Consider the following 57,671-nt stretch of genomic DNA (forward strand, 5'->3'; position numbering starts at 1 on the left):
AATTAGTTTGAAACAACAATATAACCAAAAAAAATCATATTTTTTAAAAAATGTGTGATCACTATAAAATTTTTACTTATAAATTTCACAAAAAATCATCAGTCTAAAATCTACAAACTTATAGTTAAGTTTTACTAGGTAAGCAATTTTCTAACGCGAAAAATTTTATATAAAGATATTTAAAAAATAATGTTAAACAATAATAAAATTTATGATTATCTATAAGCAGTGGCGGACAGAGAGGGATTTGAACCCTCGAGCCCCGATTAAGAGCTGCACCCTTAGCAGGGGTGTGGTTTCAGCCACTCACCCATCTGTCCATAAAAAGAAATCGCATTATAATTGAAGACCGCTGATATCTTGCTTAAATTTGCATTTCACAATTATAGCCCTCAGATAGAGAATCTAAAAATAAAAATTTATAAATTTAGTCCTTCCAAAGCCATCATTTTAGTTTGGCTTTGTCTGGGTGTGGCGTATTTACATAGTAGCAAACCATACGGTAAACATAGAGGATACACCTATCGCTGCCGCGTCCGAGCGCTTTTGTGCGCTCAAACATCTCGTTCGGATCGCGCCCTTTAACGAAGCAACGTCTGTGTAGCCAAGTCCCAACAGATCGGCCTCTATCGCTTCACCAACATAGAGGATTTTCTTAAAATCACTCAAATTTAGTTCCTCACTTCGCTTTGATGTCATCTTCACGCAACATTTTGTAAAAAAGCTTAGTTAAAAACCACTTCACACAAGTTCAAATTTTAAATTTGCTCCAAAATTCGTTCACAAATTTCTCTTGGATTTACATTCTCATAAATCGGCCTACCAACAACGATAAAATCACTACCCTCTTGCTTTGCGCTCACTAAGTTTGCTACTCTTTTTTGATCTCCAGCGCTCTCGCCAAAAGGCCTAACACCAGGGCAAAGAGTGATAAATTTCTCATTTGTTACATCTTTGATGAGCTTGCTTTCAAAAACAGAACAGACCATTCCATCAAGCCCTGCTTCAAAACTCATCTGGCTAAATTTTCTAACAGCTCTTGCGATCGTATCGTTATAAACAGCGTCAAACTCGCTCTCACTAAAGCTAGTAAGTGCCGATACTGCGAGCACTAAAGGACGGCTCCCAAGACCAGCTAGCCTATCCATAACTGTTTTCATCGCACGTTCACCAGCGCTAGCATGCACATTTATCATATCTACGCCGATTTTTGAGACGACTTCAGCCGCATCAGCCATCGTGTTTGGGATATCATAGAGCTTTAGATCGAGGAAAATTTTAAAATTTCCAAGCTCTTTTAGCTCTTCTATAAACTTTGCCCCATCCCTAAGATAGCTTCTAAGCCCCACTTTTAGCCAAAGATCAAGCCCTTTTAGCTCTCTAGCAAGAGCTAAATTCTCTTCACGACTAGCCATATCAAGCGCAACACAGAGCCTCACAGATCAGCCTTTAGCTTATCAAGTACACCGTTTATAAATTTTGGTGCCTGATCACTTCCAAGCTCTTTCGCAAGCTCGATCGCTTCGTTTATGATGACAGCCTTATCAGTTTGGCTAAATTTCATCTCATAGAGCCCAAGTCTAAGGATGGCTAGTTCAGTCGCACCAACCTTACTAAAATCGCCGTCTTTTAGATATGGCTTTAAAATTTCATCTAGTTTTTCTTTATTTGCGAGCACCTCTTTAAAAGTCTGCTGCGCCTCACTTTTTCGCTCGTTTCTTATCTTTTTCTCTTCCAGAAATTCCTCTTCAAATGCAGCAGTTACCGGATTTATCTCATTTGAGTAGAGCAGCGAAACGACGGCCTGCCTAACCTGATGACGAGTCGCCATTTTACGCCTCCAAATTTTTATATAAGCTTAGCATCTCGATCACGCCCGTCATCGCTTCAAAGCCCTTATTTCCGGCCTTTGAGCCAGCTCGCTCGATGGCTTGTTCGATGCTATCGACCGTTAGCACGCCAAAGGTCACCGGCTTGCCGTATTTTAGCGTGACGCTTGCGATGCCCTTGGTGGTCTCGGCGCTCACGTAGTCAAAGTGAGGCGTAGAGCCGCGGATCACCGCCCCCACGCAGCAAACGGCGTCAAATTTACCGCTGGCTAGTGCCTTTTCTAGCGCCATCGGTATCTCAAACGCACCCGGCACCAAAATGAGGCTCAAATTCGCCTCGTCCCCGCCGTGACGCAAAAACGCATCCCTCGCGCCCTCGACCAGTCTATCGGTGATGATGTGGTTAAATCTCGCGCCCACTATAGCGACTTTCTCGCCGCCTTTTAGAGCCAAATTTCCTTCGATTATTTTCATGATTTCTCCTTTTATATTATCTTTAACATTACCGCGCTTAGCGTTATTAGCGATAGATAAAACGCCTTTTGCGCACTCATTTTTTCGCCGTTAAAAATCACTCCGACGCCCACGGCTCCAACCGCTCCGATACCCGTCCAAATCGCGTACGCTACCGACATCGCCATCGCCTGCATCGCATAGCTCAAAAGCCAGAGCGAAAGGGCGAAATTTGCGGTTAAAATCAAAAAATTCGCCGCTTTTTTCACGCCGAAGCTTTTTTGAAATTTAGTTAGAAAAAACACGCCCGAAACCTCGCAGCACCCGGCCACCAAAAGAGCTAAAACGTGCATCAAGATTTTAGCCTTTTTAACCCCAGCACGCCCGCGATCAGCGTCGCTATGAAAAATAGCCGCAAGGGATCTGGCATCTGGCCGCTTGAGCCGTATTCGCTAACGCTTTCGGCGACCACTATAAAAAACGCTCCAAATCCCACAAATACGGTATATGCGACGCTAACGGGGATATATTTTAAAGCCTTTATAAACGACACGAAGCTAACGCAGACTAACGCGGCAGTAAGCGCGAATTCTACGGCATTTTGGGCGTGTTTTAGCCCGTACGCCCAGCCGCACTCGGCGACCGCGCCGCCTAGCACCCACAAAAAGCCCTTAGTTTGCATCGCCTATGGCGTCTTTTATCTTAAAAATTTGAGCGATATTTGCGTCTAGCTCGTCCAAATTTAGCATATTCGGCCCGTCGCAGAGCGCCTCGCAAGGATTTACGTGCGTCTCGTAGAAAAATCCGTCCACGCCGGCAGCCGCCGCAGCTCGCGCTAGATACGGCACGAATCTCGCGTCCCCGCCGCTTTTTTCGCCAAGAGCGCTTGGCATCTGCACGCTGTGAGTAGCGTCGAAAATCACCGGCGCAAACTCCCTCATCAGCACCAAATTTCGCATATCTACGACTAAATTCCCGTAGCCAAAGGTGCTGCCTCGCTCCGTTAGCCACACGCCGTTTTGTTTAGCAACCTCGTATCCGTCGCCCTTTATACCCCTTGTTTCTAACACTTTTTTCACCGAGTGCTTCATAGCAGAGGCGGCTAAAAACTGCCCTTTTTTGATATTTACGACCGCTTTTGTCTTAGCCGCGGCCACGAGCAAATCGGTTTGGCGGCACAAAAACGCCGGGATTTGCAGCACGTCGGCCACTTCGCCTACTGGTGCAGCCTGATAGCTCTCGTGGATATCGGTTAAAATTTTAAAACCGAATTCCTTTTTGACCTTGGCTAAAATTTCGCAACCCTTCTCCAGCCCTGGCCCGCGAAACGAGCTTATACTCGTGCGATTTGCCTTGTCAAAGCTTGATTTGAAATAAAAATCTATCCGCTTATCTTCGTTAAATTTAACCAGCCTTTTTGCCACGTCAAAAACGAGCTGCTCGCTTTCGATGACGCAAGGCCCTGCTATTAGTATCATTTTTTCTCCTTTATTTTTCTCTAAATTTTCTAATCCAATCTATCAAAAGCGGTCTATCGTCGTTTGTTACCCCTTCATACCAATCATTACAAAGTTTATAATATACACCATTTATGAATACAGGATCCACATAATATCTCCTCGCATCATATTCATTGTTCGCTATTACAAGCGCAGGATAATTTAATCCAAGAGTATCCTTACTATACTTTTCGTTTTGAAGCCAGCTTATCTCGTTAGCATCTACCTTACCGCTTTCCAAAATTTCCCTCATAATTATTCGTGCTATTTGTCCGACTTTTAGCTCTGCGTATTCATCTTGATTATTTTTGATATTAACATAGTCTTTAGAACGTTGATAGCTATATATGCCTACTTTCAGCTTTTGTTTTTCTGTGTTTTCCATATCTTTTAGGCTTTTTTTGTCAAACAAGGATAGCATCTGGTAAGAACGCATAAAAAGCTCCGCCGTATCGGCCACATTACCACTTACCTCCAAAATAGGTTCTAAAACTAAATTTGAAAAATCGCTATTTGCTATTATTCTAAAGTCAAATTCAAATCCCATCTCTTGCATTATGTTGTTTATATCAACAAAACAAGGGCACAAGGCATCTAAAATTTGTCTATTTATTTTAGGGGATGCAAAGATAATTTCTGCTTTTTTAACACCAAAATATCCATAAACACACATGGCGGTTCTAAGACATTTTTTTACTACTCTAGCTACCGTCTCATCAAGACCGCCGTAGTTTAGTCCAGACTCATGAAAAGCAACATCAACTGCATAAATTTTACTAACTCCATCACTCATACAAACACCTAGTGCATCACACTCTGCTTGTTGCAAAAGTTGTTTTAATGAGGTATTTTGTTTATAAATTTTATATCCATATTTGCTAGAAAAAAGCTCATCTGTTTTTGACATTATATTTTCTAACTCGTCTGAAAATTTTATCTCCCATTTTGGAGAAATTTTCCAGTTAGTTTGCACTATTTGGCACTCTTTAACATGGCGAAGCCAAGAATAAAATAAAGATTCTCCAATTTCTATTTTCATAGTATCGCCTTATTTTTCTTTCACAACTAAAATTCCACTCACTATTACTAGCAAGATACCTAAAAGTGCCGTTTGATTTGGCAATACATCGCCCATAAAATAGCCAATGATAAGTGTAAAAATAACGTCTGCGTAGCTAACCGCAGCGATCACTCCAGCCTTTTTACCAACCGCAAACGCCTTTGTCATGTACGACTGAAAAAAATATCCACTAAGTCCCATTAGCAAGATAAAAACAACGTTATACCAGTTTGGCATGCTAAATTTTGAAAACAAAAAATCAAGTGGCTCGTAGGTGAAAAATTCTGCCAAACCCATGCAAATAAGTGGCAAAAACGAGCCCCAAAGCATAAAACTTAACACTATAACATTTGTACCGTAGCTCTTGTTTAGCTCCTTAACACTCGTGTATGCGATCGCCGCACCAAGGCCACTCCAAACACCGATAATATCAGTCTTGCTTATGCCTAAATTTGGCTGGATAACAAGCAAAATTCCACCAAATCCCAAAAATACAGCAAACCAGCCAAGTGAGCTTAGACGCTCTTTAAAAATAAAGGCTGCGAGGATAGCTGTAAAGATTGGATTTGTCTTTTGAAATGTAAAAGCTGTGGCCAAATTTACATGAGCGACATTGTAAAAAAAAGCAAAAAGTGCGACCGTACCCACAAAACCGCGAAACATCAGTAAAAAAAAGTGTCCACCAGCTTGCTTAAATGGAAATCTATAAATGGCATAAATAACGATGAAAAGGCCTATTAAATTTCTAAAAAATACAACTTCGATAGATGGCATATCTTTGCTAAGATACTTTGCAAATGCGCCAGTAACGGCAAACATAAAGCAAGCAAAGAGCATATAAAAAATGCCAAGATGCGAAATATAAAACCTTTTTAACATCACAAGACCTTTAAATTTAAAGTAGCCATTTTAATGAAAAGTGGCTTAAATTTTGGTTGATTTTTTCTTTTATTTTGGCGCTTTTAAGCAAATTTTTATACTTTATATAAGTCAAAAATTTGTATAATCAGCCATCACGAAAAGGACAAAATTTGCAAAAAGTAATATTAGTAGGCAAGCCAAATGTCGGCAAAAGCTCACTTTTTAACCGCTTAGCTGGTCGTCGTATCGCCATAACAAGCGATGTTAGCGGCACGACAAGAGATACGAACAAAGCTAAGATCGAGGTTGAGGGCAAAGAGTGCATTTTAATCGATAGTGGTGGCCTTGATGATAGCAGCGAGCTTTTTAAAAATGTAAAAGCAAAGACCTTGGCAGAGGCTAGAAATTCAGACGTCATCTTATACATGGTCGATGGCAAAATGATGCCAGATGACGAGGATAGAGCCATTTTTTATGAGCTTAGCAAGCTAAATTTACCAATCGCACTCATTATCAATAAAATAGACAGCAAAAAAGATGAGCAAAGAGAGTGGGAATTTGTAAGCTTTGGCGCAAAAAACTCATTTGGAATTTCTGTAAGCCACAACACAGGCATAGATGAACTTAGCATGTGGCTAGCAAAGCATATAGAAGACAAAGTACAGATAAAGGCCGATACAAGCGAAGATTTTGATGATTTTTTAGAAAACTATAACGACGAGGGCGAGCTAAGCGACGAGATAGACTATGAAAGCAAAAACATCAGAGTTGGCATCATAGGCCGCGTAAATGTCGGTAAAAGCTCACTTTTAAATGCCCTTGTAAAAGAGAGTCGCGCCGTCGTTAGCGATGTGGCAGGCACTACGATCGATCCGGTCAATGAAATTTACGAGCATGATGGCAGGGTTTTTGAGTTTGTCGATACTGCTGGTATCAGAAAGCGTGGCAAGATCGAGGGCATCGAGAGATATGCGCTAAATAGAACTGAGAAAATTTTAGAAGAGACAGACGTGGCGCTACTTGTGCTTGATAGCTCTGAGCCACTAACCGAGCTTGATGAGCGCATCGCTGGCATCGCCTCGAAATTTGAGCTTGGGGTCATCATCGTGCTAAACAAATGGGACAAAAGTAGCGAAGAATTTGACGAGCTTTGCAAAGAGATAAAAGATAGGTTTAAATTTCTAGCATATGCGCCGATCATTAGTGTTTCGGCTTTGGGCGGCAAAAGAGTGCATAAAATTTATCCACTCATCATTGAAATTTACAAAAACTACACCCAAAAAATCCAAACTTCAAAGCTAAACGAAGTGATTGGCGAAGCGACCAAGGCGCACCCACTGCCACGAGATAAAGGCAGGGTTGTGAAAATTTACTACGCAGTGCAGTTTAAGACAGCACCTATCATGATAGCGCTTATAATGAACCGTCCAAAGTGCCTGCACTTTAGCTACAAACGCTATTTAACAAACAAGCTTAGAGAGAGCTTTAACCTAACTGGCGTGCCTATCGTGCTAATCCCTAAAAAACGTGGAGAGAGCGATGAAAACAAAGAATAACAATATCGTTTTGATAGGGTTTATGGGCGTTGGCAAGGGCACGACTGCAAGGGCACTAAGCAAGGCACTAAGGACGATGAACCTTGACTGCGACGACTTACTAGAGAGCTCACAAAATATGAAGATAAAAGCTATCTTTGAAGAGTACGGAGAGGAGCATTTTAGGCAGCTTGAAAAAGATCTTGCCAAATTTCTAGCAACAAATGTCAAAAATGCGATCATCTCAACTGGTGGTGGCTTTGCCAAGGTTAAAAATTTAAAGAAAATTGGCACCGTGATCTATCTAAAAGCTAGTTTTGACGCGATCATGCAAAGGCTAAAAAATAGCAAAAATAGCGAGAAAAAACTTGCCAAACGTCCACTTTTAAGTGATCTAAAAAGAGCTGAGGCACTTCATCTGGAGCGAGAGGAGCTTTATGAGAAAAAGGCTGATTACATCGTCGAAGTCGAGGGTAAAACTCCAAAGCAAATCGTAAAAGAGATAAGGATGCTTTTAAAAATTTAGTTGTAAAGTGGCGTGAATGCTGCTTGCAACGATAAATTTTAAGATCAGGCTGGATGGCTGTCTCGCGTGGTGTTAAAATTTGAAATGTTTGAGCTAAATTTAACGTTTTGTAGTTATAAATTTTGGCAAACTGTTTGAGGAAAATTTAAATATTGCACAGTCAAATTTTAATTAAGACTAGACTTTAGCCTGCCAAGCTAAATTTTAAGATTAGACTAGATAAAAATATCTGTCCTGATGTTAAAATTTAAAAAAGTATTTTAGCGAAGTATCGTGAGATGATTTTTTGCTTCTCTTTGTTCGCAACGCTAAAGCGACGAGAGTTGTGTAGAAATTTTAAGCCGAGGCTAGACACATAGTCTGCCAAAAGCTTAAAATTTCAAATCTCTATCAAAAGCGCTCACGAGAAAAAGCCAAAATTTGAAAGGATAAGATGAGAGTATTAACCGGCCTCCAACCCTCCGGCAAACTACACCTTGGCAATTACTTTGCCTCGATAAAACAGATGGTTGATATGCAAGAAAAAAACGAGATGTTTATGTTTATAGCAAACTACCACGCGATGACAAGCCTTAGCGAGGCCAAAGCCCTAAAACAAAACACTTTTGAGGCTGCATGTGCGTTTTTGGCACTTGGGATCGATCCAAATAAAAGCATATTTTGGGTGCAAAGTGATGTTAAAGACGTGCTTGAGCTTTACTGGGTACTAAGTCAGCACACGCCTATGGGGCTTCTTGAGCGCGCACATAGTTACAAAGATAAAGTCGCAAAAGGTCTTAGTTCGCACCACGGACTCTTTAGCTATCCAGTTTTGATGGCAGCTGACATTTTGCTTTATAATGCGCAGGTCGTGCCTGTAGGCAAGGATCAGATCCAGCACGTAGAAATCGCTCGTGATATCGCGATAAAATTTAACAACGAGCATGGAGAAATTTTTACACTGCCTGAGGCAAAGATCGATGAAAATGTAGCCACCGTACCCGGCACAAACGGTGAAAAGATGAGCAAAAGCTATGGCAATACAATCGACATCTTTGCCGATGCCAAAACGCTTAAAAAGCAAATTTCTAGCATTGTGACAGACGGCACGCCACTTGAAGAGCCAAAACAGTGGCAAAACTGCAACGTCTATAATATCGCCAAACTTTTTTTGGACGAGAGTGGACAAAAAGAGCTTCAAGCTAGATATGAGCGTGGTGGCGAGGGTCATGGGCACTTTAAAGCTTATCTAAATGAGCTTATTTGGGACTATTTTAAAGATGCGAGAGAGAAATTTGAGCATTATCAAAATAATCCTGGCGAAGTGTCTGGAATTTTAGAAATAGGAGCCAAAAAGGCAAGTAATGTTGCTCAAACAACAATAAAAAAAGTTCGTGAAGTAGTCGGAATTTATTAATAAAGGAAAAATATGCAAAATTTATATCCATACGCACAAATAGTTCATCTTTTTTGTGCAATCATCTTTGTTGGTTACCTCTTTTTTGATGTAATCATTTTTAAGGCAGCTTGTAAAAAAATGCCACCTGAGCTTGCTCAAAAGGCAAAACAGGCTATCGGTTCAGTTGCTATTAAGATAATGCCACTTTGTATCTTGCTTTTGGTATTAACTGGAGGCATGATGATGAGTAACTGGGTCGGATCAAAGGCTGGAGGCTACTTTGAGACAAATTTACAAATCATTTTTATGATCAAATTTTTCTTAGCGATGCTAATCGTGGCTGCGGTTATAACAAATTTGAGCTGCAAATTTATATTTAAACGCCCTAGCCCACTTGGTAACATCCACCCATTTGCGCTAACAGCGGCAGTTTTTATCGTACTTTTTGCAAAAGTTATGTTTATGGTTTAAGGATACGGAATGATAAATTTAAAACTACTCGAGACAAATTACGATGAATTTGTAAAAAAACTTGAGGGAAAAAATGTAAAAGCTGGGCTACTTGACGAGCTTTTACAAACTTTTAACGAGCTAAAACAAAAGCGCAAAGCACTTGAAAATTTCCAAGCTATTCAAAACGCAAAGAGTAAAGAGCTTGGCATAAAGGCAAGAGCAGGTGAAGACGTAAGTGAGCTTAAAAATGAGCTAAATTTAAACAAAGCTGCACTTGCTGATGCTGATGATATCGTTAAACAATATGAAGAAAAGCTTGAGCAAATTTCATTTAATGTGCCAAATATCACCGATGATGACGTACCATTTGGTAAGGACGAGGACGATAATGTCTGCATAAAAACGGTGCTTGAGCCAACTAAATTTAGCTTTACACCAAAAGAGCACTGGGAGTTAGGTGAAAGCCTTGGTTGGCTTGACTTTGAAAGGGGCGTAAAGCTCTCAGGATCTCGTTTTACAGTGCTTCGCGGCATGGGAGCAAGGCTTAGTAGAGCGCTTGTTAATTACATGATCGACTTTAACAGCTCACGTGGCTTTGAGCTTGTAAATATCCCTTATCTAGTAAGCTCAAACACGCTTTTTGGCACTGGTCAGCTGCCTAAATTTGAAGAGGACCTTTACAAAGTGCGCGACGAGGATCTCTACCTCATCCCAACTAGCGAAGTGCCTGTGACAAATTTATACAACGACACGATCATAGAAGCCGAGCAGCTACCTATAAAGATGACTTGCTACTCAGCATGCTTCCGCCAAGAGGCAGGATCAGCAGGACGTGACACCAGAGGTATGATCCGCCAGCACCAGTTTGAAAAGGTCGAGCTGGTAAGCATCACAAGACCTGATCAAAGCGAAGACGTGCTAAATGAAATGGTATCGTGCGCAAGCGATCTACTAACTAGCCTTGGGCTTCCTCACCGCCATATGCTTCTTTGCAGTGGCGACCTTGGCTTTAGCGCGGCAAAGACGATAGACCTTGAGGTTTGGTTGCCAGGTCAAGGTAAATATAGAGAGATTAGCTCTATTTCCAATACTCGTGATTTTCAAGCAAGGCGTGCAAAAATTCGCTTTAAAGATGGTAAGAAAAATATGCTTGTAAATACGCTAAATGGCTCAAGTCTAGCTGTGGGTAGGACTCTTATTGCCATCATGGAAAACTACCAAAAAACAGATGGCACTATCGAAATTCCAGAAGTTCTTAAAAGGTATATGTAGTGGCTGAAGAAGAGGTTGTAGTTTTAAAACCACCTGGCGAGCAAGCAGAGCAAGAAGCGCCTGAAGAGGCAAAAGCCGAGGCACCTGAAGAGATCGTTTCACTTGAGAGTATCGCAAGTGAGGGTGTGCTGCAAGACGAGAGCATCCCAGAGCCAATCCCTGTAAAAAAGAGCAATAAAAAGCTCTTTATAATAGCAGGTGTGGTCACTCTAGTGTTTATCATCTTGATAGTGGTTTTGCTAGTTATCTTGCTAAAGAAAGACAAAAAAGAGAACATAGATGCTGCAAGTATCGTAAAAAATATAGAAAACAACTACCAAACGCAAAATTTTGGCGCTTCAAAGATCGATGAAATGATAAATAAAGCCAATCAGCTTTATGAGCGTGGCAATAAATTTGAGGCTCTAAAAATTTATGAAAACATAGCTGTTTATAACCAGTCTCTCTCAAACTACAACCTTGGCGTTTCGCAGATGAAACAAGAAAGATGTGATGAGGCGATTGTATCTTTTAATAAAGCAATAACCGATAGAGAAAACACAGCAGTTAGCGCCATAAACGCTGCTGTTTGCTCGCTCGAGCTAAATAATACTAAAAATTTTAACTACTACATAGGACTTGCTGATTCATTTTTGCAGTATGAAAACAACTCGCCACTTTATAGCTATTACTACGCGCTTATAAACTATTATAAAGGCAACTATTACGAGGCGCTTCAAGCGCTTTCTCATCCAAATACTGCGGATTATAAAAATGAATATGCGTATTTAAGTGCAAAGATTTTATCACTTCTTGGAGATGATGAAAGAGCAATAGCCAAACTTGAGAGCCAAAAGGCATTTAAGGCCGACTTCACGCTAGCACAGCTCTATGCAAGACTTGGCAAATACGACAAGGCAAGGGATTATCTAACAAAAGCTTCTAAAAATACGCCAAATATCGATCTTATCAAGATGACTGAGGCGCTAATTGATCTAAAAACTGCTGACTACGGCGACGCGGCTGCATTTATCAAAGATGTTTACGACTACAATGCTTCTTTGCCAAGCAAAATTTACAAGATAAAAACGATACTAAAGCCTGATCTTTTTGATGTCAGCCTAGCTCAGGCACACTTTAGCGATGATATGTTTTTTGATAGAACAAGGCGCTATGAGACCCTTTTTTACTTCGCACCTTACAAGGTCTTTGATGCAAAACAGAGTATCGAGCAGATAAGAAAAGGTGGTGTTAGCGTCTTTTTAGATGACACCTCAGCGGCAAATGACTACCTTAGCCAAAGTGCGGCTGCTTCAAAAGTAAATGCAAAACTTAGCGAAGCTATCGCAAAAGCGCTAAGCTACCGCTTAAAAGAAGCAAATAAAGAGTTTGAAGAGCTAGCCAGCACTTATCCAAATCACTCTATCTTGCAATACAATCTCGCCTTAAGCTACGCTCAGCTTGGAAATTTTAGCCTTGCAGCAAAGCACTTCATAGCAAGCTATCATCAAGATGTAAATAACCATCTTGCAGGCATTTTTGGGGCGATTTGTCTAGATATAAATAGAAATTTAAACCCAAAACTCATTGAAGAGATCGGCGAAAATTTAGAAAACGATAAGAGCTTAAAGCCTGTAAATTTATATGCCTCACTTCTAAGTCTGGTTAGCGGTAACCAAAGTGCGATGATAAGATGGCTTGAAGAACCAAAAGAGCAGACAATGCTAAATTTAGCCTTTGATATCATCATCGCAAAAGTAACAAACAATGACGAACTAATGGCAAAGAAAGCTGATGAGCTACTAAAAATTTTGCCAAATGATATTATTGCAAATATCTTAAATTTCATCTCGAAAAACAAAGAGCAAAATGTCAAAGAGTATGCAAAAGCGATACAAATTCACTTTAATGGCAAGCAGCTTGATTCAAACGCTTTCTATCACGGTGCTGATATCATCAAAAAGCAATACATCAAGCTACTTCAAATTTCAGGCTTACTTACAAGAGAGCGTGATAAGTTAAGAGCCGAGCTAAAAAATGCTCCAAAGAATATAAATTTAATCCAAACTCTAGCCTATGTCGATATCTTTACAAACGACTTTGATGAGAGCTATAAACTTTATAATCAAGCAATCGATGAGTTTAAAGTAAATGACGCTAGCACATTGTTTTTAGCATCTGTGGCTGCAACAGGAGCTGGAAAAGTATCAAACGCGATCGCACTTTTAGAGCTAACAAAACTAAATGATGCTAGTGCTATCGAAAATAGAATAGCTCTGGGTCTAATGTATCAGCAGATAGACAACATAAAAGCAGCTCTTATACAATACAGCAAAATAGGAAATATTGAGTATGAAAGCGAATTTTACGACTTTGAGATAGATAATGAGTGATAAAAACTAGGTCTTTATGAGCCTAGTTTTAACTATTTTAAATACTAAGCAATATCTAAAATTTCAAGATTTATTTGATCTAAGACTTCACTAAATTTATAGATCATATCGCCGCATTTATACTCAATACTCTTGCTGCTCTTTTTATTTTTTTGAGATAAAATTTTCTCCATCATACTGGGAAGCTCTTTTTGTAAAAGTAGTTTATAAGACATCCCCATTCCATGCGTTATGGACTTTATAAATTTGCCATCAACCTCACTCTCATCTTTTACCATATGAAGCGTAGCGTCAAATTTTAGCTTCTTAAGAGCCTCGTAAAGCTCGATTTTATCCTTTGCTGGAGCTATTTCTTTATCGAAAATACAGTGATAGCTCACGTAAATTGGCTTTTTATAGCTGCTTTGAACATTTAAATGATCTAAATTTAGGATGTTTCTTATCTCTTCTCTTGCGTCAATAAAATAGTATGGTGATTTTTCATTAAGTGTCCAGTAGGTCTTATCAAAAAAATAAATATATAAATTTTGATACAAAATGCCAGTACCAAAACAAAAGTAGTTAGTAAAATCTATCTCTTTACCAAAGCCAATAAGACGCCACAAAAATATGGCATAAGAGCTATTATCTATCACGGCATCAACTAGCCATGGAGCGATCTTAGCACACATATGTGCCAGATATCCACCATGTGAGCTGCCTACCATTATCACTGGCAGATGTTCAAATTTGGCATTATTTATATATTTTTTTGTGTAAAGCACAGCATTTAGCACATCCATTGCTTGCATAACGCCAAAATTTTGATATTCATTTTTTGTTGGCACCATCGTAATGCTAGCATTTAGTCTAAAATCAGCCGGCAAAATACCTCTCTCTTTTCGAATAGTAATCTCTTTGCTAAGAAATTTAAGTAGCAAATCAACCTTCTCGTGGCAGTCGATACTTTTTAGATCAATTGGTAAATTTATACCTATGCTTGATAGTTCTCTTGTTGAGATTTCGCGATCTATATCATCAAGTCCAAATTTCGCTCCAAGCTGTGGGCGGTTGCCTATGCAGTGATAATCCACACTAATACATGCAACATCATAAGTCTCTGCCATAGTCCGAATAAGATTAGCTCTATATCCAAGGTCAGAGTCTTCTCCAAGCCCAGGGATAATCACCAAAAGAGCTTTTGCATCCTTGGCATCGTCATAACAGGAATAAAAGGAGAGAGGAGAGCTTCTTTTTATACCAAGTTCAATATCATCACAAGATGAAATTTCATAGCTTCCATCAACTAGCATTTAAATCCTTTTAAATTTACTAATTTCTCCTATTTTTGCGAGACGTTATAAAAAAAGCTAACGATCTGTTTTGCTAGGCGTTCTTTAAAAAAAGGCCAAATGTAGCTTGGCGAATAGACATTGCCAGCTTGCATAAGTGAGATATTTGTCGCCTTTTCGCCACCATTTTTTGGACGCACTAGCACGCTTACTTGCATGTGATAAGTATAGCTATTTGTACTAAAGTCATCATCATCGTAATAGCCAAATGGGAAAAACATCGAGTAGCCAAAGCCAAAGCTTGGTCTGCCAAAGCCATATCCCATTCCCATTGAAAATCTCGGATCTCTTTTTATTATCCTAGAAAAGCTTTGCACATCGCCAAGAATGATGAAGTCGGCATTTTTGATATTTGGCTCGTTTCTAAAACCAGCCTTTATAAATTCGCTTAAAATTTCAGCATTTACATCTTGCCCGGTCGCACTATTTTTAAAATTTACATAGACGCTTCTGTTTGATTCATTAAGCGTAAAAAAGATCGGATCACTCGTTTTGACCGAGATATTTGGAGTGCTGTTAGCACATCCAACAAAAAATACCGCTAAGACAAACAAAAAGAAATTTTTCATATTCACTCCTACAAGAGCGATCTTATAGCACTTTCAAGTACACTTTTTGGTGTAAGACCGATAAATTTTGATCGCATCTTACCATCTTTATCAAAAAAATAGATAACTGGCACGCCCATGACACCACCAACTGCCTTGCTAAAGTAATCAACTGAAACCTTGTCGCTCGTAGTTTTAAAGGTGATATTGTGCTCTTTTAAAAGCTCAATATCTTTATCAAAACCCTTGCTAGGTCCTAAAACACCAATGAATTGAACCTCTTTACCATACTCTTTTTCAAGCGTATTTAGATCAGGTATAGCAGCCTTGCACACTCCGCAGTCCGTACCAAAGAAAAATAGCATATATGGCTTATCGCCTATCTTTAGCCTCTTTTCCGTTGGAAAAAACTGCGTATCAATGCCGCTTGAGTCATTTAGCGTGATATGATGCTTTTCATACTGCTTGACGCAGCCCATAACTAGGGCTGAGACTAGACATAAAAATAAAATTTTATATCTCATTTGGCACCTTTGGATTTTCAATAGTGCGAATTTTCTCTAGCTTGCCATGTCTTAGATAGACGATCTTATCGCCATACTCGCCAAGATCAGGGTTGTGAGTGACTAGAAGTATCGTCTTGCCCTCTTTTCTTAGCTTGCAAAATAGATCAAGTATAACTCTTTCATTTGCTTCATCAAGGTTACCAGTTGGCTCATCTGCTATTAAAATTTCAGGATCATTTATGAGTGATCGAGCGATACAAAGGCGTTGTTGCTCGCCACCACTTAGCTGACTTGGTCTGTGCGTTAGCCTGTGAGAAAGACCAACTGCCTCAAGTGCCTTTTTAGCGTCCTCTTCATCAACTGAGCTGTGATAGTACTGAGCGATCATCACATTTTCAAGTGCGCTAAGATATGGCACTAAGTGAAACTGCTGAAAAATAAGACCGATCTTTTCACGTCTAAATTTAAGTGTATCATCAGCATTTAGATTACTCGCATCATCGCCACCAAGCATATAAGTGCCACTACTTGGAGTATCCATTAGTGAAAGGATATTTACAAGCGTACTCTTACCACTACCACTTGGCCCCATTACACTGACCCACTCACCTTTTTTAACCTCAAAATTTATATCATCAAGTGCTTTAACATCGCCAAAAATTTTACAAATATTTTTTAATTCTAGTGCATTTTGCATATCATTCTCCTCTTAATGTATCTGCCATTTTATTATTAAGTGCCCGTTTGATCGGATAAAATGCTGCGATCGCTGCAAATAAAAGCGATATTATCACAGCTACTGGGATGCTTAAAATTCTAAAATCAATACTAGAATCAAATATCGCATAACCTAAAATTTGAGCTAGTAAATATCCTAAAAATGCACCAACTAATGCTGAGATGAGCGCTGTCACAAATGTCTCAAAGCCAAATAGCTTTAATACATCTTTTTTGCTTGCACCTATGGCTCTTAGAAGTGCGATCTCCTTTGAGCGAGAGAGCAAGATAGCACTAAGCGTTGTGTTTACGCACATTGAAGTAATGAGCAAAATAACAAGGCTAACAAGTGCCATTAATAGCTTTATTTTCTCCAAAATATAGCCCTCAGACTTTGAGACCTTTGCCACTGGTTTTGCAGCTATTTCATCATTGCTTATAGTCTTTGCAAGCGATGTTATCTCGTCAAAGTTACCAAGCACAACAGCTTCAGCATAGTTTATTTTGCCAGCTTTATTTGAAATTTTTTGAGCCAAAGATAGTGATGTGATCAAAAGGGCATCCTCTTTATCGCCACTTGCGACTACGCCTTTTATCTTTACATTTATGCTCTCATTTGAGCCAATGGCACGAATTTCTATATCATCGCCTGCTTTAAAGCCAGCCTGACGAGCAAGATCGACGCCTATTAGCACGTTTTTATCGTCAAAATCAACATTTATCATAGTTCCATCTCTAACATCCAAAAACGGCTTAACCTTTTTTAGATTGCTAAATTTTGTCCCCATGACGATGGCATTTGTCGGGCCGATATTTGCCTGAGCAAAGAGATAACCGCTCTCACCAAGAAGCTTATCTTTTGGCACTTTAGCGATCATTTCATTGTAAGTTTTTTCACTCATATCATCGCTTGTAGCCATATCTTTTGGAGCAAAGATCATATTTGCACCATAAGTTTTTAGCTCACGTGAGACTTTAGAGTCGATGTCTAGATAGACATTAACAAACGCAGCACACACGCATGCTCCAAGCAAGATAGAGATCACGATGACCATGACTCTTGATGAGCCATTTTTTAAACTTTTATAAATTGTATTGTAAAAGAATTTGCTATTTGCGGTCATATAGCACCTCCGCAGGTAGTAAATTTATGACGTTTCTCATTGGCATTAGCGAGCCAATGACTGAGATAAGTAGGGCAAATGCCACGCTAATTGGTAGTACGATCCAAGCTATGCCTATGCCGTGAGAGAAGATAATGTAAGACATCACGTAGCTTAGAGCGTAACCCAAAAATGCTCCAGTGATGCCCGCAAAAAAGGCTACCACAAGGCTCTCACTAGCAAAAAGGGCGTAAATTTCAAAGTTACTTGCGCCTATGGCTTTTAAAAGGCCGATCTCTTTTTTACGGCGGTAAATTTCACTTGTCATTAGCGACGTTATGCCGATGGCTGAAACCACAAGAGCGATGATACTAACGATGCCCATTAGGCTTTGGATTTTCTTTACGATGTTACTCTCTGCATCGCTTACTTGAAGGCTTGCCTTTGCACTAACATTTGGTAAATTTTCTTCTATCTGAAATGCGATCGAACCAGCGTAAGCTGAGCAGTACCATTTATCGTACTCTGCGCTATCAAGATTGTCTAAATTTCTTCTTGCTTTTAGCGATAGGTCATTTTCTGGGATCGTCATGGCTGAGACTTCAGCTTTTGTATATGATCCAGCGTGACCTGATAGATCGCCAGCAAGCTTTAGTGAGCCAACTAGCTTATGCGTCTCGTCACTAGCTCCTTTTAAAATTCCAACTATTTTAACCTCTCTTACGCCATTTTTGCCGATCAATCCTAGTTTGTCGCCAACTTTTAAATTTTTAGCCTTAGAAAGTTCTTCACCAACTAAAATTTCATCCATACTTTCATCTTTTGGCCAAACACCTTCAACGCCCCAAAATCCATACAAGCTCTTAACGCCTGTACTAAATTCTGGCTCATCTTTTAGACCGATGTTTTTATCAAAATAGGTTCCTTCAAAGGCAAATTCAATTCCTTTTTCATCTTTAACTTTTGCCTCTAAAAACGGCGCAAAAGCAACGATGTTATTTCTCCAAAAGATCTCTTTTATCTTGTAGATATCAGCCTCTGGGAGTAAATTTTGTGATTTTAGTGGGGTGAAATTTTTACCCTCGATCTCGATGCTTAGGCTCTCACCGCGTGGCAAAACGACGATATTTGAGCCATACCCTCTAAGCTCGCTTGCCACTTGATCGCCGATTTTTAGCGTGATATTTAGCATGCAAGCTATCAAAAGAGCAGCTAGCAAGATGGTGATAAAGGCCATCGTCTTTTGCACCTTGGAGCCCGTGATCGAGCTTTTTATCATTCTTAGTTGCATATTTTTCATTTTAACGTTCCATTTGTTTCTACATATTTTTCTGGATTTGCTTCAAATTTCGCTTGAGTTTCGTTATTTTCAAAGAAATATGTGCGTCCATAATATAAATATGATCTTGACTCAAGGTTGCTCACCTTTTTGCGACTAACTGGGTCAAGCACCATTTTTTCGACAACCTTACTAAAGAAATTTGCTCCATCTGTAATAGTTTTATAATCAACTATAATATTTTTGCCATCAAAGATAAATGGCATTGGTATCGGATTGCAACCACCCTCTTTGCCAACTGATGGCAAGAAAATTCTAACATTACAAGAGATACAAATAAGGTCATTTCCTCTTTTTATATAGCCCATATCGCCACATATCATGCATGAATCAAAGACGATGACAGGCGATACACGGTCGCTAAAGCGGTTTAACAAGAAAAATCTTATCTGTTTGCCCTCATCTGTTATATAAGCAAATCTGTGAAGTTCATTATCTTTTAGCATATCAACATCAAATATAAATTTATCTCCCACTGGCTCAACCAAGACTGGCTCTGAAATTTCAGGTGGACGAGATGCGTAAAGATCATAATAGAGCGAAAATCCAAGTGCTATCAAAATACTACAAAATGCAAATTTTGCATTATCAGAAATATTTTCTCTAATGGCTTTTGTAAAGCGGTATTTGATAGAACCAAATTTATTTTTATCAATACTTTTTGGCATAAAGAAAAGTGCGGTGATGCATAAAAGTAAGATCACAAAGATATAAAAATAAGTACCAAATTCTGATACATAAATACCTTTTGCACTGACAGATAGAATCTGAGAGTTTAACTCACTACTTATTTTTAAAGCCCCAGCACGCAAAAGCTCAAGTGCTGTCTGAGAGCTCCTATCGATTAGCAAGAAAACTAAAGTGATAAGGGCTAAAATTTTAGCTATTAATGAAGAAATGCTAGATTTTAAATTCGAAATAAAAAAGAATAAAAATACGAGCAAAATCATTGCAAATATCATTAGAAAGAAGCTAATGACCGAAAGCGTATCTAGTAGCTCACCACCAAATAGCGGGAATAACACACTGCTTGAACTATAGCCAAAGCCAAAGCCGATGCCTAAAATAAAAAACGTTACAATTTTTGCTATCTTAAGCTCAAGAAATATCCATAAAATGCTAATTAGTAGAAAAACTAGCGTCACTGAATCGATGAAAATTTTAAACTGATCATCTATAAGTGCGTGACGAACGACTTTAAAAATAAATACGCCAGCTACGACTCCAAAAAGTGACGGTAAAAAGAGTGTTTTTAAACTTTTATCCTTGTTATTTAAGGCAGCAAAAAGCGTAAATCCAAGGAGGACTAAAAAGACCTGATAGAAATAAATTGACATAACCAAACCCTATGAGAATTTTTAAAAGGGGCGAGAACGCCCCTGGTGATTATTTAACAGGACCACCTGTCCATTGAAATTTATAAGTTGTTGTGAAAGGCTCAAACCATTTACCAACACCAGTCTCTTTGTCAGCATGACGACCAAAGCCTTGTTTTTCTGGATTGTCGATGTGGAATTTAAGCTCATAGTTACCAACACCTGTATCCATTTTTATGTTAGCACCGTAGTGTGGGCCATCGCTTGCAACCATAGGCATAAATGTACCTTTTTTAGTTTTACCATTATCAAGGTTTTTTAGCTCATAGTTGATTTTTAGATATGGGATCCACTCGCCTTCGCCAAAGCCGTTTTTATTGCCTTTTACAGCGTGGATATCAGCTTCTAAGTGAAGGTCAGCTAGACTTGGAGCTAGATCAACGCCTTTTGGCTCCATGTCGATTGGTTCTAGATAAACAGCAGCTATCTCCATTCCATTAGCCTCTACAGGCTCACCAATTGGATGCTCTCCAGCAAGTGCAAAACCAGCTGCTAAACTAAGTGCTAGAGCTGAACTAAGAATTTTATTCATCTTTTCTCCTTTAGATAAAATTAATCTTTATTTTGTTTTGATTTCATGATAACGATGCCTATAACTAGGGCAAGCACCATAATGATTTGAGGTACTAAGCTCTCGTAATATGGCTGAAGTCCTAGCCAATCTCTCATCCAGTCAGGGAAGCTAAGTCCTTTTATGATAGTTGGGATGAAAATTTTGCCCTCAACTAGCTCGCCAACGCCCTTGCCAACAAAGACGATCGACATATAAAAGATGATCGCTGATGTAAATATAAAAAATGGTTTAATAGGAATTTTAACAGCGAAAATTTTAAATAAGAAATAGACTATCAAAAGAACGATAAGACCTACGACAAAGCCAGCTGCGATCATTGAGTAGCCAGCTGAGTCTTTTGCGTCAAAGATAAGTGCTTGATAAAATAGCACTGTCTCAGCGCCCTCTCTAAATACCGCTAAAAATACAGTCCACCACAGCGCTGTACTTGAGCCACTTGAGATAGACTCAGATACATGTGATTTGATGTAGTCGTTCCATTTTTTAGCGCCAGCATTTGAAAGAAGCCAGAAACCAACATAAAATAGAAGTCCCACTGCAACAAGCATTGTGATGCCTTCCATAAGCTCTCTTTTTTGACCTGCTGCCTCGCCAAAGATGACGTTCATGATCCACGCCATAACAAAACTTAAGATGACAGCCACGCCAACTGAGCTATATACGACCTTACCCATAGCTTTTGCATTGCCAGTTTTTACAAGGTATGCAACGACGGCTGCAACGATGATAAGAGCTTCAAAGCCCTCTCTTAAAATTATAGTTAGCGCCCAGATAAATAGCGTCCAAGGTGAGCTTGAACCATTAGTTTTCTCAAGTGCGGCTGCTAGCTGAGATGACATCTTACTTGCGCTTTCTTGAAGAGTTTTTTCATCTGCACTTGATTTCATAAGGGCTACGAGGTTGCCAAATGTAGCTTCGATAGCTGTTTTTAAATTTACATCTATCGCACCTACTTTGTTCTCCATACCGCTACCTTCAAACTCATCAAAGTAGATGTCTTGGATATCGCCCATAGCTTTAGCGCTATTGCCACTTTTGTAAAGTGCGATGGCTGCTTGAATTTTGTCATTTATGTTTTTAACAGTTTGAGTGTAATCTGTGCCGCTATCTTCGCTACTATCGCTAGATGCTGCGCTACTCATATCAACTTTTGCTAGTTTTGCAGTATCTGCTGGGAGTTTTGAGACAGCGTCATAAGCTAGCTTTTTGATCTCTTCTAGCTTTACTTTAAAGTCATCTTTTGTTATGCCATTTGTGATGCCACTGATCGCTTCGCCCATCTTTCTTTGGATGTCAGCATCTATGCTTTTGCCATTTTCTATATATTGGCGAACAGCTATTTCAAGTTGAGTGTTTCTATAATCATTAAATTTAGCATCTTGGATAGAATTTTTAGCATCATCTTGTTTATCGCCCTCGTAGCTTGCTATGGCTTTATCTAGATCGGCTGATAAATTTTCAAACGCCACCTTCCACTCAGGGATAAATTTAGAAGTGTCATAGCCACTTGCAGCAGCTTGTGCTGGGGTATCTGAATACTCACCAACAAGCTTATGTCCATTTAAAATAACTGGTAAAACTTCAGCGATTTCGCTATTTATCTGATCTATTCTTTTTTGCACATCATCTGGTGCTTCGCCAGCTTTTATCGCCTTTCTGATCTCACCAAACTGCTTCTCCATAGAGTAAGCTTTTTTCTGACCTAAATTTATTCTGATGCCAGCTTCGACATCTTCAAATAAACCAAAATAAGCGTTTTGAGTATCGCTAACTGCTTGCTCGACGTTGCCAGCTCTGTACTCTGTTATTACTTTTTGTAATGACTCTTTTATCTGAGCTGCGACTTGTGTGTAGTCATCATTTTTTGCCATTAGCCAAACTGGCAACAACACAATAAGCATAAATTTAAAAAATTTACTCATTAATTAAACCACCTGTAAAATATATTTTGTTCGAATATTATCAATCTTTTACTTTGATTAAAATAAAAACGATTATCATAAAATAGTCCAAATTGAAATAACAAATAATTTTTAGAAATTTATCTAACGTGAATTTAAAAATTTGTATTAAAAATGTAAGAATAGCTTTATAAAAAGAGTAATAAATTAAATTCTAAAATTGCAAAGATGGTTTAATTTTAGATGAAATATAAAAATTTAAAGGAGAGCAAAGTGCCCTCCTCTGAATATTAGACATTTAGTCCTGTATTTCTTAGCATAACGCGTTTGCGGTATACATTTGACACATCGGCTGCGTCGCCAACTAAAAGCGCGTTTGTAGAGCAGATAGCCGCACACATAGGCACTTTACCCTCAGCCATTCTGTTTTGACCATAAAGCTCTCTCTCCTCGTGTGAGTTAGTTGGCTCTGGACCGCCTGCACACATAGTACATTTATCCATTACGCCTTTTACGCCAAATGCCCCGTCTTTAGGGAACTGTGGCGCACCAAATGGGCAAGCATATAAGCAGTATCCACAGCCTATGCACTTGTTTTTATCGTGAAGCACGATGCCATCAGCTCTAATGTAGAAGCAATCAACTGGACAAACTTGCTCGCAAGGTGCGTCGGTGCAGTGCTGGCATGCGATAGTAGTTGATACCTCTTTACCTTCGATACCATCGTGAAGCGTAATGACTTTTCTTCTATAAATTCCTACTGGAAGCTCGTGAGCAGAAGAGCAAGCGACTTGACATCCATAGCAGCTGATACATCTATTAGTATCTACAAAAAATTTCATTCTTGCCATTTTTCTCTCCTTACTCTTTACCTAAGGCGTCTCTCTCGCCATACTCGTGATAAAACGATGTTTTAAAGGCATTCTCCTCAGCTTTTTCTATGCGGCAAAGACCTGCGTTAAATTCTGAAATTTGAGTAACAGGGTCAAATCCGTAGTTTGTAACTGTGTTAAAGCTCTCGCCGATAACATAAGGCTTAGTGCCCTCTGGGTAGCGAGCTGAGAGATCAACACCTTGCATAACGCCAGCGAAGTTGTAAGGCATACAAATTCTATCTGGAGTGACCATATAGCTGTGGTAGCATCTTACTTTGATCTTCGTGCCTTGCGGGCTGTGGATCCACATCATATCGCGATCTTTTATGCCGTATTTTAAAGCAAGCTCAGGGTGAACGTTAGCAAACATCTCAGGCGTGATAGCTGAGAGGTATTTACTAGTTCTCTCTATCATTCCCGCACCACTTAAATTTACGACGCGTTGCGTACTAAATACGATAGGGAACTCTTTTGACCAGTCTTTTGCTTGTTGCTCTGACTTAAATCTAGTAGAAACACGGAAATTTCTAGCTTGATCATCAAATGTCGGATACTTTTGGACAAGATCCCAGCGTGGTGAGTGGATAGGCTCTCTATGTTTTGGGATAGGATCAAGGAATTCCCAAACGATAGCTCTAGCCCTTGCGTTACCATACGGCACGACGCCTTTTTCACGGCATTTTTCTAATATGATACCGCTGTAGTCCATGCTCCAGCTAGGTCCTATCTTAGCCTTCTCCTCTTCTGTTAGAGTGATGCCTAGGACTTTTTCTATATTATCTTTTGTGATTTGTGGGTAGCCACCTTTTATAGCTGAGCCAACTAAAGTTGCCTCTTCGCTAGCTAGCTGACTAACGCCGTTATGCTCTAGTCCAAAGCGGTTTCTAAAGCCAGAGCCACCCTCTGCATAAGGCTTACTCATATCATAAAGTATCGGTGTGCCAGGGTGTTTTTCATCCCATGCTGGCCATGGCTTGCCGTAGTACTCGCCTTTTACTTCGCCGCCAAGACCTATTAGCGTATCTGGGTCAAATTTATCCCAGTTTGCTTGGTGACGTCTAAACATCTCAGCAGTTCTGCCGCCATAACCGATAGAATTTCCAACCCTTGCTATCTCATTTGTCGCATCATCTGGCCATACAAAGTCATCTTTTACTTGTTTTAGCTCTCTATCTACGACAGCCATCTTCATGCCTTTTACGTATTCATCATAAAAGCCAAATTTCTTAGCAAATGCAAACATAACTTCGTGATCGCCCTTGCTCTCATAAAGCGGATCAACGACTTTTGTTCTCCACTGACCTGAGCGGTTTGTAGCGTTTAAGTGACCTTCGTTTTCAAAGGCAGTTGCCACTGGCAAGATATAGACGCCATCTTTTCTATCTGAAAGGATAGAAATTTCATTTACAAATGGCTCAGCAACTACGATCATATCTAGTTTTGAAGCTGCTTCTTGAATTTTAGCTAGGTGTGCCATAGATGTTAGACCAGTTCCCTGAACCCAAAGAACTCTTAATGCGCCACTGCTAAAGGTATTTTCTTCTTTTAAGACGCCTTGCCACCATTTTGAAAGTGACCAGCCTTTTTCATTTCTCCAGTTTCTATCCTCTGGATTTTTAGGATCGTGGTAATAATACTCTTCAAAAACAGTGTTTTTAACTGGTGTGCCGCCTTGTTTTGGCTCTTTAGTTGAGACTGCAAAGCGTTTGATAAACTCATCATAATCAACACCCCAGCCTTGGCAGTAATATTTCCAAGCTGCATCGGTTAGTCCGTAGTACATTGGCAAGCTATCTGAGAGGTTACACATATCGGTTGAACCTTGAACGTTGTCGTGACCACGGATGATGTTACAGCCGCCGCCTGGTTTGCCCATGTTGCCTAGGATTAGTTGAAGGATAGGTAAAATTCTCGTATTTGAGCTACCAACTGAGTGCTGAGTGATGCCAAGTGCCCAGATCACAGTGCCTGGTTTTGTGTGAGCTAGGATATTTGCAGCCTCCATTAGCTTATCAACTGGCACGCCTGTAACATCAGATGTGACCTCTGGTGTCCAGTGCTCAGCCTCTTTTGCTATCTCATCGATACCATAAGTTCTATTTTTTATAAATTCTTTATCTTCCCAGCCATTTTTTAAGATGATGTGGATGAGGCCATAAACAAGTGCTATATCAGTGCCTGATCTTTGTCTTAGATAAAGGTCAGCGTGTGCGGCTGATTTTGTAAAGTTTGGATCAGCTACGATCACCTTTGCGTTGTTTCTATCTTTTGCTTGCAAAGTGTGCTTCATGCCGCCAACTGGGTTTGCCACAGCTGGGTTTGCACCTATTATAAATATACATTTCGAATTTGCAGCCATATCTCCAAAGTGGTTTGTCATCGCGCCATAACCCCAAGTATTCGCCACACCGGCGACTGTTGCGCTATGTCAAATTCTTGCTACGTGGTCGTTGCTGTTTGTGCCCCAAAACGCAGCAAATTTTCTAAAGTAATATGCTTGCTCGTTGTTAAATTTCGCAGATCCTAAGAATATAACACTATCAGGACCATCTTCTTTGCGGATCTGAAGCATCTTATCGCCGATCTCATTTACGGCTTGATCCCATGAAATTCTTTGCCATTTGCCATCAACCTTTTTCATAGGATATTTGATGCGTTGTTTGCTGTGTGTAAGATCGATCTGATCGATACCTTTTGAGCAGTGTGAGCCTTGAGATATCGGGTGAAACATCGCCATATCTTGGCGAACCCAAACACCATCTTGTACCTCAGCCTCGATACCACAGCCTGCTGAGCATATAGAACAAATAGTTCTAACCTTTTTTGAGCCAGGGAAAGGATCTTTTATCTCCTCTGCGCTAGCGTGTCTTATCGTATCATTTTGTCCAAAAGCCATTGTGGTGCCAGCACCTAGTGCGGCTAGCTTCAAAAATGAACGTCTTCCTATACGTGCATCACTCATGGTTATCTCCCTTAGTATGCGATTTTATAGTAGGTTTCCCAATTTTTGCTTTTTTTATAAAGCACCTCTTTTTTGTTTGACTTGCCTACGACAACGCCATTGTCATCAGGAGCCAAGTCATTACTAGTCACTTTTGCTACGGCTGAGACTGCGAGTACTCCGCCGGCAGCACCGACTTTTAGAGATTTTTTGAGAAAATCTCTTCTTGATCCTTGCATTTTTTCTCCTTATGCCTCAAAAATTTTTGAGAAATTTGGTTCATTGATCTTTTAAATTTGCATATTTTAAATTCTATGAATATGCAAATAGCCTAGTTTAGGGCTTTCGTGACCCTAAAGTTAAACTATGTAAATTTAGCATATTTCTAAGTTAAGCAAAGTAAATATAAAAGTTTAATTAAGAATGTTAAGTATTTATTAAAAATATAGTTAAATATACTTTAAATTTATAAAATTTATTTGTAGTAGAAATTCTAGGGAGAGCTCCCTAGAAAAGATTATTTTAGATCACTTTTGTTTATGATAAATGGCACTGATCTAACGCCGGCAGAGAAATATTTTTTACGTAAAGTATCGATCTTGTCGCTCTCTTCTTTGCTAACATTTTTTTCATCTACGTTATAATCTTCAGAAAAATACTTTCTTAAAATTTTAACCTTATCGCTATCACTTTTTGCATTTTTTATATCTTTATAGATCAAAGCACTTTTTTGCAAAGATGATAGTTCATGCACTGGAGTTAGGATGATTTCAACATTATTGTCTTTTAATGTCGTTTCGATCTTTGCTAGCTCGGCTCTACAATATGGGCATTCAGGATCTGAAAACATGATAAGAGTTGGCTTTTTGCTATCATTGCCAAGAGTTATAACATTTGCCTTGTCTTCCTTTTTATAAATTTTAGCTAGTGATTTTACTAAATCAAGTGCTGCCTTTTCTGCGATTACCTTTTTTTCTTCAGCTAAATAAGACTTTTGCTCCTTTAAATTTACAACATCAGGAAACATAAGATCGCCCTTAACAAAAGTCACATCTTCTTGAGACATATCTCCTTTGCTAAATTTTAAGCTTACTTTTTCTATATCATCTAAAATTTTAGTGCGTTCTACGACTTTTACATTAACACCATCGATATTTTGATTTTTAAAAACTTCTGAGTAAAAATCTTCTATTTGCTTATTGCTAGCTGCCATTAGGCTAGTTGCCGCTATTATTGAGGCTAAAACCACTTTTTTCATTTTTTTCCTTTTTAAAAATTTGGCGGATTATATTTGCTTTTTGTAAATGAATACTAACCACGAAAGACTCTATCATTTCCTTGCTTCATTATGTCACTCTCAAGATCGAGCTGCTCAAGATAAGCGATAACATATTTTCTGCTTAAATTTAGTGCATCCTTGGCGTTTGTGACATTTACAAAGCCTTGATTTTTGATGATCTCTCTTAGCTTATCAAGTGCCATTTTTAGCGAATTTCTAGTGATGAAAAGGTTATGCTCCAGCCTTACAACTCTGCCCATTGCAGTAAGTTTTTTAAGTGCATTATCGCCACTTAGCCTATCTATTTCCAGCTCATCATATATATTATAAGGTGCCGTTGGAGCTAGCTTTCCGCTTTCTAAAATTTCATAAATTTTCTCTTCAAGCCTTACTTTTAGTTTGCTAATATCAACGCCCTTTTTTGTATAGACGCCATCATTTTTAGCGATTAAATTTATTCTCTCAAGCTCATCAAGTGCTTTTTGAGCCAAATTTTGACTAGCCCAAGCAAGCTTTAGGCTTATACTTTGAGCTGAGAAAACGGCAAATTCGTTCTTTTCTATCATAAATTTAACCACAGATTTTATCCGCTCAACCGCGCTTAGATCGTAGATATTTAAAGCCTTTTCATCGACAAAGACGTTTGAGACTTTTTTAGCCACATTTACGGCCTCTTCGTGATTTAGACCAAATCTTTGATAAGAAGAGATAATGCCAAAGCCATTTTTGTGGGCTTCTTTAAGTATAGAAAATGCTCCAATGAAATCATGCTTTAAAAGTGCAGCCAAAAAGAGAATTTTGCCAGCTTTTTTTAGTGGCTCAAGCACAGGATTTAGCACTCTGCCACCGCCTATCACGCGTGCATCTGAGATAAGCACAAAGGCCTCGTCAAATTTCAAAAACATATCGCTTTGAAATTTAAAGGTAACAAAGTAACTATCATCTTTTTGGCTAAGGATCAGCACCTTTGCAGGGACATTTTTAGCGCCCACGCAAAATGTTACACTTTGAGAGTGGATGAGATTTCTAGCAGTTACGACCGCATCAACCTCTCTAAAACCCCTAAAAAAACCCTTTTTGCTAAGTAGCTGCCCCTTTTTTAGCTCGCTAAGCTCAATGCCAGTTAGATTAAGCGCCACACGGCTGCTAACTCCGGCACGCTCTACGAATTTATCGTGGCTTTGCACGCTTCTTACTAGCACCTCTTTGCCAGCGTCGTAGTCAAAAAGCTTCTCATTTTTACTAACGCTTCCCTCTATCACGGTGCCAGTCACGACATTTCCGATACCTTTTAGGCTAAAAACCCTATCGATGTAGTATCTAAAAACGCCCTCTTCATCGCGTTTTTTAGCTCTTAGCGTAAAGAGGTAGTTTCTAAGCTCGTCGATACTTGCCTTATCCTTTATACTAACGGCAAAAATTTCTAAAATTTGCAGGTTTTTAAATTTAGAAATTTCATCTCTTATCTCTTTTTTTCTTAAATTTATAGTCGCTTCATCTACGAGGTCACACTTTGTAAGCGCTACTATCAAAGACTTCACACCAAGGAGATTTAAAATTTCAAGGTGCTCCAAGCTTTGAGGCATAAGGCCGTCATTTGCTGCCACCACAAATAAACACGCATCAAAGCCATACGCGCCACTTATCATCGTTTTTATGAGATTTTCATGCCCAGGCACGTCGATAAAGGCGATATTCTCATCATTTTTACTTAAATTTGAAAAGCTTAGATCGATCGTTATGCCACGCTTTTTCTCCTCTTCAAGATTGTCTCCCTCAAAGCCGTTTAGCTCCTTTATAAGCGCGGTTTTTCCGTGGTCGATATGCCCTGCTGTTCCTATTATTAGACTCATTTTTCTTCCGTTTCATTTATTATTTTTATTAGCGTTTCTACATCATCATCCAAAAGCGATCTTAGATCAAGCATAAATTTATCATTTTCTATGCGGCCGATCACCTTTTTTTGCCTAAATTTTTGCTCATTTAAAACTGCGTCACCACTAACCGCCAAAGCCACGCTTGGGATCTTTTTATTTGGCATCGCACCGCCTCCTACAAAGGTTTGTGTGCGAACTATCTCAAGCGGGGTTTTTAGATTTTTATTTATAAAATTTGCTAAGTTTTCAAGCTCTTTTACACTTTTGTGAAGCAGTTTTTGCGTTGTGATTAGCTCAAATTCTTTGTTTAAATAGGCTTTCATGCTCTCAGCCAAAAGCGAGATGATCACTTTATCTACGCGAAGCATCCTTAAAAGCTGATTTTTTCTAAGCTTTGCTATGAGCTCTCTTTTGCCGACAATGATGCCGCACTGCACCGCACCAAGCAGTTTATCACCACTAAAGCTAACTAGCGAAACATCCTTTAAATTTTTTAGATCTGGCTCATTTTTGTCTAAGTTAAACGGCAAATTTCCGTAAAATCCACTGCCAAGATCAAAATAATCTATCAAATTTTGCTCATATGCCAATTTACTTAGTTCATTTGCTGTAACCTCTTCGCTAAAACCCACGATGTCAAAATTTGAGCGATGAACCTTTACAAGCATCGCCGTATTTTCATTAATTACCTCTTCGTAGTCTTTTAGCTTAGTTTTGTTTGTCGTGCCAACCTCTTTCAAAAAGCAGCCCGCATTTGCCATCACCTCAGGCACCCTAAAACTACCGCCGATCTCGACTAGCTCGCCTCTACTAACGACGACCTCCCTACCCTTTGCAAAAGTATTTAGCACTAAAAATACAGCACTTGCGTTATTATTTACAACGATGGCGTCTTCAAAACCAAATGCTCTTGCGATCATCTCACCGATATAGTCGTATCTGTTGCCACGACTGCCTGTTTTTAGGTTGTATTCAAGGTTAGAATATCCTGTGATTACCGGAGTTGCACGACTTAAAATTTCTTTATCGATGACACTTCTAGCAAGATTTGTATGTACGGTCACACCAGTTAAATTTAGTACTCTTTGAAGGCTTGATTCATTAAATTTATGATATTCGTTTAGGATTAAATCTATTATTTCTTGCAACGCAAAATTTGCATTTTCATTTAAAATTTTAGCTCTAACTTCATTTAAAATTTGCCTTGCAAGCAATGTGACTAAATTTATATCAAATCCTGAAAATGCTTCGTTTTTTATAATCTTATCAACTTGTGGGATATCTCTTAAATCGCTCAATTTGTACTCCTAGTAAGTTAGTTTTACCAAGCCGTGATTTTAACATAAAAAATATTATAAATTAAACCTTAGAGCAAAAAGGAATATATAAAATTCAGAGTCCATTAATCCCATTAATATTAAAATAAGCCTGTTTTTGATAATAGGAGAAATTATGAAAGAATTTGGCTTTTATAACGATTTTGACGATACTTTGATGCTAAATGAACAGATAGAAATAAATAATGAAAAGGAAGAATATTTAGTTTCTAACTCACCAAAGCTTAAAGCAAACATTACCGCACCTGAGATAAATTTTTATCTAAAAAATACAACCGCAAGCGTCTTAGAAAAAGCTAAAAATACACTTTTGCTTTATGAAGCAAGAGCAACTGCATTTGACATGGCAAAGGATGTTGATTACGAAAAAGAAGTCGGAAAAAACGTCGTAATAGTAAGCAACTCAGGCCGTGAGGAGCTAGCAAATTTATTAAAAGAAAATGGCTATAAAGTCATTGAATTAACGCATTTTGAAGTGAAATTTATTTATGGCGCAGCTGGCGAACTTAGTGTTTTGATACTTAGAGCAAATGACGAATTTGAGGTTGATTGCGACTTTTTCTTGGTTGAAAACGCAAGAGATTATATGCTAAAGCAAAGCGGCTGTTACGAGATAGCTGGGCTAGAAGATAAAGCTGTGCTTAAAATTTTAAATGAAAAAACTCCAAAATTTAAGTACAAAAGTCTAACTCAATATGACTCTTCGATCTGTCAATATCACGAACGACGAAATGAAATTTGTGGACGCTGTGTCGATGTTTGTCCAACTGTGGCCATTTTAAAAGAAGATGAAACAAAGCATCTTGTATTTTCACAGATAGACTGCACAAACTGTGGAAACTGCATAAGCGTCTGCCCTAGTGGCGCACTTGATTATACTCTAATGCCACAAAGCTCATTTGCTGCTGTGGCAAAGCTTTATAAAGGCAAGATTGCGCTCATTGTGCCAGAAGAGATAAATTTAGAAGATCTTAGCGTTAGCCTACCAGAAAATGTCCTACCTTTTGCCATTTCAGCTGCACATTTTCTAAGCCAAACGCACTTTTTGACACTTCTTCAAGAAAGTGGTGCGAGTACGATTTTATTTAGCAAAACTCTTGGCAAAGGCGAAAAAGACGCCATTAGCATCTTAAATCAAATTTATGAGCTTAAATTTAAAGAGACGGCGATCTATCACGCTAAAGATAAAAATGAGCTTGAAGATGCGCTCAAAAAGGCAAATTTTATAGCTGACTCACAACACACAATAAACGAATATGCCTTACCAAAAAGAGAAATTTTTGCAAAAAGACTCGAGTTTTTAGTAGGTAGCGAAGATCTTGGCGTGGTAAAAAGCGGCGAGATGATAAGATATGGCGATGTCAAGATAAACACTGATAGCTGTACACTTTGTCTAAGTTGCGTTGGTGCTTGTAACGTAAGTGCGCTAGTGGCTGATAAAAAGACAAATTCGATTTTATTTAATCCAAGTGTTTGTACAGCTTGCGGATACTGCGAGCTAAGCTGTGCTGAAAAAGATACCATAAGCCTTGAAGTTGGAAAAATTTCTCTTAAGCCTGAGTTTTTTACATATAATGAGCTGGCACGAGATGAGCTTTTTGCCTGTGTTGAGTGCGGAAAAGAGTTTGCGACTAAAAAAGCTGTCGAAAAGATCGCAACTATAATGCAACCAAGATTTGGCAACGATAGGGTCAAGATAAAAGCGCTTTACTGCTGTGCTGACTGTAAGGCCAAACTAATGGTTCAAGCCCAAATAAACGCAATGAAAGAGGATTTATTAAATGGATAAAAACATCATAAAAGCAAGATCATATTTTTACGAATTTCTAGCATATCCTATGTTTTTTTACACAAATGATGAGAAATTTTCAAGGTGGAAAGAGCAGTTAAGATACTTAAGCGCAAATCCTTTAAGCGAGGATAGTGATGCTGCATTTAAAAATTTAGATAAATTTAGCTTTGAAGAATTTTCAAAAGAACAAAATGACGTTCTTTTTGGCTTTACAAATATCCCCTTAAGCGCTTCATTTTATGAAGAGGGCAGAGATAACGGAGCAGCTAGGCTTAGGATTATTGAATGTTTAAAACTAAGCCCATATAGACGTGATAGCGAGCTTTGCAAAGATAGCGAGGACTACGTTGGATTTATATTTTTGGCGATGGCTACATTTTTAAAAGATGAGTTTAATGATGCAAAAAATATTAGCAACAAGCTATTTTCTGAAACTTTAAATTTATTTGTAGATGAGTTTTCTCAGCTACTTTTAGCTCACAAAGAGGCAAATTTCTTTAAATCATACACAGTTATTTTAAAAGACTTCATCGAGCTTGAGCGCTCCATACTAAACGTAGAAGCACCAGCTAAGCCAAAAGGCGATAGTGTCGCTATGGCGGCACTTAAGAAAGAACCATTTCAAAGCAAGATGCCAACAATCAAAACCAAACTTCATTGGGAAGAATTTTCTCCAGTCATCTCACACGAGTTTAAAGACTAGCTTAAATTTACTCTTAGCCAAGCTAGGAGTAAATTTAACATCCGCTTAAATTTGTTATCTTGATATTTTATAATTATTAGCAATTTGGCGTTAATCTTCTTTAAATTTTTTACAAAGGACTTACAATGGTAATGACACACTACATGGAGCTTTTATCGCTCAATCAACCTTACAATCTAATCCTCTTCATGGTGATACCTGTGGGGCTTACGGAGCTTTTAGTGGCGATGGAGTTTCTCACTATGTATCACATGGATAGCGGTAAAAATGCTGGCTATAAGGCTGTTGGCAAATTTGCTGGCATAGTGCTTGGGGTCTATTTTACAGCTCTTGTGATCTATTTTATGGCAAAAATTTATCCAAGTATAAAATGGCGTGGATATGCCGATGTCATCGCTGTCTACTCATATCTCATCAGCGTCATACCACTTCTTGGCATCGCGCTTTTAGAGCTAAATTTGATCTACAAAAACGCAAGCGAAAAGGCAAAGCTAAAGCTTCACTTTTTCCTACTCATATTTGCCTTGATCGTCGCACACGTCGCAATGATATTTGGCATGGTTGATCCTACCATAACTGGCTACAAGGCTGAAAACGGTGAGATGGGTATGCATATGAATATGCCAATGAACATGCCAGCAGATATGCCAATGCACGATCACCACAAGATGATGCAAAATATGGGTGAGATGCATATGAATATGATGATGCAAAATATGAGTGATGATAACTCAACTAATATGCACATGCATCACTAAATTTTATAGCTTCTTGGCAGCTGCTAAGAAGCTATAAAAATTTAATTCTTTTTGCTACTTTTAATAATCTATTTTCTTTAAAAAATTTTCTGAGTGATTTTTGCTCTTTTGGACCTATTTTGTAGCTTATAAATTTCAAATACCACTTGATATCTTGCTCGCTTATGTCGCGGCTTTTGGCATACTGGGCTAATATATAATTTGGAATTTTTACATTTTTTTGTAAAAATTTTGCGACCAGTCTTTTGTAAAATGAGCCATTTTTTACGTAAGAAAATCTACCAAAAACAAATGGCAAATTTGTCTTTTCATGCCAAATTTTACCAAGATCATAAAAGCACTCTTTACCCTCTCTTAAGTATGCCTTTAGCGCCCTGTCGCCTATGATCACTTCGCCATTTAGATGAAGTACCTTAGCTAGGGCATTTGAGCTAGCTGAGGCAGGATCTGGCTTTGGGGCTGAGTTTTTGCGCACAAGCACGCTTTTTACATCTTTTTTGGCGACTATTCCAAAATTTAGCTTCTTTAAATTTGCCTTTTTACTAGCTATGCTTGAGATAACCGCAGCGTCGATCTTTCTAGCGTTTAGGGCTCTGTTTAGCTTGCTTGGCACGCCCTTTTTAAACTCGATAGCCTTTTTTATCTGAGAGCTTAGTGGAGCTGCCTTTAAAAATACATGAAATGGGAGTAAATTTAGATAATCAATCTTTCCAAATATCATTTTTCATCTTTTACAAGCTCAAATTTAACTAGCTCGTTTTCGTTGCAAACATCACGAAATAGCCGAGTCAAGCTCTCTTTTGTGTCATCTTGCAGAGCACTTTCGTTTTTTAGCTTTATAAGAGTTGGCTCATTTATCTCGCAAAGGCAGTCAAAGAGCGCGTCTAAATTTTTGCCGTAGTACTCTGGCAGATCAAATTTCTTAGCAAAATACTCATGCATCTTCTCTTTTTCAGCCATCTTTTTGGCATCTAAGATCACGCTTTTCATTGCATCCTCTTCTCATAAAGCAGGTAAAAATGCTCGTAGTGATCGGGCGTGTAGTAGATAAGCCCGTCGTTTGAGTATAAAATTCTCTCAGCGCCGCGCCTGCCGCCATTATAATTTACGTCGCACTCAAACCACTTTCTACCATCAGCCTCAGGCAGCCTCTTTTCTCGGTTTGAAAATCTATCTCCACCGATACTTTTGCCACCACTTACCTGCCATAAATTCCCGCTTTTTGCGTCCCAGCCAAGTTCAAGTGCCTCTTTTTTGGTTATGAAATTCTTTGGTAGCTTGTTAAATTTATAGATATAAAGTGCGACCTCATCTTTTGAGGTGTATGAGCCATTTTCTGCGAGGCTTAGGCTCTTTTGCCCCTCTTTGTTTAGCTGTTCAAGTAAAATTTGAGCGTTTTTGTTTGCTTCGCCGCCCTCTTTTGAAAAAAAGAAGGTGCCAACGATGATAGCAATGACAAAGGCGACTAAGGCTGGCAAAAGTCTTTTATTCAAATTTAGCCCTTAAAGCGTATTAAAAACTCTATCGCCAGCATCACCAAGACCTGGAACGATGTAGTTTTTCTCGTTTAGCTTCTCATCAATCGAAGCTGTATAAACCTCGACGTCTGGGTAAATTTCGCTAAATCTCTTTAGCCCCTCAGGAGCAGCGATGATAGAGATAAATTTGATCTCCTTAATGCCATTTTCACGCAAGAATTTGACCGCATCTATCGCCGTGCCGCCAGTTGCAAACATAGGGTCGATGATGATCGCCATGCGCTCTTTTGCGTCTTTTGGAAGCTTTGCGTAGAAAAACTCAGCCTGCGCTGTCTCCTCGTTTCGCTGAAAGCCCAAAAAGCCTACACTCGCGTCTGGGATGATAGTAAAAACGCTATCAAGCATGCCAAGCGCAGCCCTTAAGATAGGGCATATCATCACCTTTGTAGTAAGCCTCTTTGCATCTGCCACCGCAACTGGAGTTTGAACTTTGACATCTTTTACCTTTAAATTTCTAGTCGCCTCAAAGATCATAAGATAACTGATCTCATCAACTAGCATACGAAACTGAAAAGGTTGGGTATTTTTATCACGTAGAATGGTTAATTTATGCTCGATCAGTGGGTGCGAGATGAGCTTTACGTTTTGCATTTTTTGTCCTTAAATTTACTGTTTTTACAAGGTTTGTCTTTACAAAATGCCAAAAAGAGTTTAGCCCAAAATTTGGGCTAAATTTTAAAATCCTTTTGCAAGCTTGGCTTTGTAAGCCTCAACATCAAAATCTTTTACTCTCGCTACACCATCTTCAACTGCTGCTTTTGCAACTGCTGGAGCGACTGCTGTTAATACGCGCTTGTCAAATGGTTTTGGGATGATGTACTCTTTGCCAAATTTTAGCTCGCTAACGCCACTTGCCTTTAAAACTTCAGCTGGCACTGGCTCTTTTGCAAGCTCTGCAAGTGCTCTAGCAGCTGCCATTTTCATATTTTCAGTGATCTTTTTAGCTCTAACGTCAAGTGCACCTCTAAAGATGAATGGGAAACCTAACACGTTATTTACTTGGTTAGGATAGTCGCTTCTACCTGTGCCCATCATCACGTCGCTTCTTACAGCCTCAACGTCCTCTGGATAAATTTCAGGCACTGGATTTGCAAGAGCAAAGATGATAGGCTCTTTATTCATTGACGCAACCATCTCTTTTGTAAGCACACCAGGCTTAGAAAGACCTAAAAACATATCAGCACCCCTCATCGCATCAGCCAAAGTTCTATCCTCAGTTTCAAGCGCAAACTCTACCTTTTCAGGTGTTAGGTCTGTTCTTTTTGAGTGAATGACGCCTTTACTATCTATCATCACGATGTGTTTTGCGCCAAGCGCTTTATACATCTTCGCGCATGCAATGCCAGCCGCACCTGCGCCGCTAACTACGATTTTTATCTTAGATATATCTTTGCCAGAAATTTCCATCGCATTTATCATGCCAGCACTTGTTATCATCGCTGTGCCGTGCTGATCATCATGCATTACAGGAATATCAACTGCTTCTTGAAGTTTTCTCTCGATCTCAAAGCACTTTGGAGCACGGATATCTTCTAAATTTATGCCGCCAAATGTTGGAGCAAGAGCCTTGCAAATCTCAACAATCTTATCTGGATCATGCTCGTCTAACTCGATGTCAAAGGCATCAACGTTTGCAAATTTTTTAAATAAAACTGACTTACCCTCCATAACTGGCTTGCCAGCGATCGCACCGATGTCGCCAAGCCCAAGGACAGCCGTACCATCGGTGATAACGGCTACTAGATTTGCTTTATTTGTATATTTATAAGCTAGTTCATTGTCAGCTTCTATCTCTTTGCAAGGCTCTGCAACGCCAGGCGTATAGGCCATTGAAAGGTCTCTTGACGTCTCGCAAGGCGTCTTTACCTTTATCTCGATCTTACCGCCTATGTGGTAGTTTAGTGCTTCTTCTTTAGTTACATGTGTCATTTTTCTTCCTTTAATAAATTTTGTATTCTATTTTTCGTCTCGCTACTGCCCACTACTTCAAGCACCTCGAATATACTTGGGCTCACGCTTGAGCCAGTTAGCGCTATCCTTAGAGCCTGGGCTAAGTCTTTTAGTTTTAAGCCATTTTGCTCTAAAAATTTATTTGTTAGCTCCTCATAGCCCTTTGCGTCAAGGTCACGATCTAAAATTTGAGCAAATTTAGCCAAAATTTCTTTGCTATTTTCATTTATAAATTTAGCCCATGCTTTCTCATCGTAGCTTTTTGGAGCGTTGATGATCGCGTTTGCACTATTTGCCATTTCGATTAGTGTCTTTGATCTCTCACGGAGCGAATTTAGCAGTAGCTCACCCTTTACCAAAGCCTTAAAATCCACACCAAACTCAAGCATATCGTGCGCTAGCCTCTCATAAGGTAAAGTCTTAATGTAGTGAGAATTTAGCCAGTCAAGCTTTTGAGCGTTGTAGGTGCTTGAGCTTTTGTTGATGTCGTTTGGATTAAAGTATTTAAGCATATCCTCAATAGTAAAAATCTCATCATCACCGTGGCTCCAGCCAAGACGAACTAGAAAATTTAAGAGTGCTTCAGGCAAATAGCCCATCTTTTTATACTCCATAACATCAGTTGCGCCATGCCTTTTGCTAAGCTTTTTGCCATCCTCTCCGTTTATCATAGCGACGTGATAAAATTTTGGCACCTTAAAGCCAAGTGCCTCGTAAAGAACGATCTGTTTTGGGGTATTTGACAGGTGATCATCGCCACGGATGACGTCTGTTACGCCCATTAATGCGTCATCTATTACGACCGTGAAGTTATAAGTCGGTGTGCCGTCACTTCTAGCGATGATGAAGTCATCTAATATGTCTTCAACCTTAAATTTAACCTCGCCCTTTATGCCATCATGTATGACGATCTCGCCACTAAGTGGGGCTTTTATACGGATGACTGGCTCGATGCCAGCTGGAGGCGTGCCAGTAAAATCTCTATATCTATTGTCATATTTTGGACGCTCTTTTCTTGCCTCTTGGCTAGCTCTAAGCTCTTCAAGCTCGTCCTTGCTCATGTAGCATTTATAAGCTTTTCCTTCTTCAAGAAGTTTTTTTACATACTCCTTGTAAAGATCAAATCTTTTTGACTGATAAGTCACTTCGCCGTCATGATCAAGCTTGCACCAAGCAAATGCCTCTTTTATGGCTTGCGTGGCTTCTTCAGAGTTTCGTTTTAGGTCAGTATCTTCAATGCGAAGTAAAAATTTTCCATTATTAGCTCTTGCATATAAATAATTATAAAGGGCTGTCCTAAGTCCGCCTATATGTAGGTATCCAGTAGGCGACGGAGCAAATCTAGTAACTATCATTTTGTGCCTTATTTTTATGTTATAATTGCCCAAAATTATATTTACTAAATACTTAAATAAAGGTTTTATTATGAAAAAATTGCTCTTTTTGGCTGCTGGCATGCTAAGTGCTTTAAATTTATATTCGGCTCAGATGATAAACGGTATCGCAGCTATTGTAGAGAACGAACCAATCACGCTTTATGAAGTTTATAGCTTGAAAGAGCAGTTAAGAGCTAGCGAACAAGATGCTTTAAATTTACTCATAAGAGATAGACTCGAAGATGCTCAGATAAAAAATTTGAACATTAGCGTAACGCCATTTGAGCTAAACGACAGGATCGAATCGATCGCAAAGCAAAATGGCATGACAAATTCGCAGTTTAGAAGCTCTATCCAAGCTCAAGGCATTGACTTTTTGGAGTTTAAAAACAACATAGAAAAAAAGATGCTTCAAGAAAAGCTTTATAAAAGCATCTTGGCTGAAGCTGGCAAAAATGTAAATGAGCAAAAAGCAAAGATGTATTTTGACGCCAATCCTGATAAATTTAAGGTCTTTAGCACTGCTAGAGTAGTAGTTTATAGAGCAAAAGATCCTGAGCTACTTGAGGCTCAAAAGACAAGTCCGAAGCTGCTAGACGGCGTGCAAACACAAGAGGTTAGTTTGGACTATCAAAGCATAGATCCAAGGCTTGCTGCGATCATCTCAAGCACAAATAACGGTGACTACACACAGCCTTTGCAAGGGTCTGACAGCTTTGATATGTTTTTAGTAAAAGAGAAGATCGGCTCATACACTCCAAGCTTTGCAGACGTTAAGGATAATGTTATAAATGAGCTTTATCAAGGTGAGCAAGAAAAACTTATGGCTGATTATTTTGATAAACTCCGCGCAAAAGCAAAGATTCAAATTTTAAGATAACTTCAAATTTAGCCATCCTTGGTGGCTAATTTTATCAAAATTTCACATGACAAAAGATTACACCGCCAAAGAGAAGGCAGTGTAAATTTTAGTTAAAAAGTGTAGTGCATATTTAGCATAAACGATCTCTCATCGCCAGGTCTTGAATCAGAACGCCAGTATTTTTTATTTAGGATATTGTTTATTGCTAATGTTATTTGAGCATGTTCGTTAAAGTTATATCCAGCACTTGCATCAAGCCTTGCAAAGCCGGGCAAGTGTTGATCGGTTATGCTTGTTTTATCTACTTGGTAGCTATATCGTTTAGAGTATCCTGTTACGCCACTTTCGACATACCATTTGTCATTTTTAGCATATCTTAAAAAAACATTGCCCTGCCAGTTAGTTGTATTTTTTAGACTAAGTTTTTCGTTTAATGGATTTGACTTATCACTTACGATGATGGCTCTCATGTATCCAAGCGAGCTGCGCAGGTATAAATTCTCGTAAATTTGCCCTAGCACGTTTAGCTCGATACCGCGGCTGCGCTCCTTGCCGCGAACTGCCCATGTATATGGATCATTGTCAGGATCTGGTCTATATCTTATATTATTATGCTCGATCTGAAATATCGCTAGGTTTGAGCTAAATCTATTATCAGCCCATGTGCTTTTTAAGCCGATTTCGTATTGCTCGTTATTCTGCGGTTTTAGATCAAGCATCGTTGTATCGCCCGTACTTATACCTATATTTCCGCGACCACCATAAGGGGCAAAGCTCTTTGAGTATGAAGCGTATGCGGTATGTTCTGGCAAAAAGTCCCACAGCAAGCCAACTCTTGGACTAAAAGAGTGCCCTTTGTAGCTATTTGTTTTACCATTTATGTCTCGTGTTTTAAACTTATAAAAGTCAAACCTACCGCCAAGAAGTAGCCTATATTTGTCATCTAGGCTTATTAGATCTTCTAAAAACACTCCATTATTTATAGCTTTATGTTTATTATCAGCATTAAGTGGCATGTAGCCCACGCTACCCCAACTTGATCTTGATGCGTATGGATTTATAGTCACATTTTTTTTACTATTATACCAAAGCCTCGGATGGCGAGTTTCTACGCTGTTGTCATATCCAAAAGTAAGATTATGCTTAAATCTTGTAAATTCAAGCTCTTTTGTAAGTGTTATGGCATTTGATAGCGTGTTATTATCAGTTTGTTGTTTAGCATAGTTTTGCTTTAGTCTATTTCCAGGCATGATGGTTCCACCAAAGTAGTGATCAAAATTTTGACTAGCTTTTCTATAACCAAAAACCCATTTTAAATTCATGTCCTTTGCTAACTCTGCATTTAGCTCGGTACGAAAGAAATGAAGCTTATCTTCAACAAAGTCTCCATCATGAGAAAATCCCTTTGCATAGTCGATACCAAGCTTGTCATAGACACTTTTTGTTGGCATTCTATCAGGCACACGCCAAGCATTATCATATGTGTATTGCGCCTCAAAACTCACCGTTCCACCATCATTTGTCACGACAACGCTTGGACTTACCATAAAATTTTTATATTTTACGCCCTCTCTCCATGACTTTCCACGTTCCATATCAGTCGTTAGTCTTGCGGCTAGTTGATTATTTACTACATGGTTTACATCTATACCACCGCCATATCTACTCCAGCTACCAACCCTACCTGAAAGCTTATAAACAGGCATAAAATTTGCCTTTTTGCTAACCAAATTTACAACCGCACCGCCGTCACTTCTTCCATACAAGATCGAAGCTGGTCCTTTTAAAATTTCAACTCTCTCAACATTTGCTGTACTGCGTCTTATCTGGCCAGAATCTCTAACACCATCTCTATATATATCGCCACCATCAACACTAAAGCCTCTTATCTTGATGCTCTCGCCTCTCATATCATAGCCTGCATCAATACCAGCATTTCCTTCTAGGATACTTGAAAGATCATTTGTGCCGTAGTTTCTGTTCTTTTGTATATCTATATTTTCGATAGTTTGTGGCGTCTCTTTGTTACTAAGCCCATTTCTATTGATATCCGCGCTATCATACGCGATATAACCTTTTAGGGTATTTTGCTCCGAGATACCTTCCACCTCGATAGTTGGTAAAACAACTGAATAATCACTGTTATTTGTATCTAAAGCCCACAGCGAGCTAAAGATCAGTGATGAAGCAAGTATACTAAACTTCATAGAATTCCTTTAGATAAAATTAAAATCGATATTCTATATCAAAATGGCTTAAAATATTTATTTTATATTGATGTTTATTAATTTTTACCAATTAATTGTTAAAATTTTAGTTCGATTTGAAATTATCATTTGCCATCTTAAAAAATGCATTACTATTGCCACTAAAAAATTTTAGATTAAGGCTAGTATTTTCATGATCACACACCCACGTGAGCTTTTTGGACTTTTTGATGAGGTGATAGATATAAAAAGTGAGTAAATTTGACTGCAAAGGCAGCCAAATTTATATTATGCTTTTTTAGTAAAAACTCCGACATAAATAGCATAGATAAAGCCGATCGCTACGGCATATGGAGCGTAAGGAGTGATGCCAGCTCCAGAGCTTGCAAGTATGAAGTTATGACTTATCGCAGCACCTGCTCCCATACCTAAAACAAATACAGCCGAGCTTAAATTTCCAGCTCCCATTTGTACTAAATGTTTGCCTGGGCAGCCATAACTTAGGCTAAAGCAAAGACCAGCCAAGCTCATGCCAAGGAAATTCCAAAGGACGTCATTATGAGCGATAGGTTGAGCTTCAAAGCCAAATTTATATTGTCCAAGAGCTAAATTTGTGATACTTGCAAAAACGATGATAGATACAATGCCATAAAACATCGAAAAATCACGCTCAAAAACTTTACTGATCGCACCAACCGAACAAAATTTGCTTCTTTGCATAAAAATACCTATAACAATAGCACAAATAAGCGAGATAAGGATATTTGCATGCTGTGAGCCTGGACCTTTTTCTGAGCTAAATAATGCACCATTATCGCCAAGCTTTAAACCAAAAACAAGGGCTGCTAAAAGTAAAATTGCAATAATAAGTGGCAAAAGTCCAACTGGTTTTGTAGTGGCATCATTTTCAGGTATAACGTAACCATTTTTCTTGAAAAATCGTCCAACAAAAACGCCGGCAAATAGACCTACAAGGCCAGCAATAGCAGTCATATCTCCGCCACCAAGGCGCAAAAACGCTCTCCATGGGCAACCCAAAAAGATAAGGCAACCAATCATAGCAAACATACCTAGGAAAAATCTAGAAAATGCTGCACTGCCAGATACTGGAGTGAAATTTCTACTCCAAAGCATGCTTGCTAAAAAGCCTCCGATGATAAGCCCTAAAATTTCAGGCCTTAGATACTGTACCACTTTGGCTTGATGAAAGCCAAGAGCACCTACGCTATCCCTTAAAAAGCAAGCCGCACAAACGCCCATGTTTGCTGGGTTGCCAAAATAAACAAGCACTGGGCCAAGAATGCCAAGGCTTGCACCTGCAATGATGTAAAGCACTGTTTTATTCATGAATATTCCTGTGTATAGGGTAAAATCAAACTGATTTCTTAAACGACATTTTAATAATCATTAAATAAAACAAAGATTAATTTTTTTAAGAGCAAAGTAGATAAAATATGCAAAAATTTCATAAAAAGGATAAAAATGAAAGATTTTATGAGTTACGCAGATAGCCTAAAAATTCTAAAAGATACAATCAATGCGTGGGAAAAGGTCGAAAAAGTAGCCATCACAGATGCACTTGATAGAAATATCGCCTACGACGTGACAGCCGCCGAAAATTACCCAGCAAAGCCGGTTTCAGCGATGGACGGCTACGCTTTTGCCTTTAAAGATGGCCTAAGCGAGCTTGAGCTCATCACAGACCTGCCTGCTGGAAGCGACAAAGGACTGGTTATAGAGGGTAGTAAATGTGTAAAAACTTTCACTGGCTCACTGATGAGCGAAGGCACTGATACTCTTGTGCCGGTAGAAAATGTCGAGGTTGTTGGATCAAAAATACTCATCAAAAAGAGCGTGCCAAAGGGTTTTGCTGTGCGCGAAGTGGGCGAGAGCTACAAAAAAGGCGAAATTTTGATCAAAAAAGGTACTCGTCTAACCTACTCCGAGATAGCACTTCTTGCTGAGCTTGGTGTCTTTCATGTAAGCGTTTTCATACGCCCAAGAGTGGCGATACTAGCGACTGGCAGCGAGATAAAAGACCTTGGCGAGCCATTAGAAAATACAGCACAAATTCACAGCTCAAATCACGTAGGTATCGCTATGCAGATACGCAAAATGGGCGCAGAGCCGATCCTTTGTGAGATCGTAAGAGATAAGGCTGAGCTTGTCGAAAAAGCGATCATAAACGCACTAAAATCAGCTGATATATTAGTGACGACTGGTGGCATAAGTATGGGGGACTATGACTTTGTAAAAGGCGCTTTAAATGAAAATTTTAGCCTCATTATTGAGGGCGCTGCTATCAAGCCAGGCCGCCACATTAGAGTAGCAAAGTCAGGCGATAAATATATCTTTGCACTGCCAGGATTTCCGTACTCGGCGATGGTTATGTGCGTGCTTTATGTTAGAGTTTTGATAAATTTATGGCTAGGCAATAATGAGCCAAAGATCACGGCGATAATGGACGAAGACTATAAAAAACGCTCACCATTTTTAGAATTTACGGCTGTAAATTTAGAAAATCGTGAAGGAAAAAATTTTGTAAATCTAAATGGTAAAAAGCTTGGCAGTTCAGCGATCGTAAATAATTTAACAAACAAAGCCGCACTTTTAATGATCCCAATGGATAAAGAATTTCTCAAAAAAGGCGAGATAGTAGAAGTATTGATGATGCCTTGTTAAAAATTTTAAGGATAAAAGTTGAACATGTCAGAAATTCAAACAATTATAGTTTTTCTTATAATGGTATCGCTTGCCTTTGGAATAGATCTTTTTGCTCATAAACATGATGAGAAAATTTCACTAAAACAAGCTGGCATTTGGTCTATCTTTTGGATAGGAGCTTCGGTACTTTTTGGTATATATTTATATTTTGAGCGAGGCAGTGAGATAGCAAGTCTTTATTTTGCAGGATATGCGCTAGAAAAGTCGCTCTCGGTAGATAATCTTTTTGTGATGATGGCGATTTTTTCATGGTTTAATATACCTGAAATTTATCGCCACAGAGTGCTTTATTTTGGCGTTATAGGAGCTATGATATTTAGGCTCATCTTTGTAGCCGTAGGTACGATGCTTTTTGCCATCTCGCCTTGGATGGAGCTAATATTTGCAGCAATAGTCGCATATAGTGCCGTAATGATGATAAAAAAAGATAAGTGCGATGAGGATATAAAAGATTATTCAAACCACATAGCTTATAGGGCAGTTTACCGCTTCTTTCCGGTTTTACCACAGCTTTTTGGACACAGTTTTTTTGTTAAATTTAGCGAAATTTCTAAGCAAATTTCAGATAGTCAAAAAACTACACTTAACGATCAAATTTTAAGGCTAAAAGCCACTTGGATAGCAACACCATTATTCTTGTGTCTTTGCGTGATTGAGCTAAGCGATGTGATATTTGCTTTTGATAGCGTTCCAGCTGTCATTGCTGTGAGCAAAGATCCTGTGATTGTTTATTCAGCGATGATATTTGCGATACTTGGGCTAAGAACGCTTTATTTTGTGCTTGAAGCACTCAAAAATTTTTTAAAGTATTTAGAAATTTCTGTGATCGTGCTTTTATTTTTTATCGTAGCAAAGCTAGCTGTAAATGCGACTGCTCATATCTTTCATAACGGATTTGAAATTTCTGCACAAATTAGCCTTTTTATCATTCTAGTCATCCTTGGAGTTGGAGTCGTAGCAAGTTTGGTCAAGAAATAGCTACCACAAAAGTATGCAAGCTAAAGTTAGGCGAGCTTAAAATTAAAAATTTATAAGCATAGAGCTTTATATTTTGGTGTCTAAATTTTTTAAAATTTTGCTTGCTTGTGCAAAAATTTATTACTGAATATTTATGCTACCAGCTGGGGTTGGCATATCGCCTTTTTCATCAGCAAATGGTGGCCCTTTTTGAAGCAAAGTGGTGATCTCGGATGCTACTTTTGGATCCATTTTTGCCATGATAGTAGATATCTTTTTGGCATCAAGAGCATAAAGTATGGTGGCTGCGTTTGATCTAGGCATTTTAGAGAGAACCTCAGCTGCCGCGCCATCTTTCATCTTAGAATATGACTCATTGACTTTATCGCTAGTCATTGTGCGAAGTTCTTTTAAAATTTTCTCATTTTTAGCGATCGCTTCATCGATCTCTTTGCGTTTTTGCTCGATTACTTTCATTGTCGCATTTATATCAGCTTCTTTTTTGGCAAGCTTTTTATTATTTTCTTCATAGGCTGCTGCTGAGCTTGCACGAAATACCTCTAAAGCTTGGCGCTGCTCGTCTATGATCTCAAGTTCCTTTGAAATTTCTTCTTTTCTAGCTTCAAAAATTTGCGTACAGTCAACTGGTACTTCAAAACAAAATGCAAAATTTAAAATAGTTAAGAGTAATAAAACCGCTCTCATCAAAACTCGCTCTTAGTTGTAAATTTCATCACCGCAAACTCATCAAGCGCAAGTGCTTCGGCCTTTTGTATGCGTTTTATCTCTTTTTTAAACTCTTCTTTTTCTAGATATTTCATCTTTTCGTACTCTAAATTTGCATTTTTATATTTATGTTCGTAATGCGAAACCTCTTTTTTAGCTATCTCAAGGCTCTCTTTGCAGGCATTTAACTCTTGCCTTGCTATCTTTATAAACTCTAAATTTTCCTTTAACTCGCTTATATTGCCACTTTTTGGCAAGCAAAACTCCTCAAGCCTTGCTCTTAAATGTACTAAATTTTCTTCAAAATTTCTTACATTAAGCCTAGCAACGGCAAGCTTTGCCTCTACCTTATCCATCTCTTGTTTTTTTACACGGACGATAGAGGTAAATTTGCTTTTCATCTAATGATCGTATCGCTTCTTTCAGGGCTTGTTGAGATGTAGCCGATCTTTACGCCAGTTAGCTCTTCTATTCGCTCGATATAGGCTCTTGCATTTGCTGGCAGATCTTCATATTTGCTTATGCCTTTTACGCTATCCCAGCCTGCAAGTTCCTCGTAAATAGGAGTTGCATTTTCAAGATCTGTTGGCATATAATCAATAGTTTCACCATTATATTGATAAGCTTTGCAAATTTTTACCACTTCAAATCCATCAAGTACATCAAGCTTCATAAGCGCATAAGTATCGACACCATCGAGTCTTGAAGCATATTTTACACTCACAGCATCAAACCAGCCACAACGTCTGCGGCGGCCTGTTGTTGTGCCAAATTCCTTACCGATATCACACATCTTATCGCCACTCGTACCTTTATCTTCTGTTGGGAAAGGGCCAAAGCCAACACGAGTTGTATATGCCTTTATGACGCCTATTACTTCACCGATTTCTTTTGGATTTAGTCCAAGACCTGTGCAAGCACCTGCACTTATGGTATTTGAGCTAGTTACGTATGGATATGTGCCATGGTCGATATCTAAAAGCGTACCCTGAGCGCCTTCAAGTAATACCTTTTTATTTTCATCAAGTGCCTTCCACACTAGGTTTGTAGTATTTGCGATAAATGGAGCTAAAACCTCTTTATATCTTTTTAGCTCTTCAAGTAATTCATTCTCATTGGGAATTTTTACACCAAGTGCGTCAAATACGCATTTGTTTGTCTCAAAATCATGCATCAAAGCATCGCACAAACGCTCTGGCTCAAGTAACTCGCCTACTCTGTGGCCACTTCTACTTATTTTATCAGCATAAGTTGGTCCTATGCCTTTGCCAGTCGTACCGATAGCCTTTTCGCCCTTTAGTCTCTCCTTTGCTTGATCGATTTGACTATGGTAGCTTAGATTTAAATGTGCTTTATCACTAATATAAAGTCTTCCTTCCAAATTTTCAAACTGAGCCATTTCAGTGATTAATACTTCTGGGCAAACAACAACGCCATTGCCAATGATGTTTATGATATTTTTATGCAAAATTCCGCTTGGAACAAGGTGAAGCGCGTATCTAACACCATCAACCCAGATAGTATGGCCGGCATTATGGCCGCCCTGTGAGCGACAGATCATGTCATAGTTTAGTCCTAGCATATCAACTATCTTGCCTTTACCCTCATCACCCCATTGAACTCCAACTACTAAATCAGCCTTTCTCATTCTTACTTCCTTAAATTAATTTTTTCTTCTATCAATGCATCTGTATAAACAGCAAAACCACTATTTATTTTTCCGTCTATTTCGTAGCTGCCGCCACTTGCTATTATGCTATTATTTCTTAAAAATCTAAAAAATAAACTATCGTAATATCTCATTTTCGAGTAATATAGCGGAACTATTCTTAAATTTTTATATTCTAAAGCACTGGCTAAATTTCTCAAATTTTCAAGCGGTTCTTTTAGCTTGCTTGGAGAAATTTTAATCACTTCATCCAACTCATCAACTGACTTTAAAAGAGCAAGAGCACTTAGCCATGGAACATTTTGAGATAAAATTTTTTCCATTTGTCCATTTTCAAAAATTTCAATAGGTACACTTAAAATTTCACAAATTACCCTTGGAATTTGTATATTGCTCACTTGCAAAAATGTATCCATTTTTAGCTCATTAAGAAGCTTTGCTACGATATTTATGCTTTTTAAAACATCATTTTCACCGATTAGCTCGGCTCCGATTTGATAAATTTCTTGGCTTGGATAGCGAAAGACTGGTTGGATATAAAACCATCTTTTTGATTCGTTTGCTTTTAGTCTTCTAAGCACGATCCTTACAGTATCTACCGTACTATCAGCTCTTAGACTTATTTCGTGATTTAGGCTATCGCTAAAACGTAAAAGATTTGTAGCATCTACACTTAAATGCTGGTGATATGAGAAAAATGGCGTTACGATCTCGCTAAAGCCTTCATTTTCTAAAATTTCACTAGCTTTTTGCTCGATCTGCCTCTTTAGCTTTGCGCTACTGGCAAAGTATAGCTTGCTTCCATTTGGGATTTCATGCTCATAAACATTTAAAGCATTTTCATTCATTATTTATTCGCTCCACTCAAATTTAGATCATTGTCACATAATAAAATTGCCTCATTAGCTAAATTTATTACGTTCTCTTTGTCTATTTTTACAAGGATCGTATCTAAAATTTCAGCTAATTTTTTATCTATTGTTCTGATATCATCTACTTGATTTGCTATTTCGATTTTTAATTTTTCGCTTACTTTTTCATCGCATTTAAGTAAATTTATCAAACGAATCATAAGCTCTTTTGCACCTACTATTTTGCAAAGCATATTGTAGTTCTCATCATCTTGAAAATTTCTTACATTTAGCGGAGATGATAGGGTGAATTTAAATTTGAGCACATCATCCAGGCTAAGCTCTGGCGCAAAAAGCCGTCCTTGAAATCTACTAAAGCCAAACCCGACAAAAATTTCAAGCATGCTTTTATCTTCTAAATTTTTTATCATGACATCAAAATCAAATGTATCTGATACATACTTTATCATGCGTATGGTCTTTAGCGCTTCTACTGAATCAAAAATTTGTTTGCAAAATCTTTTATCTATATTAAATCTATTTGTTTTTAACATACCTAACGCTTCTACTGAGCCCGAATAAGATGCAAAATCATCAAGCGAAAAGCTAACGCCTAGCTCCTTATAAGCATCGATATATCTAACAACATCATCTAAATTTACGCCACTTGCAGAGTCAACGATATCTATGATTAGCCCATTAGCGTCTAGCTGCTCATCTTCTAAAAGCTTTTTAAATTTCTCAAAAAACTCAGATGTCATTAGCTTTTTAATGCATAAATTTACTCTAACTTTTGCATTTATCCCCTCTTTTAGCCACACAGCCCTAGCTTTTAAAGCATCTTTTAGTGTAAATAATGCGATAGCAACAACTGCTTTTGAGCCTTTTGCAAGCGGTAAGAAGTCTGATGGCCTTAATATCTTATCGCCATTTTTCCATCTAATAAATGCCTCAAAACTGCTAACTTCCCCGCTTTTTATATCAATCTCAGGCTGATAAAGCAAGAACATCTCGCCAGCATCGATAGCTTCAATGATCTTTGAGTCATCTCTATATTCATTTTTAAAGTAAGTATCTTTTTTCGAATTAAATACATAATATTTATTTTTTCCATTAAGCTTTGCTTGATACATGGCCCAATCTGCTCTTTCGATTAGATCATCAACACTAAGTGCATCGCTACTTAAGCTAATACCAATACTTACGCTAAGTTTTTTTTCATCATCATCAATAGAAATTTTACTCTGACCCACTCTTAAGATGTTTTCAGCAGTTTCGTAAATTTCTCCCAAATTTTCATAAGGCATAGCGCCTATAAACTCGTCTCCGCCTATTCTTGCAAATATTCCTTGTTTTGGAAAAATTTCATCTATTTTTTTTGAAATTTCTATTAGGATTTTATCACCTACTTGATGTCCATATCCGTCATTTATCGATTTAAAATTATCAAAATCAACATAAAAAGCTGCTATTTTTAAGCTTTTTTTCGCTTGTTTTAGCAGATTTTCTAGCTTATTAAAAAGTAAAAATCTATTTGGCAGCCCAGTCAGCGTATCGTGATACGCGATAAATTCGAGATACTCTTTATTGTAGCAGTCATCATTTGCGCTTGAAGCTAACAAAATATATCCCTCTTGATCGCCAAACGTGTTTAAAAGCTTGCTTATACTTATGACTTCGAGTCTATTTTTGCTTCGAATATCATGAATAAGACCTTGCCAAAAGCCAGTTATTTTAATTGAATTTAAAATTTCATCTTTAATATCTTTTAGTCCGTTTTTAAAATTTATTATATCTTTTGAGTAAATTTTCTCTATAAAATTTTTATCTCTAGAAATGTCAAGCGTATCGAAAAAAGCGTCATTAGCATCTATGATCCTAAACTCATCATCAAGCATAATAATTTGCTCTTTTGCGTATGAGAAAATTTTTGCTAAAAGGTCTTGATAAGAAAAAAAGCTATTTTGCACACTAAGATCTTGCATTGTGCCCTTTATGACGCTTACTTCACCATCATAAAAAGCTATTGCTTTTGCTCTAATCCTTACATAAATAATCTCTTTATCAGCCCTATAAAAACGCACTTCGCCATCATATACTTCACCTTTTTTTATAAGGTCAAAAAAGTCCTTAAAGCTTACAAATTCATCTACAAATATAGTTTTTGCACGTTCAAAATTTATACTCATATCCCCATTTAATGCATATCCGAGCGACTTGGCGATAGCATTTGGGATATAAAGGGTATCGCTTTTTTTATCCCATGAAAAGACAAGCGCTTGGCTTGCCCAAAGTATGCTTTGAAAATATTTTAATTCAGCATCATATTTTTCTTGCAACTTCGCTATATCACTTAAGTCATTAAAAAAGTAGATGATCTTTCGCTCTTTATCAGCACCATTATCTATAAATTTTACTTTTATCTTAAATGGTGTTTTGTTGTTTTCATTTGTTTGCATATTGGCTACGAGATTTATCTCGCTATTTTTGCTACCTTTTTCAAAGAATTTTTTAGATTCATTAGAAACATTTACAGCAAACTCATCTAAACTTTCAGGACTTATTAGATTTTTTAAATTTATAAGCTTCTTATCTTGTGGGACTTTAAAGACACTATCGATATTTTGCGTACTTCTTACGATAGAAAATGGATCGCTACTTAATGCTTCTGCTATTACATTTGGCGATAAAAACGAATAATCATTTATTGCTTCGTTATCCTTTTTCGTAAATTTTCCATCGTCAAGCTCGTGTATAAGCATAAAATTTAGCCTAGAATCTCTTAGTTCAATCTGCGACTCTTGTAAAAATCCCTCTTTAGTGCCGCCATCTTTTGTTTTTAGCTTGATTTTAAAACTCATATCGCTATTTTGAGCATCTTGTTTCATTTGCATAAACAATGCAAAATCGTCATCTATTAAATCATTTAAATTTAGCTCTATAATCTCATCTTTTGTGTAGCCAACAGAAGATAAAAATGCATTACTAGCATCAATAATATCGCCGCTATAAGCATCATAAACTACTATTTTCAAAAAGCTTTGCTCAAAAATATAGCCAAATCTACTTTTGTATTCTTCTAGTCCGTCAGTTGCTTTTTTGGTTTCTATCTTTAGCTTGTTTATTCCATTTTTTATATCTTCAAATTCTGCTACATTAAGGCTTCGTCTTATCTCGTATTCATCGCCATCCAAAGTATCTCTTACCTCTTTTAAAGCTGGCATTATTCTATTTTTTATAAATTTTACATCTCTAACCCATAATATTAAAGAAGATATAAAACAAAAGATCGATAGCCAAAATAACACAAACTGCATAAAGATATGAAAATGCTTCGTTGAAGCGGTAATAACAAAAATTTTATACTCTGGCATATAGCTTATGAGATAAAAGCCCATATGGCTTAAAGAAAATATTATTTTATCCTCTTTAAACTCATCGCCAAGACTCACATAAGGCAAAAACATCGATTCATCAAATTTTTTATAAAACTCATCTCTTGATAAATTTCCATATTTATCTACCAGATAAGCATAAGTTTTGCTTTTATCATCGTAACCTACATTAGTGTAGTTTTGCAAAAATTTTATATCAATTTGAACTAAAATACTGCCTCCATTTTTTAGTCCATAAGATGCATAAATGTCTCTAAAACGACTGTTTTTATAAACTCGATCCGATACTGTAAATTTTCCAGCATCTGTCTCGTTTAACCTAAGCCGAGATAGATCCTTTTCGGCTATGTCATCAGCACCTAAAAATCTCTTTAAATAGATTAAATTTCTATTTTTATCAAAAACATAAAAAGCTATATAAAGATCGTTTTTTGTTGAATTTTTATCAAATAGTATATCACTAAGACCTGCTTCAACCATTTTTGACTTTAAAAATAGATCATTTTTTATTATAAAAAAGCTATTTGAGATTGATGATTTTATATTTGAATTAGTTGAGCTAAGATCATATTTTATATCGTTCGTACCGGCACAAACTACAAATAATGCTAAAAATATAAATGAGAGTAAAAGTAAAATAGCCTTTGTGTAAAACATTTTTACTATTTGAAGGCTGGTTTTTTGTTTATCAAGCACGATAGACACCTCGTTAGTTTAGGTTTTGGCTCTGATTTTATCCCATTTTTACTTGATTTGGGTTTATAAAGGTAAGTATTTATTTAGAATTTATTGATTTATTTAAAATTGAGCCAAAAATTTATTTAAAATTTGGCTCAAATATCTTAATAAATCCAAGTAACGATATCAGAAATTTCTCTGCGAAGTTTTTTTGGTTGTGGATTTAGGCGGTAGCCAAATGGCACCATAATAGCAACTCTTTGAAAGCTCTCATCAAGCCCCAAAAGTTCATTTAAAGCGTGTCTGTCAAAGCCTTCTATCGGGCAACTATCAATGCCCAAACTTGCAGCTGCATTCATCATATTTGTGGCGATTATCATGCATTGTTCATGTGACCACTGAAATGTTAGCTCATCATCATTTTTAAAATTTGCTAGCAAAAAGTCATGATAAAATTTTTGCCTTGAAGCAATGGCTTCAGGATCTTTGTTAGTATTTCTAGCGATCATTTTATTAACGTATGCGCTTCCAAATTTTACCTCTTTGATCTTAGCTAAAACGACAACTAAATGCGAGCAAGATGTGATTTGCGCTTGGTTCCACGAAACGGCTTTTATTTTCTCTCTAAGCTCCTTATTTTGCACGACCAAAAAGTCCCACTGCTCAAGGCCAGTTGAGCTTGGGCTTAACCTGCCAGCTTCTAGTATAAAATCAAACTCGCCAGCGCTGATCTTTTTGCTCTCATCAAAAATTTTGCAAGCATGACGAAATTTTAAAATTTCAAGATAGTTCATTATCTCTCCTTTATAAATTTTTGACATTATAGGGCGGTTAGGTAAATTAAAAGATTTTTCTAACGCAATGAGATAGCACGCTATTTTTAAAAATTTATTTTAAAAATATACCAAACTCGCTCTTTGGCACCGCAGAGCCAACAATAGCCGAGCTTTCATAACCTACTTCTTTTAAGCGTTTTACTGCGAGCATCGCGTCCTTTTCACCAACTGCGAGCAAAAGTCCACCAGAAGTCTGTGCATCAAATAGCAAAATGTCAGCTTCCTTGTCCACAAGATGCTTTGCAAATTCGCGGTTTTTATAGCTCCCCTCTGGAATGATACCCATATTGGCAAATTCTTTTGCACTTGTGATGATTGGCACATTTTTTTCATAAATTTCAAAACTGATCTTTTCATTTAGCATTTCGCTTAAATGCCCCAAAAAGCCAAATCCAGTCACATCAGTGGCCGCATAGACTTTGATGCCATCAAGTGCTTTTAATGCATAAAAATTTAGCTGTGCCATGATAGTTGCAGCCTCTTTTATCTGCTCCATGCTTAATAAATCAGCCTTTATTGCTGTACTTAAAATACCGCTTCCAAGGGGCTTTGTAAGTATCAAAACATTGCCATTTATGGCTGTATTATTTGCCCAAAATTTATCAGGATGCACCCTTCCAGTGACGCTAAGCCCATAATACATCTGCTGTGTCTCGATCGTATGCCCACCAACGATTATACCGCCACACTCTTTTACTTTATCGGCTCCACCTTGTAAAATTTCGCCTAAAATTTCAGGTGCCAAGTTGCAGCTATCAAAGCCTACGATATTTAGAGCATTTATTACCTCACCACCCATTGCAAAGACATCGCTTAGGCTATTTGCAGCAGCGATTTGACCGTAAATAAAAGGATCATTTACCACAGGCGTTATAAAGTCAAGCGTTTGAACAAGTGCAAGATCACTTGAAATTTTAAAGACACTCGCATCCTCATTAGAATTGGTGCTTGAGAGCAGATTTGGATGAGATAAATTTAAACTACTAATCGTTTTGTTTAGACCCGACGGGTCAAGCTTAGCAGCTCAACCAGCGGCTCTAACGAACTGCGTAAGCTTTTTGTCGTGATAGATCATAGTTTGATTTGCTCGTGAGTTGAGAGTATGTCGATAATCTCATAAGCATTTGAAATTTCGCCAATCGCAAGATCGCTTACTAGCTTATAAGCCTCCAAGCAGCTTCCGCAGCTTAAAATTTTAACACCAGCAGCTTCAAGATCTTTAAGCGGCTTAAAGCTTGGGTGTGAGCGATTTGTAGTCATCTTTACAGCGTTATTTACGCAGATTATTATCTTTGGCTTTTTCTCGACTTGAAGAAATGCTCCTAGGAATTTTGATAGTAAATTTATTCCCACTTCGCCACTTCCCGCGCGCTCTTCATTCAGATAGAGTACTTTATTATTTTTTGGTGTTATGTCGCAGACAAACTCATCAAAATTTGTAAGCTCAAGCGCATTTTTGCCTTTTGTAGCTAAAATCTTAGTCTCGTTGCCATTGCTTTCTAGGCTAAATTCTATATTTTGATTTTTTAAAAATCTTGAAATATTTTCTTTTGGGGCTAGTGCATTTACCAAAATTTCTAAGCTTTCACCTTCACTTAAGCCATCAAGTGCATTTTTTGTCATTATGACTGGTTTTGGACACTCTAAATTTCTACAATCAATTGTTGTCATGATTTTTCCTTTTGCAATTAGTATTTCAAACCTTGAAACTAGTTTGGATTATAGCCAAAAAAATATTAATTATTTTAAAAATTTTAATGTATAAATTTGAGATAAAAGAGAGCTTTGACCCCGCTTACTAGCAAGATCAAAGTAAAGTTAATTATTTTAAATTTGTATAAGACTTTTCATAATCAGATACTGGAATTTTATTCTCTCTAACGAGCTCTTGATACCAGTAGTGATGAAGAACATAAACTTCTTCTTCCTCTTTATATCCAGTAATCATCGACCAAATAGCACCATGAATAGCAATAGCTGCCATATAAATATGAACTAAGAAAAATACTGCACATGCAATGCCAAGACAGTTATGGATAATTACGCTGTATCTTAAAAGATCAATTTGTGTAAGACCAAACCAAGAAGCAACCGCTGGCTCTTTGAAGTCCGTAAAATACATAATCGCGCCAGTAATTATCATAACGATACCACCAGGGATAGCGATCCAGTACCATGCTTTTTGACCAGCATTAAATTTGCCAGCTGGAACAGGTCTCTTTTTCTTTGATAAATAGCCACCAACTATCATCATCCATCTGATATCATAAATTGCCGGAAGCATTCTCTTTGTCCAGGTAAATAACATAGGAAGCACAGAAACAGCAAAGATCACAGTTGCTGTATCGTGCAAGTATCTACAGAAACGCACAAATGTTCCACCGCCAAGCTCTGCACCCCACATAATGATGATACCAGTTGGCACTAAAATGATCCATGAGATCGCTGCCAAACCATGAGCTATACGTATGATCAATGAAAAAGCAAACACCTTTTTACCATCATGACTAAAATGTTTTGGTCCAATGATTAAAAAGTGTAATGCAAATGCTCCAATAACAGCCAAAATGATAGAAAGTGCTGCTATTGCAAAGTAGTCATTACCTTGGATAAAAGTAAATATCGGCCCCAAACCTTGTTCGTATGGCTTGATATTTTCTATCCTTTCAGCCGCCCAAATAGCACTATTATATTGATTGACGCCAGTTGGTCCTTGAGTTGCCATTGCTGTTACAAATAATGTAAAAAGCAGAGTAAGAATTCTCGTCATTGTAGTCCTTTATGAGTTTGAGCTTAAACAATTTAAGTATTGGTTAAATACGTTAAATCGCATAGCTACGCTATTTTGGTCGCTATTATATCAGAGCTAATCACAAGCAAACCTTAGCAAAAAAGATTACTAAAAATTTTATAAAGAATATTTAAGCTTTGTTAATTTTTATAAGAATATTAAATCTAAATTCATTCTATTTTATAGTTAAAAATTATTTCAGATTTTGCTTTTAAAATTTAAACGAGAACACCAATAATTTTAAAAATTTCTATCCAAAAGACAGAGAAATGAACCTCTTTTATCTTTTTAATGATTATGAGGCGCTTGATCTAATGGCAACAAGTTTATATCGTATCTTAAAAAGTATATTCTGGCTTCAAATTTTTGCCTTAGTGTCTGCACTGGCTCAGCCTTGCTAGCTCGCACTGGAGTGCTTGACGGCTTAAAGGCTACCTCAAATAAAAGATCTCTTGAGTCGATGAAAGGATAAGGCGAGGCAGTAGAGTAACAAGAGCATGCCAAGTGATAAAAGATGATAAATTTTACACAGCTTCAGGCGTGGCTGCTGGCATGGATATGGCCCTTGGCTTTATCAGTGATCATTTCGGTAAAGAATTAGCTCAAAGTATCGCAAATAAAACCAAATACAACTTGCAAAAGAGTGCAAAGATAGATAAATTTGCCAAAATTTATGGATACTAATCTGTAAAAATTTATAGATATAAATACAAATGAGCTTTTAGTATTTAGCAGCCAGAAACTAGCCGCAACACCAGCTATTAGTTTCTACGCCTATACTCTTCATAGTCAAGCTCCCTAATCATCTTTATATCGCCATCTTCTTTTAAAAGCACTAAATCAGGCAGTTTTATGCCGTTAAATGTCGTATTTTTTACGATAGTGTAGTGAATTTGATCTTCAAAGATGACTCGGT

At 38.0% G+C, this 57,671-nt stretch carries 55 protein-coding genes, 1 tRNA gene and 2 pseudogenes (1 of these 58 running past the window's edge); 14 read left to right on the forward strand and 44 right to left on the reverse strand.

Going from position 1 to position 57,671, the window contains the following annotated elements:
• Positions 1 to 229 precede the first annotated feature (229 nt).
• The 10 genes and pseudogenes from CVT05_RS06225 to CVT05_RS06270 form a co-directional block, all read right to left on the reverse strand.
• Positions 230 to 320: transfer RNA gene (locus tag CVT05_RS06225), tRNA-Ser, on the reverse strand.
• A gap of 125 nt (positions 321 to 445) precedes the next feature.
• A pseudogene (locus CVT05_RS06230) lies at positions 446 to 669 on the reverse strand (helix-hairpin-helix domain-containing protein).
• Between the two features lie 89 nt (positions 670 to 758).
• Complete coding sequence (pyrF, locus tag CVT05_RS06235) at positions 759 to 1,439, reverse strand: orotidine-5'-phosphate decarboxylase (RefSeq protein WP_107698190.1); 681 nt, start codon at positions 1,437 to 1,439, stop codon at positions 759 to 761.
• On the reverse strand, positions 1,436 to 1,831 hold the full coding sequence (gene nusB, locus CVT05_RS06240; RefSeq protein ID WP_107698191.1) for a transcription antitermination factor NusB: 396 nt from the start codon (positions 1,829 to 1,831) through the stop codon (positions 1,436 to 1,438). Before nusB ends, pyrF begins: the two co-directional genes overlap by 4 nt.
• A gap of 1 nt (position 1,832) precedes the next feature.
• On the reverse strand, positions 1,833 to 2,303 hold the full coding sequence (ribH, locus tag CVT05_RS06245; protein ID WP_107698192.1) for a 6,7-dimethyl-8-ribityllumazine synthase: 471 nt from the start codon (positions 2,301 to 2,303) through the stop codon (positions 1,833 to 1,835).
• An 11-nt stretch (positions 2,304 to 2,314) separates the two neighbouring features.
• Entirely contained in the window at positions 2,315 to 2,638 is a 324-nt protein-coding gene (locus CVT05_RS06250) for a DMT family transporter (RefSeq protein WP_107698193.1), read from the reverse strand.
• Positions 2,635 to 2,964, reverse strand: coding sequence for a DMT family transporter (locus CVT05_RS06255; RefSeq protein ID WP_087585267.1), 330 nt, complete (start codon positions 2,962 to 2,964; stop codon positions 2,635 to 2,637). Before CVT05_RS06255 ends, CVT05_RS06250 begins: the two co-directional genes overlap by 4 nt.
• On the reverse strand, positions 2,954 to 3,760 hold the full coding sequence (gene kdsA, locus CVT05_RS06260; protein ID WP_107698194.1) for a 3-deoxy-8-phosphooctulonate synthase: 807 nt from the start codon (positions 3,758 to 3,760) through the stop codon (positions 2,954 to 2,956). The genes CVT05_RS06255 and kdsA overlap by 11 nt, the downstream gene beginning before the upstream one ends.
• Before the next feature lie 10 nt (positions 3,761 to 3,770).
• Positions 3,771 to 4,820: a hypothetical protein gene (locus CVT05_RS06265; protein ID WP_107698195.1), complete on the reverse strand. Its 1,050-nt coding sequence runs from the start codon at positions 4,818 to 4,820 to the stop codon at positions 3,771 to 3,773.
• 9 nt (positions 4,821 to 4,829) lie between these two features.
• On the reverse strand, positions 4,830 to 5,720 hold the full coding sequence (locus CVT05_RS06270; protein ID WP_107698196.1) for a DMT family transporter: 891 nt from the start codon (positions 5,718 to 5,720) through the stop codon (positions 4,830 to 4,832).
• 152 nt (positions 5,721 to 5,872) lie between these two features.
• On the opposite strand from CVT05_RS06270, the gene der reads away from it, so the two are divergent.
• The 6 genes from der (at position 5,873) to CVT05_RS06300 (ending at position 13,238) form a co-directional block, all read left to right on the forward strand.
• Positions 5,873 to 7,258 carry a ribosome biogenesis GTPase Der gene (gene der / locus CVT05_RS06275; protein ID WP_107698197.1) on the forward strand — a complete coding sequence of 462 codons (1,386 nt, stop codon included), beginning with the start codon at positions 5,873 to 5,875 and terminating at the stop codon, positions 7,256 to 7,258.
• A complete protein-coding gene (locus CVT05_RS06280) occupies positions 7,242 to 7,763 on the forward strand; it encodes a shikimate kinase (protein WP_107698198.1) in 522 nt (173 codons plus the stop codon). Before der ends, CVT05_RS06280 begins: the two co-directional genes overlap by 17 nt.
• Positions 7,764 to 8,196: 433 nt before the next feature.
• A complete protein-coding gene (gene trpS / locus CVT05_RS06285; protein WP_107698199.1) occupies positions 8,197 to 9,159 on the forward strand; it encodes a tryptophan--tRNA ligase in 963 nt (320 codons plus the stop codon).
• Between the two features lie 12 nt (positions 9,160 to 9,171).
• Positions 9,172 to 9,612, forward strand: coding sequence for a hypothetical protein (locus CVT05_RS06290; protein WP_021090475.1), 441 nt, complete (start codon positions 9,172 to 9,174; stop codon positions 9,610 to 9,612).
• Positions 9,613 to 9,621: 9 nt separating this feature from the next.
• On the forward strand, positions 9,622 to 10,866 hold the full coding sequence (serS, locus tag CVT05_RS06295) for a serine--tRNA ligase (RefSeq protein WP_107698200.1): 1,245 nt from the start codon (positions 9,622 to 9,624) through the stop codon (positions 10,864 to 10,866).
• Positions 10,866 to 13,238 carry a tetratricopeptide repeat protein gene (locus CVT05_RS06300; protein WP_107698201.1) on the forward strand — a complete coding sequence of 791 codons (2,373 nt, stop codon included), beginning with the start codon at positions 10,866 to 10,868 and terminating at the stop codon, positions 13,236 to 13,238. The genes serS and CVT05_RS06300 overlap by 1 nt, the downstream gene beginning before the upstream one ends.
• A gap of 44 nt (positions 13,239 to 13,282) precedes the next feature.
• Here the strand turns inward: CVT05_RS06300 and CVT05_RS06305 are convergent, their stop codons facing one another.
• The 16 genes and pseudogenes from CVT05_RS06305 to selA form a co-directional block, all read right to left on the reverse strand.
• Positions 13,283 to 14,530, reverse strand: coding sequence for a DUF2920 family protein (locus CVT05_RS06305; protein WP_107698202.1), 1,248 nt, complete (start codon positions 14,528 to 14,530; stop codon positions 13,283 to 13,285).
• Positions 14,531 to 14,559: 29 nt separating this feature from the next.
• Complete coding sequence (locus tag CVT05_RS06310) at positions 14,560 to 15,138, reverse strand: hypothetical protein (protein ID WP_107698203.1); 579 nt, start codon at positions 15,136 to 15,138, stop codon at positions 14,560 to 14,562.
• A gap of 8 nt (positions 15,139 to 15,146) precedes the next feature.
• Positions 15,147 to 15,641, reverse strand: coding sequence for a TlpA family protein disulfide reductase (locus CVT05_RS06315; RefSeq protein ID WP_021090806.1), 495 nt, complete (start codon positions 15,639 to 15,641; stop codon positions 15,147 to 15,149).
• Complete coding sequence (locus tag CVT05_RS06320; protein ID WP_021090626.1) at positions 15,631 to 16,320, reverse strand: ABC transporter ATP-binding protein; 690 nt, start codon at positions 16,318 to 16,320, stop codon at positions 15,631 to 15,633. Before CVT05_RS06320 ends, CVT05_RS06315 begins: the two co-directional genes overlap by 11 nt.
• Before the next feature lies 1 nt (position 16,321).
• Positions 16,322 to 17,464, reverse strand: coding sequence for an ABC transporter permease (locus tag CVT05_RS06325; RefSeq protein ID WP_072593884.1), 1,143 nt, complete (start codon positions 17,462 to 17,464; stop codon positions 16,322 to 16,324).
• Entirely contained in the window at positions 17,451 to 18,743 is a 1,293-nt protein-coding gene (locus tag CVT05_RS06330; RefSeq protein WP_107698204.1) for an ABC transporter permease, read from the reverse strand. The genes CVT05_RS06325 and CVT05_RS06330 overlap by 14 nt, the downstream gene beginning before the upstream one ends.
• On the reverse strand, positions 18,740 to 20,119 hold the full coding sequence (locus CVT05_RS06335) for a Fe-S-containing protein (RefSeq protein ID WP_107698205.1): 1,380 nt from the start codon (positions 20,117 to 20,119) through the stop codon (positions 18,740 to 18,742). Before CVT05_RS06335 ends, CVT05_RS06330 begins: the two co-directional genes overlap by 4 nt.
• A gap of 49 nt (positions 20,120 to 20,168) precedes the next feature.
• Positions 20,169 to 20,690 (reverse strand): iron transporter, encoded by a 522-nt coding sequence (locus tag CVT05_RS06340; protein WP_085657784.1) that lies wholly within the window; start codon positions 20,688 to 20,690, stop codon positions 20,169 to 20,171.
• Between the two features lie 20 nt (positions 20,691 to 20,710).
• Entirely contained in the window at positions 20,711 to 22,654 is a 1,944-nt protein-coding gene (locus tag CVT05_RS06345) for an FTR1 family protein (RefSeq protein ID WP_107698206.1), read from the reverse strand.
• 269 nt (positions 22,655 to 22,923) lie between these two features.
• Positions 22,924 to 23,484, reverse strand: a complete 561-nt coding sequence (gene fdh3B / locus CVT05_RS06350; protein WP_107698207.1) for a formate dehydrogenase FDH3 subunit beta — start codon at positions 23,482 to 23,484, stop codon at positions 22,924 to 22,926.
• 10 nt (positions 23,485 to 23,494) lie between these two features.
• Positions 23,495 to 26,149: a formate dehydrogenase subunit alpha gene (locus CVT05_RS06355; RefSeq protein WP_234400575.1), complete on the reverse strand. Its 2,655-nt coding sequence runs from the start codon at positions 26,147 to 26,149 to the stop codon at positions 23,495 to 23,497.
• A 60-nt stretch (positions 26,150 to 26,209) separates the two neighbouring features.
• Positions 26,210 to 26,470: pseudogene (locus tag CVT05_RS09525) on the reverse strand (hypothetical protein); the annotation flags it as partial.
• Between the two features lie 11 nt (positions 26,471 to 26,481).
• The gene (locus CVT05_RS06365; protein ID WP_107698209.1) at positions 26,482 to 26,688 is read right to left on the reverse strand and encodes a twin-arginine translocation signal domain-containing protein; all 207 of its coding nucleotides are present in this window, start codon (positions 26,686 to 26,688) and stop codon (positions 26,482 to 26,484) included.
• A 278-nt stretch (positions 26,689 to 26,966) separates the two neighbouring features.
• The gene (locus CVT05_RS06370; RefSeq protein ID WP_103644342.1) at positions 26,967 to 27,707 is read right to left on the reverse strand and encodes a thioredoxin domain-containing protein; all 741 of its coding nucleotides are present in this window, start codon (positions 27,705 to 27,707) and stop codon (positions 26,967 to 26,969) included.
• A gap of 53 nt (positions 27,708 to 27,760) precedes the next feature.
• Positions 27,761 to 29,581 carry a selenocysteine-specific translation elongation factor gene (gene selB, locus CVT05_RS06375; protein ID WP_107698210.1) on the reverse strand — a complete coding sequence of 607 codons (1,821 nt, stop codon included), beginning with the start codon at positions 29,579 to 29,581 and terminating at the stop codon, positions 27,761 to 27,763.
• A complete protein-coding gene (gene selA / locus CVT05_RS06380; RefSeq protein WP_107698211.1) occupies positions 29,578 to 30,903 on the reverse strand; it encodes an L-seryl-tRNA(Sec) selenium transferase in 1,326 nt (441 codons plus the stop codon). Before selA ends, selB begins: the two co-directional genes overlap by 4 nt.
• Before the next feature lie 154 nt (positions 30,904 to 31,057).
• Here selA and CVT05_RS06385 point away from each other — a divergent pair, with 154 nt between their 5' ends.
• The 3 genes from CVT05_RS06385 to CVT05_RS06395 all read left to right on the forward strand — a co-directional run bounded on the left by CVT05_RS06385 (position 31,058) and on the right by CVT05_RS06395 (position 34,195).
• A complete protein-coding gene (locus CVT05_RS06385; protein WP_107698212.1) occupies positions 31,058 to 32,731 on the forward strand; it encodes a 4Fe-4S binding protein in 1,674 nt (557 codons plus the stop codon).
• Positions 32,724 to 33,437: a molecular chaperone gene (locus CVT05_RS06390; RefSeq protein ID WP_107698213.1), complete on the forward strand. Its 714-nt coding sequence runs from the start codon at positions 32,724 to 32,726 to the stop codon at positions 33,435 to 33,437. The genes CVT05_RS06385 and CVT05_RS06390 overlap by 8 nt, the downstream gene beginning before the upstream one ends.
• Before the next feature lie 125 nt (positions 33,438 to 33,562).
• Complete coding sequence (locus CVT05_RS06395; protein ID WP_072593896.1) at positions 33,563 to 34,195, forward strand: DUF6803 family protein; 633 nt, start codon at positions 33,563 to 33,565, stop codon at positions 34,193 to 34,195.
• A 31-nt stretch (positions 34,196 to 34,226) separates the two neighbouring features.
• Here CVT05_RS06395 and CVT05_RS06400 read toward each other — a convergent pair whose 3' ends face one another.
• The 6 genes from CVT05_RS06400 to gltX form a co-directional block, all read right to left on the reverse strand.
• Entirely contained in the window at positions 34,227 to 34,916 is a 690-nt protein-coding gene (locus CVT05_RS06400; protein ID WP_107698214.1) for an MqnA/MqnD/SBP family protein, read from the reverse strand.
• Entirely contained in the window at positions 34,913 to 35,185 is a 273-nt protein-coding gene (locus CVT05_RS06405; protein WP_107698215.1) for a barstar family protein, read from the reverse strand. The genes CVT05_RS06400 and CVT05_RS06405 overlap by 4 nt, the downstream gene beginning before the upstream one ends.
• Positions 35,182 to 35,688 (reverse strand): ribonuclease domain-containing protein, encoded by a 507-nt coding sequence (locus tag CVT05_RS06410; RefSeq protein ID WP_107698216.1) that lies wholly within the window; start codon positions 35,686 to 35,688, stop codon positions 35,182 to 35,184. Before CVT05_RS06410 ends, CVT05_RS06405 begins: the two co-directional genes overlap by 4 nt.
• 9 nt (positions 35,689 to 35,697) lie before the next feature.
• Entirely contained in the window at positions 35,698 to 36,324 is a 627-nt protein-coding gene (upp, locus tag CVT05_RS06415; RefSeq protein ID WP_107698217.1) for a uracil phosphoribosyltransferase, read from the reverse strand.
• Between the two features lie 84 nt (positions 36,325 to 36,408).
• Positions 36,409 to 37,662: a malic enzyme-like NAD(P)-binding protein gene (locus CVT05_RS06420; RefSeq protein WP_107698218.1), complete on the reverse strand. Its 1,254-nt coding sequence runs from the start codon at positions 37,660 to 37,662 to the stop codon at positions 36,409 to 36,411.
• Positions 37,659 to 39,038 carry a glutamate--tRNA ligase gene (gene gltX, locus CVT05_RS06425; RefSeq protein WP_021090970.1) on the reverse strand — a complete coding sequence of 460 codons (1,380 nt, stop codon included), beginning with the start codon at positions 39,036 to 39,038 and terminating at the stop codon, positions 37,659 to 37,661. Before gltX ends, CVT05_RS06420 begins: the two co-directional genes overlap by 4 nt.
• 70 nt (positions 39,039 to 39,108) lie before the next feature.
• On the opposite strand from gltX, the gene CVT05_RS06430 reads away from it, so the two are divergent.
• Positions 39,109 to 39,939: a peptidylprolyl isomerase gene (locus tag CVT05_RS06430; protein ID WP_107698219.1), complete on the forward strand. Its 831-nt coding sequence runs from the start codon at positions 39,109 to 39,111 to the stop codon at positions 39,937 to 39,939.
• 92 nt (positions 39,940 to 40,031) lie between these two features.
• Here CVT05_RS06430 and CVT05_RS06435 read toward each other — a convergent pair whose 3' ends face one another.
• Positions 40,032 to 42,128, reverse strand: coding sequence for a TonB-dependent receptor (locus CVT05_RS06435; RefSeq protein WP_107698220.1), 2,097 nt, complete (start codon positions 42,126 to 42,128; stop codon positions 40,032 to 40,034).
• Between the two features lie 288 nt (positions 42,129 to 42,416).
• The gene (yedE, locus tag CVT05_RS06440; protein WP_107698221.1) at positions 42,417 to 43,475 is read right to left on the reverse strand and encodes a YedE family putative selenium transporter; all 1,059 of its coding nucleotides are present in this window, start codon (positions 43,473 to 43,475) and stop codon (positions 42,417 to 42,419) included.
• A 135-nt stretch (positions 43,476 to 43,610) separates the two neighbouring features.
• Here yedE and CVT05_RS06445 point away from each other — a divergent pair, with 135 nt between their 5' ends.
• Together CVT05_RS06445 and CVT05_RS06450 are read left to right on the forward strand one after the other, a co-directional pair.
• Entirely contained in the window at positions 43,611 to 44,810 is a 1,200-nt protein-coding gene (locus tag CVT05_RS06445) for a molybdopterin molybdotransferase MoeA (RefSeq protein WP_107698222.1), read from the forward strand.
• A 24-nt stretch (positions 44,811 to 44,834) separates the two neighbouring features.
• Entirely contained in the window at positions 44,835 to 45,830 is a 996-nt protein-coding gene (locus tag CVT05_RS06450) for a TerC/Alx family metal homeostasis membrane protein (protein WP_159071221.1), read from the forward strand.
• Between the two features lie 120 nt (positions 45,831 to 45,950).
• Here CVT05_RS06450 and CVT05_RS06455 read toward each other — a convergent pair whose 3' ends face one another.
• The 9 genes from CVT05_RS06455 to CVT05_RS06495 all read right to left on the reverse strand — a co-directional run bounded on the left by CVT05_RS06455 (position 45,951) and on the right by CVT05_RS06495 (position 56,734).
• Positions 45,951 to 46,514 carry a MotE family protein gene (locus tag CVT05_RS06455; RefSeq protein ID WP_107698224.1) on the reverse strand — a complete coding sequence of 188 codons (564 nt, stop codon included), beginning with the start codon at positions 46,512 to 46,514 and terminating at the stop codon, positions 45,951 to 45,953.
• A complete protein-coding gene (locus CVT05_RS06460) occupies positions 46,514 to 46,936 on the reverse strand; it encodes a flagellar export protein FliJ (protein WP_107698225.1) in 423 nt (140 codons plus the stop codon). The genes CVT05_RS06455 and CVT05_RS06460 overlap by 1 nt, the downstream gene beginning before the upstream one ends.
• A complete protein-coding gene (locus tag CVT05_RS06465; protein ID WP_084041659.1) occupies positions 46,933 to 48,183 on the reverse strand; it encodes an adenylosuccinate synthase in 1,251 nt (416 codons plus the stop codon). The genes CVT05_RS06460 and CVT05_RS06465 overlap by 4 nt, the downstream gene beginning before the upstream one ends.
• 2 nt (positions 48,184 to 48,185) lie before the next feature.
• Positions 48,186 to 49,052 carry an ATP phosphoribosyltransferase regulatory subunit gene (locus CVT05_RS06470; RefSeq protein WP_021090725.1) on the reverse strand — a complete coding sequence of 289 codons (867 nt, stop codon included), beginning with the start codon at positions 49,050 to 49,052 and terminating at the stop codon, positions 48,186 to 48,188.
• A complete protein-coding gene (locus CVT05_RS06475) occupies positions 49,052 to 53,146 on the reverse strand; it encodes a diguanylate cyclase domain-containing protein (RefSeq protein ID WP_107698226.1) in 4,095 nt (1,364 codons plus the stop codon). Before CVT05_RS06475 ends, CVT05_RS06470 begins: the two co-directional genes overlap by 1 nt.
• Before the next feature lie 146 nt (positions 53,147 to 53,292).
• A complete protein-coding gene (locus tag CVT05_RS06480; protein WP_107698227.1) occupies positions 53,293 to 53,922 on the reverse strand; it encodes an NAD(P)H-dependent oxidoreductase in 630 nt (209 codons plus the stop codon).
• A gap of 94 nt (positions 53,923 to 54,016) precedes the next feature.
• Positions 54,017 to 55,039, reverse strand: a complete 1,023-nt coding sequence (gene selD, locus CVT05_RS06485; RefSeq protein WP_413784143.1) for a selenide, water dikinase SelD — start codon at positions 55,037 to 55,039, stop codon at positions 54,017 to 54,019.
• Positions 55,036 to 55,635 carry a sulfurtransferase-like selenium metabolism protein YedF gene (gene yedF, locus CVT05_RS06490; protein ID WP_021090823.1) on the reverse strand — a complete coding sequence of 200 codons (600 nt, stop codon included), beginning with the start codon at positions 55,633 to 55,635 and terminating at the stop codon, positions 55,036 to 55,038. Before yedF ends, selD begins: the two co-directional genes overlap by 4 nt.
• Before the next feature lie 151 nt (positions 55,636 to 55,786).
• A complete protein-coding gene (locus tag CVT05_RS06495) occupies positions 55,787 to 56,734 on the reverse strand; it encodes a formate dehydrogenase subunit gamma (protein ID WP_021090567.1) in 948 nt (315 codons plus the stop codon).
• Positions 56,735 to 57,024: 290 nt separating this feature from the next.
• Here CVT05_RS06495 and CVT05_RS09640 point away from each other — a divergent pair, with 290 nt between their 5' ends.
• On the forward strand, positions 57,025 to 57,156 hold the full coding sequence (locus tag CVT05_RS09640) for a hypothetical protein (protein ID WP_258032198.1): 132 nt from the start codon (positions 57,025 to 57,027) through the stop codon (positions 57,154 to 57,156).
• Between the two features lie 103 nt (positions 57,157 to 57,259).
• Positions 57,260 to 57,439 carry a hypothetical protein gene (locus tag CVT05_RS09530; RefSeq protein WP_234400569.1) on the forward strand — a complete coding sequence of 60 codons (180 nt, stop codon included), beginning with the start codon at positions 57,260 to 57,262 and terminating at the stop codon, positions 57,437 to 57,439.
• A 77-nt stretch (positions 57,440 to 57,516) separates the two neighbouring features.
• Here the strand turns inward: CVT05_RS09530 and nspC are convergent, their stop codons facing one another.
• Positions 57,517 to 57,671 carry the 3' portion of a carboxynorspermidine decarboxylase gene (nspC, locus tag CVT05_RS06505; protein WP_107698228.1) on the reverse strand. Its footprint extends 985 nt past the window's final position, so only the last 155 of its 1,140 coding nucleotides appear in the window; the start codon falls outside the window, past its right edge; it ends in the stop codon at positions 57,517 to 57,519.

It is taken from the genome of Campylobacter concisus, assembly GCF_003049705.1.
Taxonomy (GTDB): domain Bacteria; phylum Campylobacterota; class Campylobacteria; order Campylobacterales; family Campylobacteraceae; genus Campylobacter_A; species Campylobacter_A concisus_AR.

Coding starts and splice junctions, on each gene's coding strand:
- nusB (WP_107698191.1), bottom strand. CDS start 1,831: ATGGCGACTCGTCATCAGGTTAGGCAGGCCGTCGTTTCGCTGCTCTAC.
- ribH (WP_107698192.1), bottom strand. CDS start 2,303: ATGAAAATAATCGAAGGAAATTTGGCTCTAAAAGGCGGCGAGAAAGTC.
- CVT05_RS06255 (WP_087585267.1), bottom strand. CDS start 2,964: ATGCAAACTAAGGGCTTTTTGTGGGTGCTAGGCGGCGCGGTCGCCGAG.
- kdsA (WP_107698194.1), bottom strand. CDS start 3,760: ATGATACTAATAGCAGGGCCTTGCGTCATCGAAAGCGAGCAGCTCGTT.
- CVT05_RS06265 (WP_107698195.1), bottom strand. CDS start 4,820: ATGAAAATAGAAATTGGAGAATCTTTATTTTATTCTTGGCTTCGCCAT.
- CVT05_RS06270 (WP_107698196.1), bottom strand. CDS start 5,720: ATGTTAAAAAGGTTTTATATTTCGCATCTTGGCATTTTTTATATGCTC.
- CVT05_RS06280 (WP_107698198.1), top strand. CDS start 7,242: ATGAAAACAAAGAATAACAATATCGTTTTGATAGGGTTTATGGGCGTT.
- trpS (WP_107698199.1), top strand. CDS start 8,197: ATGAGAGTATTAACCGGCCTCCAACCCTCCGGCAAACTACACCTTGGC.
- CVT05_RS06290 (WP_021090475.1), top strand. CDS start 9,172: ATGCAAAATTTATATCCATACGCACAAATAGTTCATCTTTTTTGTGCA.
- serS (WP_107698200.1), top strand. CDS start 9,622: ATGATAAATTTAAAACTACTCGAGACAAATTACGATGAATTTGTAAAA.
- CVT05_RS06305 (WP_107698202.1), bottom strand. CDS start 14,530: ATGCTAGTTGATGGAAGCTATGAAATTTCATCTTGTGATGATATTGAA.
- CVT05_RS06310 (WP_107698203.1), bottom strand. CDS start 15,138: ATGAAAAATTTCTTTTTGTTTGTCTTAGCGGTATTTTTTGTTGGATGT.
- CVT05_RS06315 (WP_021090806.1), bottom strand. CDS start 15,641: ATGAGATATAAAATTTTATTTTTATGTCTAGTCTCAGCCCTAGTTATG.
- CVT05_RS06320 (WP_021090626.1), bottom strand. CDS start 16,320: ATGCAAAATGCACTAGAATTAAAAAATATTTGTAAAATTTTTGGCGAT.
- CVT05_RS06325 (WP_072593884.1), bottom strand. CDS start 17,464: ATGACCGCAAATAGCAAATTCTTTTACAATACAATTTATAAAAGTTTA.
- CVT05_RS06330 (WP_107698204.1), bottom strand. CDS start 18,743: ATGAAAAATATGCAACTAAGAATGATAAAAAGCTCGATCACGGGCTCC.
- CVT05_RS06335 (WP_107698205.1), bottom strand. CDS start 20,119: ATGTCAATTTATTTCTATCAGGTCTTTTTAGTCCTCCTTGGATTTACG.
- CVT05_RS06340 (WP_085657784.1), bottom strand. CDS start 20,690: ATGAATAAAATTCTTAGTTCAGCTCTAGCACTTAGTTTAGCAGCTGGT.
- CVT05_RS06345 (WP_107698206.1), bottom strand. CDS start 22,654: ATGAGTAAATTTTTTAAATTTATGCTTATTGTGTTGTTGCCAGTTTGG.
- fdh3B (WP_107698207.1), bottom strand. CDS start 23,484: ATGGCAAGAATGAAATTTTTTGTAGATACTAATAGATGTATCAGCTGC.
- CVT05_RS06365 (WP_107698209.1), bottom strand. CDS start 26,688: ATGCAAGGATCAAGAAGAGATTTTCTCAAAAAATCTCTAAAAGTCGGT.
- CVT05_RS06370 (WP_103644342.1), bottom strand. CDS start 27,707: ATGAAAAAAGTGGTTTTAGCCTCAATAATAGCGGCAACTAGCCTAATG.
- selB (WP_107698210.1), bottom strand. CDS start 29,581: ATGAGTCTAATAATAGGAACAGCAGGGCATATCGACCACGGAAAAACC.
- CVT05_RS06385 (WP_107698212.1), top strand. CDS start 31,058: ATGAAAGAATTTGGCTTTTATAACGATTTTGACGATACTTTGATGCTA.
- CVT05_RS06390 (WP_107698213.1), top strand. CDS start 32,724: ATGGATAAAAACATCATAAAAGCAAGATCATATTTTTACGAATTTCTA.
- CVT05_RS06395 (WP_072593896.1), top strand. CDS start 33,563: ATGGTAATGACACACTACATGGAGCTTTTATCGCTCAATCAACCTTAC.
- CVT05_RS06400 (WP_107698214.1), bottom strand. CDS start 34,916: ATGATATTTGGAAAGATTGATTATCTAAATTTACTCCCATTTCATGTA.
- CVT05_RS06405 (WP_107698215.1), bottom strand. CDS start 35,185: ATGAAAAGCGTGATCTTAGATGCCAAAAAGATGGCTGAAAAAGAGAAG.
- upp (WP_107698217.1), bottom strand. CDS start 36,324: ATGCAAAACGTAAAGCTCATCTCGCACCCACTGATCGAGCATAAATTA.
- CVT05_RS06420 (WP_107698218.1), bottom strand. CDS start 37,662: ATGACACATGTAACTAAAGAAGAAGCACTAAACTACCACATAGGCGGT.
- gltX (WP_021090970.1), bottom strand. CDS start 39,038: ATGATAGTTACTAGATTTGCTCCGTCGCCTACTGGATACCTACATATA.
- CVT05_RS06430 (WP_107698219.1), top strand. CDS start 39,109: ATGAAAAAATTGCTCTTTTTGGCTGCTGGCATGCTAAGTGCTTTAAAT.
- CVT05_RS06435 (WP_107698220.1), bottom strand. CDS start 42,128: ATGAAGTTTAGTATACTTGCTTCATCACTGATCTTTAGCTCGCTGTGG.
- yedE (WP_107698221.1), bottom strand. CDS start 43,475: ATGAATAAAACAGTGCTTTACATCATTGCAGGTGCAAGCCTTGGCATT.
- CVT05_RS06445 (WP_107698222.1), top strand. CDS start 43,611: ATGAAAGATTTTATGAGTTACGCAGATAGCCTAAAAATTCTAAAAGAT.
- CVT05_RS06450 (WP_159071221.1), top strand. CDS start 44,835: ATGTCAGAAATTCAAACAATTATAGTTTTTCTTATAATGGTATCGCTT.
- CVT05_RS06455 (WP_107698224.1), bottom strand. CDS start 46,514: ATGAGAGCGGTTTTATTACTCTTAACTATTTTAAATTTTGCATTTTGT.
- CVT05_RS06460 (WP_107698225.1), bottom strand. CDS start 46,936: ATGAAAAGCAAATTTACCTCTATCGTCCGTGTAAAAAAACAAGAGATG.
- CVT05_RS06465 (WP_084041659.1), bottom strand. CDS start 48,183: ATGAGAAAGGCTGATTTAGTAGTTGGAGTTCAATGGGGTGATGAGGGT.
- CVT05_RS06470 (WP_021090725.1), bottom strand. CDS start 49,052: ATGAATGAAAATGCTTTAAATGTTTATGAGCATGAAATCCCAAATGGA.
- CVT05_RS06480 (WP_107698227.1), bottom strand. CDS start 53,922: ATGAACTATCTTGAAATTTTAAAATTTCGTCATGCTTGCAAAATTTTT.
- yedF (WP_021090823.1), bottom strand. CDS start 55,635: ATGACAACAATTGATTGTAGAAATTTAGAGTGTCCAAAACCAGTCATA.
- CVT05_RS06495 (WP_021090567.1), bottom strand. CDS start 56,734: ATGACGAGAATTCTTACTCTGCTTTTTACATTATTTGTAACAGCAATG.
- CVT05_RS09640 (WP_258032198.1), top strand. CDS start 57,025: ATGAACCTCTTTTATCTTTTTAATGATTATGAGGCGCTTGATCTAATG.